The sequence below is a fragment of the Rhizobium sp. Leaf371 genome (genome assembly GCF_001424045.1).
Lineage (GTDB): Bacteria > Pseudomonadota > Alphaproteobacteria > Rhizobiales > Rhizobiaceae > Ferranicluibacter.
In genome coordinates this window covers 171,650-229,320 of record NZ_LMQB01000029.1, presented here as the reverse complement: position 1 = coordinate 229,320, position 57,671 = coordinate 171,650, and the positions used below count along the sequence as shown (strand labels likewise).

The 57,671-nt window shown below is 60.5% G+C and carries 45 protein-coding genes and 2 pseudogenes (1 of these 47 cut by a window edge); 24 read left to right on the top strand and 23 right to left on the bottom strand.

Annotated elements, in window-relative coordinates:
• Positions 1-128: 128 nt before the first annotated feature.
• Positions 129-920: a carboxymuconolactone decarboxylase family protein gene (locus ASG39_RS22915; protein ID WP_062597267.1), complete on the top strand. Its 792-nt coding sequence runs from the start codon at positions 129-131 to the stop codon at positions 918-920.
• A gap of 130 nt (positions 921-1,050) precedes the next feature.
• On the opposite strand, the gene ASG39_RS22910 is transcribed toward ASG39_RS22915, so the two are convergent.
• Complete coding sequence (locus tag ASG39_RS22910; protein ID WP_062597266.1) at positions 1,051-1,944, bottom strand: LysR family transcriptional regulator; 894 nt, start codon at positions 1,942-1,944, stop codon at positions 1,051-1,053.
• A gap of 199 nt (positions 1,945-2,143) precedes the next feature.
• On the opposite strand from ASG39_RS22910, the gene ASG39_RS22905 reads away from it, so the two are divergent.
• Positions 2,144-2,626, top strand: coding sequence for a cupin domain-containing protein (locus tag ASG39_RS22905; RefSeq protein WP_062597265.1), 483 nt, complete (start codon positions 2,144-2,146; stop codon positions 2,624-2,626).
• Positions 2,627-2,699: 73 nt separating this feature from the next.
• Here the strand turns inward: ASG39_RS22905 and ASG39_RS22900 are convergent, their stop codons facing one another.
• From ASG39_RS22900 to ASG39_RS22875, 6 genes are all read right to left on the bottom strand, one after another.
• Entirely contained in the window at positions 2,700-3,095 is a 396-nt protein-coding gene (locus tag ASG39_RS22900; protein ID WP_062597264.1) for a cupin domain-containing protein, read from the bottom strand.
• Between the two features lie 128 nt (positions 3,096-3,223).
• On the bottom strand, positions 3,224-5,422 hold the full coding sequence (gene paoC, locus ASG39_RS22895; protein WP_062597263.1) for an aldehyde oxidoreductase molybdenum-binding subunit PaoC: 2,199 nt from the start codon (positions 5,420-5,422) through the stop codon (positions 3,224-3,226).
• A gap of 3 nt (positions 5,423-5,425) precedes the next feature.
• Positions 5,426-6,376, bottom strand: coding sequence for a xanthine dehydrogenase family protein subunit M (locus ASG39_RS22890; protein ID WP_062597262.1), 951 nt, complete (start codon positions 6,374-6,376; stop codon positions 5,426-5,428).
• Entirely contained in the window at positions 6,373-7,023 is a 651-nt protein-coding gene (paoA, locus tag ASG39_RS22885) for an aldehyde dehydrogenase iron-sulfur subunit PaoA (protein ID WP_156468253.1), read from the bottom strand. The genes ASG39_RS22890 and paoA overlap by 4 nt, the downstream gene beginning before the upstream one ends.
• A gap of 322 nt (positions 7,024-7,345) precedes the next feature.
• On the bottom strand, positions 7,346-8,320 hold the full coding sequence (locus tag ASG39_RS22880) for a sugar ABC transporter substrate-binding protein (protein WP_062597260.1): 975 nt from the start codon (positions 8,318-8,320) through the stop codon (positions 7,346-7,348).
• A gap of 35 nt (positions 8,321-8,355) precedes the next feature.
• Positions 8,356-10,167, bottom strand: a complete 1,812-nt coding sequence (locus ASG39_RS22875; protein WP_062597259.1) for a methyl-accepting chemotaxis protein — start codon at positions 10,165-10,167, stop codon at positions 8,356-8,358.
• Positions 10,168-10,756: 589 nt separating this feature from the next.
• Between ASG39_RS22875 and ASG39_RS22870 the strand changes: the two genes are divergently transcribed.
• From ASG39_RS22870 to ASG39_RS22840, 7 genes are all read left to right on the top strand, one after another.
• A complete protein-coding gene (locus ASG39_RS22870) occupies positions 10,757-11,800 on the top strand; it encodes a tartrate dehydrogenase (protein ID WP_062597258.1) in 1,044 nt (347 codons plus the stop codon).
• 18 nt (positions 11,801-11,818) lie between these two features.
• A complete protein-coding gene (locus ASG39_RS22865) occupies positions 11,819-13,276 on the top strand; it encodes an NAD-dependent succinate-semialdehyde dehydrogenase (protein WP_062597299.1) in 1,458 nt (485 codons plus the stop codon).
• A gap of 278 nt (positions 13,277-13,554) precedes the next feature.
• Entirely contained in the window at positions 13,555-14,784 is a 1,230-nt protein-coding gene (locus tag ASG39_RS22860; RefSeq protein ID WP_244481316.1) for an adenylate/guanylate cyclase domain-containing protein, read from the top strand.
• A 376-nt stretch (positions 14,785-15,160) separates the two neighbouring features.
• Positions 15,161-16,138, top strand: a complete 978-nt coding sequence (locus ASG39_RS22855) for a tripartite tricarboxylate transporter substrate binding protein (protein ID WP_062597256.1) — start codon at positions 15,161-15,163, stop codon at positions 16,136-16,138.
• A gap of 117 nt (positions 16,139-16,255) precedes the next feature.
• Positions 16,256-17,737, top strand: coding sequence for an aldehyde dehydrogenase (locus ASG39_RS22850; RefSeq protein WP_062597255.1), 1,482 nt, complete (start codon positions 16,256-16,258; stop codon positions 17,735-17,737).
• A gap of 193 nt (positions 17,738-17,930) precedes the next feature.
• Positions 17,931-18,416, top strand: coding sequence for a tripartite tricarboxylate transporter TctB family protein (locus ASG39_RS22845; protein ID WP_062597254.1), 486 nt, complete (start codon positions 17,931-17,933; stop codon positions 18,414-18,416).
• A gap of 7 nt (positions 18,417-18,423) precedes the next feature.
• Positions 18,424-19,917: a tripartite tricarboxylate transporter permease gene (locus ASG39_RS22840; RefSeq protein ID WP_062597253.1), complete on the top strand. Its 1,494-nt coding sequence runs from the start codon at positions 18,424-18,426 to the stop codon at positions 19,915-19,917.
• 372 nt (positions 19,918-20,289) lie between these two features.
• Here the strand turns inward: ASG39_RS22840 and ASG39_RS22835 are convergent, their stop codons facing one another.
• The 4 genes from ASG39_RS22835 to ASG39_RS22820 all read right to left on the bottom strand — a co-directional run bounded on the left by ASG39_RS22835 (position 20,290) and on the right by ASG39_RS22820 (position 25,598).
• The gene (locus tag ASG39_RS22835; RefSeq protein WP_062597252.1) at positions 20,290-21,114 is read right to left on the bottom strand and encodes a glucose 1-dehydrogenase; all 825 of its coding nucleotides are present in this window, start codon (positions 21,112-21,114) and stop codon (positions 20,290-20,292) included.
• 313 nt (positions 21,115-21,427) lie between these two features.
• Positions 21,428-22,450, bottom strand: coding sequence for a LysR family transcriptional regulator (locus ASG39_RS22830; protein WP_062597251.1), 1,023 nt, complete (start codon positions 22,448-22,450; stop codon positions 21,428-21,430).
• A 126-nt stretch (positions 22,451-22,576) separates the two neighbouring features.
• Positions 22,577-24,010 carry an NAD(P)(+) transhydrogenase (Re/Si-specific) subunit beta gene (locus tag ASG39_RS22825; RefSeq protein ID WP_062597250.1) on the bottom strand — a complete coding sequence of 478 codons (1,434 nt, stop codon included), beginning with the start codon at positions 24,008-24,010 and terminating at the stop codon, positions 22,577-22,579.
• A 16-nt stretch (positions 24,011-24,026) separates the two neighbouring features.
• The gene (locus ASG39_RS22820; RefSeq protein WP_062597249.1) at positions 24,027-25,598 is read right to left on the bottom strand and encodes a Re/Si-specific NAD(P)(+) transhydrogenase subunit alpha; all 1,572 of its coding nucleotides are present in this window, start codon (positions 25,596-25,598) and stop codon (positions 24,027-24,029) included.
• A gap of 439 nt (positions 25,599-26,037) precedes the next feature.
• On the opposite strand from ASG39_RS22820, the gene ASG39_RS22815 reads away from it, so the two are divergent.
• A complete protein-coding gene (locus ASG39_RS22815) occupies positions 26,038-26,970 on the top strand; it encodes an NAD(P)-dependent oxidoreductase (protein WP_062597248.1) in 933 nt (310 codons plus the stop codon).
• Between the two features lie 155 nt (positions 26,971-27,125).
• Positions 27,126-28,055, top strand: a complete 930-nt coding sequence (locus ASG39_RS22810) for a LysR family transcriptional regulator (RefSeq protein ID WP_062597247.1) — start codon at positions 27,126-27,128, stop codon at positions 28,053-28,055.
• An 84-nt stretch (positions 28,056-28,139) separates the two neighbouring features.
• Here ASG39_RS22810 and ASG39_RS22805 read toward each other — a convergent pair whose 3' ends face one another.
• Complete coding sequence (locus ASG39_RS22805; RefSeq protein ID WP_062597246.1) at positions 28,140-28,979, bottom strand: hypothetical protein; 840 nt, start codon at positions 28,977-28,979, stop codon at positions 28,140-28,142.
• 268 nt (positions 28,980-29,247) lie between these two features.
• Between ASG39_RS22805 and ASG39_RS22800 the strand changes: the two genes are divergently transcribed.
• The 8 genes from ASG39_RS22800 to ASG39_RS22765 all read left to right on the top strand — a co-directional run bounded on the left by ASG39_RS22800 (position 29,248) and on the right by ASG39_RS22765 (position 37,287).
• Entirely contained in the window at positions 29,248-30,003 is a 756-nt protein-coding gene (locus ASG39_RS22800) for an aldolase/citrate lyase family protein (protein ID WP_082477465.1), read from the top strand.
• Positions 30,004-30,170: 167 nt separating this feature from the next.
• Positions 30,171-31,625, top strand: coding sequence for an aldehyde dehydrogenase family protein (locus ASG39_RS22795; RefSeq protein WP_062597298.1), 1,455 nt, complete (start codon positions 30,171-30,173; stop codon positions 31,623-31,625).
• Entirely contained in the window at positions 31,625-32,710 is a 1,086-nt protein-coding gene (locus ASG39_RS22790; protein WP_062597244.1) for a tartrate dehydrogenase, read from the top strand. The genes ASG39_RS22795 and ASG39_RS22790 overlap by 1 nt, the downstream gene beginning before the upstream one ends.
• A gap of 25 nt (positions 32,711-32,735) precedes the next feature.
• Positions 32,736-33,629 carry an L-threonate dehydrogenase gene (ltnD, locus tag ASG39_RS22785; protein ID WP_062597243.1) on the top strand — a complete coding sequence of 298 codons (894 nt, stop codon included), beginning with the start codon at positions 32,736-32,738 and terminating at the stop codon, positions 33,627-33,629.
• A 37-nt stretch (positions 33,630-33,666) separates the two neighbouring features.
• Positions 33,667-34,938 carry a 3-oxo-tetronate kinase gene (gene otnK / locus ASG39_RS22780; protein WP_062597242.1) on the top strand — a complete coding sequence of 424 codons (1,272 nt, stop codon included), beginning with the start codon at positions 33,667-33,669 and terminating at the stop codon, positions 34,936-34,938.
• Positions 34,935-35,585, top strand: coding sequence for an aldolase (locus tag ASG39_RS22775; RefSeq protein WP_062597241.1), 651 nt, complete (start codon positions 34,935-34,937; stop codon positions 35,583-35,585). The genes otnK and ASG39_RS22775 overlap by 4 nt, the downstream gene beginning before the upstream one ends.
• Positions 35,582-36,346 (top strand): TIM barrel protein, encoded by a 765-nt coding sequence (locus ASG39_RS22770; protein ID WP_062597240.1) that lies wholly within the window; start codon positions 35,582-35,584, stop codon positions 36,344-36,346. The genes ASG39_RS22775 and ASG39_RS22770 overlap by 4 nt, the downstream gene beginning before the upstream one ends.
• A gap of 29 nt (positions 36,347-36,375) precedes the next feature.
• A complete protein-coding gene (locus ASG39_RS22765; RefSeq protein WP_062597239.1) occupies positions 36,376-37,287 on the top strand; it encodes an NAD(P)-dependent oxidoreductase in 912 nt (303 codons plus the stop codon).
• Positions 37,288-37,398: 111 nt separating this feature from the next.
• On the opposite strand, the gene ASG39_RS22760 is transcribed toward ASG39_RS22765, so the two are convergent.
• Entirely contained in the window at positions 37,399-38,613 is a 1,215-nt protein-coding gene (locus ASG39_RS22760) for an arabinose transporter (RefSeq protein ID WP_062597238.1), read from the bottom strand.
• 758 nt (positions 38,614-39,371) lie between these two features.
• Here ASG39_RS22760 and ASG39_RS22755 point away from each other — a divergent pair.
• Positions 39,372-40,349, top strand: a complete 978-nt coding sequence (locus tag ASG39_RS22755; protein ID WP_062597237.1) for a tripartite tricarboxylate transporter substrate binding protein — start codon at positions 39,372-39,374, stop codon at positions 40,347-40,349.
• Between the two features lie 134 nt (positions 40,350-40,483).
• Here ASG39_RS22755 and ASG39_RS22750 read toward each other — a convergent pair whose 3' ends face one another.
• From ASG39_RS22750 to ASG39_RS22730, 5 genes are all read right to left on the bottom strand, one after another.
• Positions 40,484-41,392 (bottom strand): SMP-30/gluconolactonase/LRE family protein, encoded by a 909-nt coding sequence (locus tag ASG39_RS22750; RefSeq protein WP_062597236.1) that lies wholly within the window; start codon positions 41,390-41,392, stop codon positions 40,484-40,486.
• A gap of 188 nt (positions 41,393-41,580) precedes the next feature.
• Positions 41,581-42,612, bottom strand: coding sequence for a substrate-binding domain-containing protein (locus ASG39_RS22745; RefSeq protein ID WP_062597235.1), 1,032 nt, complete (start codon positions 42,610-42,612; stop codon positions 41,581-41,583).
• 50 nt (positions 42,613-42,662) lie between these two features.
• Complete coding sequence (locus tag ASG39_RS22740) at positions 42,663-43,661, bottom strand: ABC transporter permease (RefSeq protein ID WP_082477445.1); 999 nt, start codon at positions 43,659-43,661, stop codon at positions 42,663-42,665.
• Complete coding sequence (locus ASG39_RS22735; RefSeq protein ID WP_062597234.1) at positions 43,658-46,168, bottom strand: ATP-binding cassette domain-containing protein; 2,511 nt, start codon at positions 46,166-46,168, stop codon at positions 43,658-43,660. Before ASG39_RS22735 ends, ASG39_RS22740 begins: the two co-directional genes overlap by 4 nt.
• Before the next feature lie 143 nt (positions 46,169-46,311).
• On the bottom strand, positions 46,312-47,097 hold the full coding sequence (locus ASG39_RS22730) for an SDR family oxidoreductase (RefSeq protein WP_244481315.1): 786 nt from the start codon (positions 47,095-47,097) through the stop codon (positions 46,312-46,314).
• A gap of 631 nt (positions 47,098-47,728) precedes the next feature.
• Here ASG39_RS22730 and ASG39_RS22725 point away from each other — a divergent pair.
• Complete coding sequence (locus ASG39_RS22725) at positions 47,729-48,475, top strand: SDR family NAD(P)-dependent oxidoreductase (RefSeq protein ID WP_156468252.1); 747 nt, start codon at positions 47,729-47,731, stop codon at positions 48,473-48,475.
• 180 nt (positions 48,476-48,655) lie between these two features.
• Here ASG39_RS22725 and ASG39_RS22720 read toward each other — a convergent pair whose 3' ends face one another.
• Positions 48,656-48,955, bottom strand: coding sequence for a YciI family protein (locus ASG39_RS22720; protein ID WP_062597296.1), 300 nt, complete (start codon positions 48,953-48,955; stop codon positions 48,656-48,658).
• A 272-nt stretch (positions 48,956-49,227) separates the two neighbouring features.
• Here ASG39_RS22720 and ASG39_RS24650 point away from each other — a divergent pair.
• The 3 genes and pseudogenes from ASG39_RS24650 to ASG39_RS24045 form a co-directional block, all read left to right on the top strand.
• A pseudogene (locus ASG39_RS24650) lies at positions 49,228-49,353 on the top strand (IS3 family transposase); the annotation flags it as partial.
• Between the two features lie 45 nt (positions 49,354-49,398).
• Positions 49,399-49,674 (top strand): hypothetical protein, encoded by a 276-nt coding sequence (locus tag ASG39_RS22715; RefSeq protein WP_062597231.1) that lies wholly within the window; start codon positions 49,399-49,401, stop codon positions 49,672-49,674.
• Positions 49,661-49,798, top strand: coding sequence for a hypothetical protein (locus tag ASG39_RS24045; protein ID WP_156468251.1), 138 nt, complete (start codon positions 49,661-49,663; stop codon positions 49,796-49,798). Before ASG39_RS22715 ends, ASG39_RS24045 begins: the two co-directional genes overlap by 14 nt.
• Positions 49,799-49,961: 163 nt before the next feature.
• Here ASG39_RS24045 and ASG39_RS24745 read toward each other — a convergent pair.
• The 4 genes and pseudogenes from ASG39_RS24745 to ASG39_RS22685 form a co-directional block, all read right to left on the bottom strand.
• A pseudogene (locus ASG39_RS24745) lies at positions 49,962-51,378 on the bottom strand (IS66 family transposase); the annotation flags it as partial.
• A 522-nt stretch (positions 51,379-51,900) separates the two neighbouring features.
• Positions 51,901-52,707 (bottom strand): IS21-like element helper ATPase IstB, encoded by an 807-nt coding sequence (gene istB, locus ASG39_RS22695; protein ID WP_062597229.1) that lies wholly within the window; start codon positions 52,705-52,707, stop codon positions 51,901-51,903.
• 478 nt (positions 52,708-53,185) lie between these two features.
• On the bottom strand, positions 53,186-55,360 hold the full coding sequence (locus tag ASG39_RS22690; RefSeq protein ID WP_062597228.1) for a bifunctional diguanylate cyclase/phosphodiesterase: 2,175 nt from the start codon (positions 55,358-55,360) through the stop codon (positions 53,186-53,188).
• A 491-nt stretch (positions 55,361-55,851) separates the two neighbouring features.
• On the bottom strand, positions 55,852-57,671 hold the 3' portion of the coding sequence (locus ASG39_RS22685; RefSeq protein WP_162242473.1) for a HAMP domain-containing methyl-accepting chemotaxis protein. The gene runs 22 nt beyond the window's last position; 1,820 of the gene's 1,842 nt are visible here — the last part of the coding sequence; its start codon lies off the right edge, out of view — the gene reads right to left on this strand; its stop codon occupies positions 55,852-55,854.

Below are 57,671 nucleotides of genomic sequence, written 5' to 3'. Positions count from 1 at the left end.
TCTGCAACCGGCTTTCATGGGCTCGGCTCATAAGTCCTATCAGGCGCCGGTATCTGATCCGGAAGGATCCCGCCGCCATATCGTTGAGGGGACGCGCTCGTGTCCGCCGCAAACGAAAGGATCTTCCCATGAAGCAGCATCTCGCCGCTACGGCACTCTCCCTCTCCCTCTCCCTGACCGCCGCGCCGGCCCTTGCTGAGGATCGGAAACACCCGCTCGCGACGCCGCCGGTGACGCTGGAGGACATGAAAGCGGTATCGCCGGCTTTGGCGGACTATACCGCGACCTCAGCCATCGGCGATTTATGGAAGCGCCCGGGACTGGCGCCGCGCGATCGAAGCGTGATTACGGTCGCCGCTCTGATTGCCAGAAACCAGCCTGCCGAATTCGCGTACCATTTCAGTCTCGCGCTCGACAACGGGGTCAAGCCGGAAGAACTCTCAGAGATCATCACGCATCTGGCGTTCTATTCCGGTTGGGCAAATGCAACGGCAGCCGTGGGCGTGGCAAAGGATGTGTTTGCCGCGCGGGGCATTGGCCCGGATCAGCTTTCCCCGGCAAAGCCAGCCCTGATGCCTCTCGATGCAGAGAAGGATGCATCCCGGCGGGCGACCGTCGAACAGACCGTCAGTCCGACGTCTCCCGACCTGGCCGAGTACACAAATGATCTTCTGTTCAAGGACGTCTGGCTTCGGCCCGGTCTGAGCCCGCGCGACAGAAGCCTGATCACGGTAACATCGTTGATCGCCAACGGGCAGGTCGCTCAGGTGCCCTACCACCTCAATCGCGCGATGGATAACGGCCTGAAAACGGAAGAGACATCCGAATTTCTGACACAACTCGCCTTTTATGCGGGTTGGCCGAACCTCTTCTCCGCAGTGCCCGTGGTGAAAGACGTCATTGCGAAGCGTGCCTCCTGATCGGCGCGCCCGGTCTGGGAAATCAGTCTACAGCATTTCCAGCCGAAACGTCATCGCTTCGGCGTCGGATAATTGCGATAAAACGAAAGGCTAGGGCATTCCCGCTGGACACGGGCTCACCGGAAATGCCCTAGCCGCGTTCGCGCAATACGTCGAGGACAATCGAGAAGGCGGCCGAGGGCTGCCGTCTCGACGGGTAGTAGAGATGATAGCCCGGATAGTACGGGCAAAAGTCGCCCAGCACCTGCACGAGCCGGCCCGCTTGAAGATCGGGAAGGGCGAGGCCCTCGGGAATGAACGCGATCCCGTAGCCATCGCATGCCATCTGCAGGATCTGCCTGACCCCGTTCGACGTCAGCTGACCGTTCACGCGCACCTTGAAGTCCTGACCGTCCTTTTCGAACTCCCAGGCGTAGAGGCCTCCCTTCGTCGGAAGCCGGAGGTTGATGCAGTTGTGGCCGGTCAGATCCTGCGGCACAATCGGTTCGGACCTATCCGCAAAGTAGGCGGGCGCGCCGACCGCCACCATCCGCTGGTTGCCGCTTATCCTTGCCGCGATCATTCCCTGAGAGATGATCTCGCCGAGCCGAACGCCGGCGTCGAAACGCTCGGCGACGATGTCGGTCAGGCCATAATCGACGACGAGCTCGACCTTGATTTCCGGATAGTTGCACAGAACCTTTTGCAGCTTCGGCCACAAGACAGTGTCGATCGCAAAGTCATCTGCCGTGATGCGGATCATTCCCGCCGGCTTCTCCCTGAGATCGCTCAACGCGAAGAGCTCCTGCTCGATCTCCAGAAAGCGCGGCGCCATCGTTGCCAGAAGCCGCTCGCCTTCGGGCGTGGGCGAGACGCTTCGCGTGGTTCTCGTGAGAAGACGAACGCCGAGACGCTCCTCGAGCCCGCGGATCGAGTGGCTGACTCCGGACTGCGAAAGGCCGAGCTGGGCCGCAGCCCGCGTAAAGCTGCGTTCGCGCGCAACGACCACGAATGCCATGAGGTCCGTCACGTTTTCCCTCAGCATGCCCGCACCTCCTTCATCAAATCCTTGCAGGCGACCCGCCGGCATGGGAGCAGTTCGCTTATGAATGACACCCATATCTCTCTTCACGTTCTGCCCGCTAATCCCGAGGGCCGCACATCACCATCTCCCGCACAGGCGCAACGCCGGCACCGGCCGGCAAGCGCCTGGAACGAACCCGCGAAACCGACAGAAGGACGATATGATGAAACTCTTCGCCACGACTGCCATGATAGCCTGCACCTCATTTGCAGGAGCGTTCGCTCAATCCCCCGAAATCTCTCAGGCCACCGAGATCTTTCCGGCTGGCTCACGCGCGAGCGCCCGGGGTCCTAAGGCCAACTTTACCGGTTCGGTCGTCGTCGATATGCTTTACCGGAACAACGCGCATACGACCAATTCAGGGGCGCTCGTGACATTCGAGCCGGGGGCGCGATCGGCGTGGCACACGCATCCCGCAGGACAGATTCTGATCGTGACATCCGGCGCCGGCTGGGTACAGGAAGAAGGCGGCGAAAAGCGCCGGATCCGCCCGGGCGACGTGATCTGGACGCCACCGGGCACGAAGCATTGGCACGGGGCAACCGACAAGAATGGCATGAGCCATATCGCTGTCTCCAACGTGAAAGACGGCAAAGCCGTCGACTGGATGGAGAAGGTCACCGACGAGCAGTATCTCGACTGATCCGCCATCCCGGTTCATCCGCTGGCCGGGCGATGGAACGTGTCGCCCGGCACCGCGATGCCGGCTTACGCGGTCAGGGCTTGTATTGCGCGTCGGTCACGTGTTCGAGCCAGTCGACGACCTTGCCGTCGAGGTGCTCCTGGATCGCAATATGCGTCATGGCTGTCGTTGGAGATGCGCCATGCCAGTGCTTTTCGCCCGGTTCGAACCAGACGACATCACCCGGACGAATGGCCTCGATCGGACCTCCTTCGCGCTGAACGAGCCCGGAACCCGCAGTGACGATCAGCGTCTGGCCGAGAGGGTGCGTATGCCATGCCGTGCGTGCGCCGGGTTCGAACGTGACGAGGGCGGAGGCTCCCCGACGGGCGTCGTTGGCAGCGAAAAGCGGATCGATCCGGACTGTTCCGGTGAACCAGTCTTCCGGGCCCTTTGCGGACGGCTGAGATCCATTCCTGTCGATTTTCATGGAATTCTTCCTGTGTTGGTGGCGCTGGGCATGGATGTGTCCCGCCGACGTCCATCACTCTGCCTTTGACCGGGCAACGGAAATGACCTGTCGGGCGGCGGCTGAACACCAGCCGCCGCCCCTTGCGATCATGCGACGTCGGGAAGGTTACCGATCAGCTTGTCGAGCGTCAGCGGGTAGTGTCGCACGCGAACCCCTGAAGCATTATAGATGGCATTGGCAATCGCCGCCGAGACACCGCAGAGACCGAGTTCGCCCACGCCCTTGGCCTTCATCGGCGACGACATCGGGTCCGTTTCGTCCATAAAGATGACGTCTTGGTGCGGGATGTCGGCATGGACCGCCACCTCGTAGCCCGCAAGGTCGTGATTGACGAAGAAGCCGCGACGCGTATCGACCGCGAGTTCCTCCGAAAGCGCCCCGCCGACCCCCATTGTCATGGCGCCGATGACCTGGCTGCGCGCGGTGATCGGGTTGAGGATTCGACCGGCGGCGCAGACGGCCAGCATGCGGCGGACACGGCTTTCTCCCGTTGCGACATCCACGCCGACTTCGACGAAGTGAGCGCCGAACGTCGATTGCTGATGTGTCTGGGTCAGATCGCCCCATGTCATCGTGTCTTCTCCGACGAGGCCCTCGTCTCCCACAGCCTCGGTCAGGGGAACCGAGCGATTGCCGGAGCGGACCTCGCCATTCTCGAAGACGACGTCGTCGGAGTTGAAGCCGAGCTTTGCCGCAACGGCTTCCCGCAACTTCACGCAGGCGGCATAAACGCCCGACGTGGAGGAGTTCGCGCCGAACTGCCCGCCCGAGCCGGCCGAAACCGGGAAGCGGGAATCGCCCAGCTGCACGGCGACCCTGTCCATCGGCAGGCCCAGCATCTCGGCGGCCGTCTGTGCGATGATCGTGTAGCTGCCGGTGCCGATGTCGGTCATATCCGTCTCGACGGTGGCAATCCCTTGCCTGTCCAGCCGCACACGCGCGCCGGATGGCAGCATCATGTTGTTTCTGAAGGCGACCGCGACACCTTGCCCGATCAGCCAGTTTCCTTCGCGACGCGCGCCAGGCTTGCCCCGGCTGCTCCAGCCGAACGTCTCGGCACCCAGCTTGAGACAACCGATAAGGTTGCGGTGCGAGAACGGCCTCTCCGGCTTCTCGGGATCCACCTGCGTATCGTTGAGGATCCTGAACTCGATCGGATCGAGGCCCAGCTTTTCAGCCATCTCATCCATGGCGATTTCAAGTGCCATCAGGCCGGGCGCCTCTCCCGGCGCGCGCATCGCATTGCCCTCCGGCAGATTCAGCGTCGCCAGCCGCATGGCCGTCATGCGGTTTGCACCGGCATAGAGCAGACGGGTCTGCGCGACAGCCGCCTCCAACTGGCCACCCGGCTGGTCGCCGGACCAGCTTTCATGGGCAATCGCCGTGATTTTCCCGTCGCGCTCTGCTCCGATCCGGATACGCTGGATGGTTGCCGGACGGTGGGTGGTGTTGTTGATCATGAAGGGCCGCGGCAGGGCAACTTTGACCGGCCGCTTGGCCGCCTGTGCCCCGAGAACCGCAAGAACCGCATCCGAGCGCAGGAAGAGCTTGCCGCCGAAGCCGCCACCGATGAAAGGCGACATCAAGTGGATCTTCTCCTTGTCGATGTCGAGCGTCGTCGCCAGATCGGCCCGCCACCAGTCGATCATCTGGCTCGACGTCCAGACAGTCACGTTGTCACCGTCCCAGGCAGCGATGGAGGCGTTCGGCTCCATCATCGCGTGGGACTGGTCGGGCGTCGAGTAGGCCTCGTCCAGCGTGATGGCGGCGCTGCCGAAGGTGGCGTCGAAATCGCCGACGGAGGTATCGGGCTGCTGCGAATCCGCCGGCTTCTCCGCCGTCTTCATCGCTTCTTTCAGGTCGAAAGCCCCCTTTTCTTCCGCATAATCGACCTTCACCAGAGCCGCCGCCGCGCGGGCCTGCTCGAAGTTCTCGGCCACCACGACGGCAATCGCCTGGTGGTAGTGCTGCACCTCGTCGCCGCCGAAGAGCTTTGCCGTATTGAACTTGCCCTTCTTGCGCTCCCCGACGGCGAGCGTCGTCACGACGGCCAGAACGCCAGGCGCTTTTTCGGCTGCGGCAATGTCCATCGATCTAATCCGGCCCCGCGCGATCGAGGCGCCGACAGGATATCCGTAGGCGTAGGGCGTGGAGGCGTCATGCCACTCATAGGCATACTTCGCCCGGCCGGTGACCTTGAGGTCTCCATCGATGCGCGGGATCGGCTTTCCCACGACTTTCATCTGGTCAATCGGATTGGTTGTGGCTGGTGTGTCGAACTTCATGGCTCAACCCTTTGCTTCTGCAATGACCGCCCCGAGCGTGCGCTCGACCAGATCGATCTTAAACCGGTTGTGTTCCGTCGGCCGCGCATCTGCGAGAAGAACAGCCGTTGCGGGCCTTGCCCCTTGCGGCAGCGCAACGTCTGCCGCCTCGACCCGCCATGGCTTGTGAGCGACGCCGCCGACCGCGATGCGGCCGGTCCCGTCGGACTGGATCACCGCACCCACGGAAATGAGCGCAAACGCATAGGACGCACGGTCGCGGACCTTGCGGTAGATGTGGCGGCCGCCGAGCGGCGCGGGCAGGACGACACCCGTAATGAATTCGCCCTGCTCCAGAACGGTTTCGATATGCGGGGTATTGCCCGGCAGACGGTGGAACTCGGCGATCGGCACCGCGTGACGCCGTCCATCCGGCTTGATGGTTTCGACGACGGCATCGAGAGCCCGCAAGGCAATGGCCATGTCGCTCGGATGTGTCGCGATACAGGCATCGCTGACGCCGACGATGCCGAGCTGGCGGCTGAAGCCCTCGATGGCGGAACAGCCGCTGCCCGGCTGGCGCTTGTTGCAGGGCTGGTTGGTATCGTAGAAATAAGGACAGCGCGTCCGCTGCAGAAGATTGCCGGCCGTCGTCGCCTTGTTGCGAAGCTGGCCGGAGGCCCCGGCGAGAAGCGCCCGAGAGAGCAGGCCGTAGTCGCGGCGCACGGTCTCGTCTGCCGCCAGATCGGTGTTGCGCACCAGGGCACCGATGCGAAGGCCACCGTCCGGCGTCTTCTCGATCGTATCGAGGCCGAGACCGTTGACGTCGATCAGATGTGTCGGCACCTCGATCTCGAGCTTCATCAGGTCCAGGAGGTTGGTGCCGCCGGCAATGAACCGTGTGGATGGATGGGAAGCAGCCGATGCGGCTGCGGTCTCGATCGTCGAGGCGCGTTCATACGTAAAGGCTCTCATGCGCGTGTCCCCGCGACGTCCGTGATGGCATCCACGATGTTGGAATAGGCGCCGCACCGACAGATATTTCCGCTCATGCGTTCGCGGATTTCTTCTGCACTCGCCGCGGCTGGTGCGGTGAGGTTGGTCGTCACGTGGCTCGGAATGTTCGCCTTGATCTCTTCGAGCACGGCGACGGAGGAACAGATCTGTCCCGGCGTGCAGTAACCGCACTGAAAGCCGTCATGCTTGACGAAGGCCGCCTGCATTGGATGGAGATTGCCGGGTTGCCCCAGGCCCTCGATTGTGGTGATCTCGTCACCCTCGTGCATAACGGCAAGCGTTAGACAGGCGTTTATGCGGCGCCCGTCCACCATGACAGTGCACGCTCCGCACTGCCCGTGGTCACAGCCCTTTTTTGTGCCTGTCAGATGCAGGTGCTCGCGAAGCGCGTCTAGAAGCGTCGTGCGGTTATCGACGTTCAGCTCTCGCCTTTCACCGTTGACGGCAAATGCGACCGTACTTATGAGTTTGGTTTCCGTCGGCGATGTCTGTGCTGCCGCCGACAGCGGCAAGGCACTCGTTGCCGCAGCCGCTGCGGCCGAGGTGATCAGCAGATTTCGTCGGGATATTTCTAGTTGCGTCGGGTTTAGCATGGCCAGCTCCAATCCAAAAACGGACGTCAGGCGCTACGACCGGCAGCGCAACACTAAGTTAGTGACCCTTCCTTGAATGGATTACCCCCTAATTTCCGCAAGGACTTATCGACCCTGAACATGAATCATAGCAAAATTTATTTCATGTGTCGTTTCTAATGTTAAATGCCCCGACAACGGGCTTACGATCATCGTCAACAACTATAACACCACGCCTTCTTGTCCATCAGGGTTTGAAGCGTCGGAGAGCGCTTGAGTGAGGCTGCTCTCTCCGTATCTTTTCAACGAGGTGGCGGCACTTCGGTCGCGTCGGCAAGGTCCTTGACGACGAAACTTACCATTCAGGCGGGCAATTCTGCAGTGTATCCTTGGTAATCGGAACGCTGTCATATGTGATGAACTGGGCTTTCTGCGCCTTCGGGTTGGTTGCCCCTTCAAACAAAACCTTGAACATCAGGCGACCGAGAAGCGCCGGGCGTGTGCAGACGGAGCCGTCGAACTCCCCTTTGGCGACGGCGTCATTGCCGGCGGTCGAGCCGCCGCCCGTGGACATCAGCTTCACCTTCGAGCCGGATGCCTGTATCGAGCGGGCGCAGCCGAGCGCCATGTCGTCGGCCTGGCTGAAGATAAGATCGAGATCAGGAGTTTTGGCGATCATGTCCTTGCAGAGCTTCATACCGGACTCCGGTGTCCAGTCGGACGGCAATGCCTCGACGATTTCATAATTTGCCCCGGCTTTCTCGAGCGCCTGGATAAAGCCCTTCGTTCTCTGCGTGACCGCCGAGTAACCCGCCGCACCTTCGACGATCGCAATTTTTGCCACGCGGCCTGGCGGCAACAAGCGCACCGAAAGCTCGCCGGCACGAAAACCGGTCGCCACATCGTCCGTGGTGACCAGTGCCGAAAGGGTCGGATACACGTCGCGAAGATCGCGCGTCTTGCTATCGCCAATCTGCACCGCAATCGAAACGTTGGGTATGTTCATGGCGGCGCTCTTTTCCGACCACGCCTGACCCATCATCGAGTCCATCGGGAGAAAGCCGATGCCGTCCACGCCTTTTGCAAGAAGCTCATCGACGGCCGCCGCCTGCTTTTCAACGCTGCCGTCCGGGTCGAGCACGATCGTCGTCACGCCCGCTTCCCTGGCAGCTGCTTCGAAGCCGTTACGGGTCGCGACATTGTAGGGAATTTTCATGCTGGCGACGACATAACCGAGGGTTATCGCCTCGGCGTTCGAATGCGGGGCCATCATCGCGGTCATCATAAGCGCCGCAGCAGATCGTCCGAGGATTTTTTTAAGTCCGTTCATAGCCTATGCCTTTGGATCGGGTTCTTCGGAGACGGTCAGGCGGCGTAGCGTCTGTTGTTGCCATATTGGCTTCGCCCGGACGCCGATCGCCTGTTGAGCTGGAACTTTTCGACTTCTTCGGAAAGGGCAATGGCCTGCTCAGTCAAGGTACCGCTCATTGCCGCCGTTTCCTCCGCCATGGCGGCATTCTGCTGTGTCGTGCTGTCGAGGGCATGGATTGCCGCCGAGGTCTCGCGAAGGCCGGTGGATTGCTCCTGAATGCCGGTGACGATGCCATCGATCTTCACGTCGATGGATGCGACGAAAGCCGTGATTTCGGTCAGCGCCCTGCCCGTTTCCCCGACGTGCTTGACACCTTGGTTGACCTCTTTTGCCGAATTACCGATCAGCACCTTGATCTGCTTTGCGGCGCTGGCCGAGCGTTGGGCCAGTTCGCGCACTTCGCTCGCGACAACGGCAAAACCCTTGCCGCTTTCACCCGCACGGGCCGCTTCGACGCCGGCATTTAGAGCAAGAAGGTTTGTCTGGAAGGCGATCTCGTCGATGACGCTGATGATATTGCCGATCTCGTCGGCCGATTTCTGGATCCGCTGCATCGCATCGACGGCATTCTTCATCACGCCGGTGGAATCTTCCGCGCGAGTCCGGGCCTTGATGACAAGCTGGCGGGTATCCTGAGTGTTCTGATTCAGGTGCTCGATGGTCGCCGTGATTTCTTCGAGAGCAGCGGACGCCTCTTCGAGAGCGGCAGCCTGCTGCTCGGAGCGGCGCGACATATGATCAGCGCCGGAACTCAACTCGCTGCTGGCGCGACGCACATTCTCGGTGCCGTCCAGGACGCGTTCCAGTGTCGATTGCAGGGTTTCGATGGAGCTGTTGAAATCCTGCCGGATCTGGTCGAACTCCGTACCGAACGTGTTGTCGATCTGGACCTGCAGATTGCTATCGGCAAGACCCCGCAAGGCCGCGCCGAGTTGCTCCACGACGGTCTTTACTTCATCGGCGCGGTTCTGAGCGTCCTCCTCGCGCGCCTTCTGTTCCTGAGCGCTTCTGACGCTCGCCGCTTCGGCCCTGGCTTCGAGGTTCTGCTTTTCGATCCCAGTCAGACGAAACACTTCAAGTGCTCTTGCGATCAGGCCGATTTCATCGGATCGATCCTTATAGGGCACGACATGCCCATTCTCGCCGACGGCAAGTCGCTCCATGAATCGAGTGATCGTACCCAGAGGCGCTATGGCGCGACGGTTGATGCAGAAAACGCCGACGAGGAACACGAGAACAGCCGACAGCCCGCCGATGAGAGCAGTAGACCCCAGCCAGCTTGCTTCACTGACGGCGGAGCCTTCGCTTTCGGCATTCATTTGCAACGCCACTATGCTGAGTTCGGCAATAGCCTGACGCTGGTTCTCGTAAGCTACGGCAAGGTCGTCCATGATCGCCATCATCGTTTCAAAATTCGTTCCTACGGCCGGAACGAACTGTTCAAGCGTGACGAACCAGAAACGATCTGAGGCAGGGATGAGCCTCTTCTTGAGAATTTCGACTTCCGCAGCGGGCAGATCAGCAGCCTCCCACAACGCCTTGCGGGTGTCATAACTGATCTTCAGCTCGTGAATTCTCGCGATGGCACGTGAGCGCCGGTCTGCGTGAAAGTTTGCCTCATAGACCGCTGCATAAGCCTCGACCGCGAAAAGAGGCGGGGGCATAAGATCCGCCAGAAGATCGCGCTGAACGCGGATCTGGTCATAAAGAGGCCCCTCGACCTGCACACGCTTGATAGCATAGGTCTGGATTCCCAATGCGGTCACCAAGCCGGCCGTGACAATGATTGCAAACACGAGAAGCATGCGGCTTATTGTAAAATGAGGCATTTGGCGTCCGCCATATCATCGAATATCAGATCTAGAATTCGTGGAAATGATTTCCGTCCAACTGTGTCGGCATGACCAGTGAGCGCGCCCGCCAGATCATTCGCCGGACATGCTTTCTTACGATGACACTAATAAACTTACCAAATTTCTCATCTCGTTCATTTGAAGACATCACTGCACCCTGGTTATAGATGAATGTTATATCTTGAATGAAAGAACGTTAGAACTTCATCAGATATTAGCGATTGCCGGAGGCAGGGTCGCGATTGACGGTCCTCCGCCGCAAATGGCCTGCCACATGCAGCAGTGCACGCCTGAGTAGAGCTAAAACGGAAGATTCTCGCTCGTGACCACGCTCAGGCAGGATTGGGGAGGGGTATAACATCATGTTTGCCGCCTTGCGCTCCCCTCCTTCACCGCAAGATCTCGAAGTGCGATATGAATGACAACATCCTGGGCTTCCAACCTCCTTGCGACAGCTTCGTCGATATCAGGAGGCGTTGGCTGCCTATGGGTCGTCAAACTGTCCAATCTGAAAATGCGCTGGCCGATCCAAGGAGACGAAATGAAGACGTATTCGATTGCTCTCATCCCGGGAGACGGCATCGGTGCGGCAGTGACGAACGCTGCCTGGCGGGTGCTTGAACGCGCCGCCGAGCGATCGGATTTTCACCTGCAGGCGACGACATTTCCCTGGTCTTGCGCGTTTTATAGAGAAACCGGGGCGATGATGCCGTCGGACGGGCTTGAAACTTTGCGCGCTCACGACGCAATCCTGCTGGGTGCGGTGGGGTGGCCGGCGGAAGTGCCGGATTCGGTTTCGCTGCACGGTCTGTTGCTGCCGATCCGCAAGGCCTTCGTCCAATACGCCAATATCCGGCCTCACCGCCTGCTTCCCGGCGTCAATGGCCCCCTGAAATCCGGTGGGTTCGATATCCTTTGCATCCGCGAGAATACCGAAGGGGAATATTCCGGCGCCGGCGGCCGCGTGCATGTCGGCACGCAGGACGAAGTGGCGGTCGAGACCTCCATTTTCACACGAAAGGGCGTGGAGCGCATCTTGCGGTTCGGCTTCGAGCAGGCCCGTCTGCGCCGCAAGAAGCTGGCATCGGTGACGAAATCCAATGCCCAGAAGTACTCCATGGTCTTCTGGGACGAAATGACGGAGAAACTGGCGGCCGAGTATCCCGATGTCGAGGCCAAGACCTATCACATCGATGCCATGGCGGCCCGCATGGTCATGATGCCTGAAAGCCTCGACGTTGTCGTTGCGTCCAATCTTTTCGGTGACATTCTGACCGACCTCGGCGCAGCTATCCAGGGCGGTCTGGGATATGCGGCATCCGCCAACATAAACCCCGACAGAAGCGCGCCTTCCATGTTCGAACCGGTGCACGGATCCGCGCCGGATATCGCTCACCTCGGCATCGCCAATCCGATCGCCGCCATCTGGTCGGCAGCAATGATGCTGGATCACCTGGGTGAAGCTGCGGCGGCTGCCGACATCATCCGGGCCATCGAGACGGCGACCTCCGGCGGTATCGGCACCGAGCCCGGCAAAGACAAGACGGATAAGATAACGGCTGCCGTTCTGGCCGCGCTTGTCTGATAGAAAAGGATGATCGAGATGCAGGCCCTGAAGGACCAGAGTTTATTCCGGCAACAATGCCTGATCGACGGCGTATGGATCAGTGCCGCGTCGGCTGCTGCCGTTCCGGTGACGAACCCTGCCACGCAGGATGTGATCGGCCACGTTCCGGATGTCAGTGGCGAGGAAACACGCCAGGCGATCACCGCCGCGCAGACGGCATTAGGCCCCTGGAAAGCAAAGACCCATGCGGAACGCGCCCTCCTCCTCGAGGCATGGCACCGCCTCATCGTCGAGCACGAGGATGATCTCGCGATGATGCTCACGATCGAGCAGGGGAAACCGCTAGCGGAAGCCCACGGCGAGATCCGCTACGGCGCTTCCTTCGTCAAATGGTTCGCGGAAGAAGCCCGCCGGATCGGCGGGAACACCATTCCCTCGCCCACGCCGGACCGCCGCATCATCGTTCTCAAGGAGCCGGTTGGCGTCTGTGCGATCATCACGCCGTGGAATTTTCCGAACGCCATGATCACGCGCAAGGTTGCGCCTGCTCTTGCCGCTGGCTGCACCGTGGTCGTAAAGCCCTCCGAGTTCACCCCCTTCTCTGCTCTGGCGCTCGGCGTTCTGGCCGAGCGCGCAGGCATTCCGCCGGGCGTGATCAACATCGTCACGGGCATGCCGTCCGACATTGGCAACGAGCTGATGGCCAATGAAGCGGTCCGCAAGATTTCCTTCACCGGCTCGACACGCGTCGGATCCCTTCTGATGCGCGGCGCGGCCGACAGCATCAAGCGGTTGAGCCTCGAACTCGGGGGAAATGCGCCTCTCATCGTGTTCGATGATGCCGATATCGACCTTGCCGTCGAGGGCACGATCGTCTCCAAATTTCGCAACGGAGGCCAGACCTGCGTCTGTTCGAACCGCATTCTCGTCCAGGCGGGCGTCTATGATACATTCGCCGAAAAGCTCTGCGCACGCGTGTCTGCCCTGAAGGTTGGCCCAGGTGCCGGCTCGCCCGTCGATATCGGACCGATGATCAATGCCGCGGCCATCGACAAGATCAATCGGCATCTCGAGGATGCGCTGTCAAAGGGCGCGCGCGTGCTGTCGGCTCCGCCGGAGATGCCCGAAGGTTCGCAATACGCCGTACCCGTGGTCCTCGGAGAGGCGACGACGGATATGCTGCTTGCAAACGAGGAGACCTTCGGGCCGGTCGCGCCGCTCTTCCGGTTCGAAACGGAGGAGCAAGCGATTGCGATCGCCAATGACACACCCTTCGGTCTCGCCTCTTATTTCTATACCGAGAGCCTGAAGCGCTCCTGGCGTGTTGCTGAAGCGCTGGAATTCGGAATGGTCGGCCTTAACACAGGCTCCGTATCGACCGAGGTCGCGCCCTTTGGCGGCGTCAAGCAATCCGGCCTCGGACGCGAGGGATCGCAATGCGGTATCGAAGAGTATCTGGAGATGAAAAGTTTCCACATCGGCGGCCTTGGGTGAACGGTCCAGCCCTCCGGTTCACCACGGTTTTGGCAGACCTCCGCGCAAACGCTCCCAAGGACGGCGCTTCACGATATGCTGATCGGCGCGAGGTGGCGGGAGTCCGCGTTTCGGTATAGGATTGAGGATGCCGGGGTGACGAACGCGATGTGACAAGGAGTGCAATGGCACTGAAGCACCTATCCGCCAGTTTGCCGGATGCGACGGCATTGGCGTTGAGCCGGGCGGAACGCAGGGGCTTCAAGATGGCTGTGATCGGTCGAACGGCGGCCGTCATGATGATCGCCGTCGCCTATCTCCTCAGCTACTACTTTCCAATCAATATCGCGATTTTCGCCATTACGGCGATTGTCGCCGTCGGGGGCCTCACCGCCCTTGCCGCTATCGGCACGCGGTTCGAAAAAGCGGCGCGTTTCGTGTTGTTCGCATTCGATGCGTCGGCCGTCACGATCTTGCTGGCATTCGTGCCTCTGAGCAGCGGCGGAGATATTCCACAGAACCTCGTGTTCATGACGAGTTCCGTCCAGCACTATTATCTCGTCGTTGCCGCGGCCGTTCTGACGCTCTCACCGCCGCTCGTCCTGTGGACCGGCTTATGGGCTGCTGGTGGGCTGCTTTTTGCGACATGGTGGATCATGTCCGGCATGGATCATGTGGTCAGCTACAATGCATTGCCGATCTCACCATCCAGAGACATCTACATACAGACGGTTCTCGATCCGAACTTTCTCGGCATTGCGTCGCGGCTGCAGGAAGCTCTGATTATCTCGCTGGTCACCGCCATCGCGGCCCTCGCCGTCCATCAGGCCCGCAGGGTCGTGAAGGATCAGGCCAAGTCGGAAGCCCGCGCTCGCCGCGTTCGAACCCTGTTCGGGCGTTACGTTCCTGCGCCGATCGTTCGAAAACTGATCGATGAAGGGCAGCTAGCGCCCCAAACACGGCTTGCGACGCTGATGTTCGCAGATATCAAAGGGTTCACCCGCCTGTCACAGGGCATGAAACCTGCAGAGCTCGTTGAGATGCTCAACGCGTTCTTTACGGCCATTACCGATATCGTCGATCGAAATGGAGGGGTCGTCATCAACTATATCGGCGATGCGGTACTCATTTCCTTCAATGCCCCGCTTCCGATCGAAGGTCATGCCGACCGGGCGCTGACGGCCGCCGAAGACATTCTTGCGATGTCTGAGAGCCGGCTCTTCGACAGGAGATCTCTGCGCGTTCGCATCGGCGTGGCAACGGGCTTCATTTCTGCGGGAACGGTGGGAACGGGAGAGCGCCAGACCTATACGGTCTATGGCGACGCCGTCAATCTCGCGCAGAGACTCCAGGAACTGAACAAGGAAATGGGCACGAACTGTCTCGTCTGCGGTATGACGGTTGCAAAGGCTGACGCTCATCCATCGCTCCGGAGCCTCGGTCAGGTTCAGATCCGAAACCGCTTCGGCTCGATCGAGGTGTTCACGCCGGCTAAAGCGGCGACGATGGCGGACGCAAGTGGAGCTTAGAGACGCTGAGCGCAGGTGGCGGCAGAGCGTGTCTTGCCTTCCGAAGGCACGCGGCAGCCGTCATAACGATCCGTAACGTTAGAGAAACAGCCGTGTCGTCTGTGACAACATGGATGATTTTCAATGGCCTCCTCCGGTCATTTGGCGCATGCCTTTTCTCTTGCCGGCACCCCGCAAGCTATAACTTTGCATTATAATAGAGGACCGGAAATCCGGCTTTCCGCTTTACATGAACGGTCGAACGAGGTCGATTGGCCCTCGCATCAAAGCCGTCATACGGCCTTGAGGATGGACGCGCTGGGAGGTCAGAGCGTTTGGAAAACGCCGGAATTCGATCTGTGCGCTTGGCAAAAATGCCGGAATTCGGGAGGACTATATGATTTCGAGAAGAAACGTATTGATTGGCGCCGGCACGGTCGGCTCCATGGCATTGATGTCGAGCGTGGCCAAGGCGCAAGCGGAATGGCCTGCTCGTCCTATCACGATCACCATCGCCAATGCGCCGGGTGGAGACGACGACACACTGAGCCGCTTCCTTGCGGAAACGCTGACATCGGAGCTCGGGCAGGCCGTGGTCATCGAGAACCGTGGAGGCGGATCAACGACCATCGGCGTGACCGCAGCGTCCTCTGCGAAACCCGATGGATACAGTATCCTGTGTTTGCCGACCTCTGGTCTTGTCCAGACGGTCCTGCGCGACAGGCTACCCTACACGCTCGACAGCTTTACGCCGATTGTCGGAATCGGCGGTTATCCTCTGGCGCTCATTGCATCGAAGAAAGCCGGGATCAATACGATCGATGACCTTATGGCCGCCATTCACTCTCCTGAAGGCGTGACCTACGCAACGGCCGGTGTCGGCACCATCGCGCACCTGACAGGCACGACGTTCATCCGCGAAGCCAAGGGCAAAGGGATCAACGTTTCCTATAAGAACAACCCGGACGGCATTCAGGGAGTGGCCGGCGGCTTTACCCAGATGATGTTCGTGTCGGCACGCGAGGGGGCCATCCTCAAGAACGACGAAAATGTGACCGTGCTTGCGGTGACATCGCCGGCCCGCACAAGCAATCTCCCGGACGTTCCCACGACAGCCGAACTCGGCTACCCGCAGATCGACGGTCGCGTCTGGTACGGCTATCTCGCCCCCGCGGGTATTCCCGCGGACGTCGCCAGCCGGTTTTCTGCGGCGGTCGTCAAGGGCGTTCAGACTCCGAAGTTCCAGGAGCGGTTCGGCCCTCTGTCATTCCAGACGGATCTCAAGACCGGTGACGACTTCAAGGCGTTTCTTGTCAGCGAGCAGAACCGATTTCGCAAGATCATCACTGAGAACGACATCAAACTGAATAAATAGCGGCTTCGGCCAACGTGCCGCGGATGAGATGATGCTCACGCCTGCGTTTGACGCAGGCGTGAGCTGCCACGCCGCAATGTACCCGAAAGCCCCTCAAGACGCAGTCCAGGAGTCAGCATGCACAGGTATCAGCTTTTCATCGACGGAGCATTTAGCGACGCGGAAGGCGGCGAATGGATCGAGACTGACGATCCGTATCACGGCAGGGCCTGGGCCGAGATCGCCCGCGCGACCAGCGGCGACGTCGATCGTGCTGTCGCGTCGGCACTTCGCGCCATGGAAAGCGGCCCCTGGAGCAAGATGACGGCCAGCGCACGCGGCAAGATCTTGAGGAAAATCGGCGATCTTGTTGTCAGCAATGCCGACAGGATCGCAAGGATCGAGTCGCGTGACAACGGCAAACTCCTGGCGGAAGTTCGCGGTCAGCTCAATGGCGTGGCGGAGTGCTGGTACTATTTCAGTGGTTTGGCCGACAAGATCGAGGGCTCGTCGATTCCGATCGAAAAGCCCGACACGCTGGCCTTTACCATTCGCGAGCCAATCGGGGTGGTCGCTGCGTTGACCGCCTGGAATTCGCCGATCTGGTTTGCGACCGTTAAATGTGCCCCGGCACTTGCCGCTGGATGCAGCGTCGTCGTCAAGCCATCCGAGTTTGCATCGGCAAGCACGCTCGAACTTGCCGCGCTCGTCAAGGAAGCCGGCATGCCCGACGGCGTCTTCAACGTCGTCACCGGCTTTGGACACGAAGCCGGTGCGGCACTGGTCGAACACCCCGATGTGACGAAGATCAGCTTTACCGGTTCGGATGCGACGGGCGCCCGGATCTATGAGACAGCCGCAAGACACATGAAGCGCGTCTCGCTCGAACTGGGTGGAAAGTCGCCGAATATCGTTTTCGAGGATGCCAATCTGGAACTCGCCGCTGCGGGCGTCGTGTCGGGAATCTTCGGAGCGTCCGGCCAGATGTGCACCGCCGGCTCACGCCTTCTCGTGCATCGCTCGATCAAGGAGGCTTTTACCGAAAAATTGTTGGAACTGGCTCGTCATATCAGGATGGGCGATCCGATGGACCCCAACACGAATGTCGGCCCCATCTCCACACCGCCGCAGTTCAAAAAAGTTATGGATTACCTAGATATAGCACGCGCGGACGGTGCGCGCCTGATCCTGGGTGGACACACTGCCACCGGCGAGGGACTGACAGGCGGCCAGTTCGTGGAGCCCACGATCTTCGCCGATGTCACAAACACGATGCGCATCGCTCAGGAAGAGGTCTTCGGTCCCATCCTTTCGATCATCACGTTCGATACCGAGGACGAGGCGATAGAGATTGGCAACGACATCGCCTACGGCTTGGTTGCCGGTGTCTGGACCCAGAATATCGGCCGCGCGATGCGCATGACCAAAGCCTTGAAGGTCGGCACCGTGTGGGTGAACACCTACCGCGCCTATAGCTACATGATGCCATTCGGTGGCATGAAGAAGTCCGGGCTCGGACGCGAAGGCGGTATCGAGGCGATCAACGAATATCTGGAGACCAAGAGCGTGTTCATGTCGACCGCCGACGAGGGGCCAACCAATCCGTTCATCATGCGCTAGTCGTTGTCCGGCCAGGGCTCCCGCGACGGGATTGGATCGCCGACAGCGCCTTGCGCGTCTCAGCGCGAGGGTTCACCGGCTCCTCTTTCAGAGCCCTGCACATGCGTCATCACAACCTTGTCCGCGTGATCGGGCCGCTGACGCGCCGCCACAGACTAACTGACGCCCAACACCATCGAGGGAACATCTCGAAATGCAACAAGACCCCGTCGAAACCTCATCTGGCAGGATGAACGCCAAGGACATTGCAACCGGCGTGTTTCTGATCGCCATCGCGGCTTTCGGCTTCTTCCTCAATCTGGAGAACCAGCAGGGCACCGCCGCACAGATGGGCCCCGGATACATGCCGATGCTCATTTTCTCGCTGCTGGCCATCCTAGGCGTCGCAGTGATCGTGGGCGGGTTGCGCAACGGTCCCGATCCCCTCGAAAGATGGGCGTTGAAGGAACTCGTTCTGATCCTTGGCGCAATGGCCGCATTCGGCGTGCTGATCGAGCGGCTCGGGCTCGCCTTGTCGGTTGCCACCGTTGTCATCATCAGCACGCTTGCCGATCGTTCGCATTCGCTTCGCAGCGTGGCAGGATTGACGATCGCTCTCGTCGCCATCTGCTGGCTGGTGTTTATCCTCGGCCTGAATCTGAACGTTTCGTTCCTGCCCCCCGCCCTGACCGAACTGTGAGCCAGACATGATCGATAATCTCGCGCTTGGTCTTTCGGTCGCAATGACGTTCCACAACCTCGGCTTCGCCTTCATGGGCTGTCTGATCGGCACGGCGATCGGCGTACTGCCGGGGATCGGACCTCTGGCGACGATCGCTCTTCTGCTGCCCCTGACGTTCACCCTGGATCCCGTCACGGCCGTGATCATGCTATCGGGCATCTACTATGGCGCGCAGTACGGTGGCTCGACATCCGCTATTCTGCTGAACCTGCCCGGTGAAGTCACGGCGGTGGTGACGACGCTCGAAGGTCACAAAATGGCCCTCAAGGGGCGGGCCGGCGCCGCACTGGCCGTCTCCGCACTCGGTTCGTTCTTCGCCGGAACCGTCGCAACGCTGGTGGTGGCCGCGTCCGGCCCTGTCCTGACCTCGTTCGCTCTCTCCTTCGGTCCGGCCGAATATTTCTCGCTCATCCTCCTCGGGCTGATCATTGCAACGGTTCTGGCACAGGGCAGCATTCTGAAATCCATCGCCATGCTGGCGCTCGGCCTCGCCCTCGGGCTTGTGGGAACCGATATTCAGAGCGGCGAGGTGCGGTTCTCGCTTGGCTTTTTCGAACTGTTCGAAGGTATCGACTTCGTCGCCGTCGCCATGGGCATCTTCGGCATCGCCGAGATCGTTCGAAACCTGGAGAATCCCGAAAATCGCAACGTGACCATTTCCAAGGTCGGAAGCCTGATGTTGACGAAGGAAGAGTTCAGGCGGGCAGCACCCTCTGTTCTCCGCGGGACCGTCGTCGGCTCTGTCCTTGGCATTCTGCCAGGCGGTGGTCTGGCTCTCTCGACCTTCGCGTCCTACATCCTCGAACGGCGCGTCTCGAAATACGGGCATGAATTCGGAACCGGCGCCATCGAAGGCGTCGCTGGGCCGGAAAGCGCAAACAACGCCGCGTCGCAGACCTCCTTCATTCCCATGCTGACCCTCGGCATTCCCGCCAATGCTGTGATGGCCCTGATCATCGGCGGCCTGATGATTCACGGCATCCAGCCCGGTCCCGGCGTCATTCAGGCACAACCGGAACTGTTCTGGGGTCTGATTGCCAGCATGTGGATCGGCAATCTGATGCTGCTCGTCATCAACCTGCCACTGATCGGCGTCTGGGTCTCTCTCCTGAGACTGCCCTATCGCTACCTTTATCCTACCATCCTCGTTTTCTGCGCGATTGGCGTCTACTCGGTGAACTACTCCACGTTCAACGTCTTCGAGACGGTGCTTTTCGGACTGGTCGGATACCTGCTCTTCAAGCTGCGGTGTGAGCCGGCGCCGCTCCTGATCGGCTTCGTTCTCGGGCCGATGCTTGAGGAATATCTTCGCCGGACGATGGTCGTCTCGCGGGGCGATCCGATGGTATTCATCGAGCGCCCTGTCAGCGCCGTCCTGCTGGCCATCGCAGCCCTTGCTCTCCTCACGATGCTTTTGCCAGCGATCCGGCGGAAGAAGGATGAAGCGCTCGAGGAATGAGACGGAAAGCAGCGAAGGATGCAGAACCCGACCGGGGCTCGTCGTAGCTCCGGTCGGGTTCTTTCAGGAGGGTGGCAGCATTGTCGCAATGAAGCGGAGCCGCCTTCCTGTCCGGTGGCTCACCAGCCACGCACGGCCGCCGCAGTCTCTGCAGCCATGTTTTACATGGGGCCGCGCAGAAAACGAAACGCCGCCATGCGGCGGCGGGCTTTCGTCTGCGTCATATGGGATAGCGCCGTGAACTCCCGGCGGCCGCGTCGGCACCGCCCCCCAGATTTCAGCCTCGTCAACACAACACTGTCCCCAGACAAGGCGAGAGGACTTGCCTGGGAATCGCAGGGCCTTGGTCGGCCGGCTGGGCCGAGCGAACGCTCAGCTGCTATGGGTATAACCACCGTCGCAGGCGATGGTCTGTCCGGTGATGAAGGCCGAAGCCGGCGTGCACAGGAACATCATGATCCCCACAAGATCGGTGGGCAGCATGCTGCGCTTGAGGCACTGCTGCATCAATTGGCTCTGCCGCAGTTCCACCGTCGGATTGACGGCGCGGTCCACCTCGGTCGAGACAGCGCCAGGCCGGATGCAATTGACATTGATGCCGTCTTCGCCGAGTTCGCGCGCCATGGCGTTGGTCATGCCGATCATCGCCGATTTCGAGGCGACGTAATGCATGTAGTTCATCACGCCCTTGGTCACCGCGTCCGACGAGATGTTGATGATGCGGCCCCATTTGGCAGCACGCATGATCGGGGCCACCGCACGGGCACACAGGAACGGCCCTGTGATGTTGACGCGCATGACGCGGTCCCACTCATCGAGCGGAATCTGCTCGAACTTGCGCTTGTCCAGCGTTGCAAAGATAGCGGCATTGTTGATCAGGACGTCAAGGCGCCCATGCTCGTCGACAATCGCCTTCACGAGCGTTCCGACGGACTCCGCGTCGGCAATATCGACGCGCGCTGCGCTGGCCCGGCCGCCGCTTTCGAGGATTTCCATCCTGACCCGTTCGGCATTATCGATATTGAGATCGGCGATGATTGGGATCGCGCCCGCAGCGGCAAATTGTCGGGCAAGCTCCCGGCCAATGCCTTGCCCCGCACCCGTGATCAAAACAACCCGATCCGTCAGGCTGAAATCGCGAGCCCAGGCGGGAACCCCGGAATCCTGAGGGGCTTGGACTTTGATATGTTCGGTCACTTGTTGTCCTCTTAATGTCGAAAACAGGCGGCGGCATATGCCATGCCACTCGGCTTCATGTGTTGAATTGCGACGAACCCGGGGTGACACAACTGCGTGCCACGGATGATCGGAGATCTTTCAACTGTTGCCGCACGCCGTGCGGCAGCTTTGAAACCGACATGACCATGCGGCGCGGTTCTCGAGGAATCAACCGAGAGAACACCTGTGTCGCAACCGGAGATAACTGTAGATTATACCAACGGGAGCGTGCAGCTATCGAAGCTTCGCGTCCTGAAAAGACCGAGACCCTCAGCTGCCGCAGCGGCGCGACCTATCGCGCCGACAACGATGCTGGCTGCAGGTCCGCCGACCTTTGTCCGGGCGACCCCGTCAGGTCGTCGAGGGCCTGCTCTCGAAGGATGGCGTCCGGCCGCTTGCAAAGGTCCTGGCCTACGGACTCCACCAGTTTCACGAGATCGCGGCTCGGTTCATCCAGATGATACCCGTCGCGGAAGAACACGGCGATATTGCGATCCAGCGCCGCATCGCTGATGGCCAGGCTGCAGAGCCGACCGTCCGCCAGTTCCTGACGCACGGCATGGGCAGGCAATACGGCGAGGTGATCGCTGTCGGTGACCAGTGATTTCAACAAGGTAACCGAGCCGCAAACCGTCATACGTTCGGGTGGCGGCAATTTCGCAATCTTCAGCGCAGCGGCAAGAATGGAGTGAGCCCGGCGCGCCGTGGGGGCTACCCAGGGGTAACGCACGAGCGTTTTCCAATTCAAATCGCTGGCCGCGACCAATGGATGTTTGGATCGAGCGATGACCAGAAGCTTGTCGCGAAAAAGCACCCGCTGCCGTAACCCGTCTTCCAGGTCGTAACATTCGGTAAAGCCGAAGACGAAGTCGAATTCGCCCCGCAGCAAGCCGATCAGAAGATCTATCTGGGGCGCCTCGACAACCTGAAGGTCGCGTTCGGGATGGGTTTCCCGCCAACGGCTGAGCGCCATCGGCATGACGGTGCTGGCAAGGCTCGGCAGGCTGCCGATGCGAATGGACAGGGGATGCTCGCCCTTTACGTTCAACAGGGCGCGTTCGGCCAGTTCGATCGCGTCGCGGATAAGGCGCGCATGGCAGTAAAGCACCTCGCCGATGGCCGTCGGCACCACGCCCGTCGGCCCCCGAACGAGAACCTGCATGCCCAGTTCCGCCTCCAGCCTGCTCATGGAGGTCGATAGAGCGGGTTGAGACAAACTCATCGCCCTGGCCGCACTCTTCAAGCTCCCGCTCTCGATGACGGACGCGAGATAGAGGAGCTTTCTCGGATCGATGTTCAGATTGCTGCCGCTCATTGTCCGGTTCATTCTCGATCCTTGAACACTCCGATGGGCGCGTGCGTAAGCAAGGGATATTGAATAGATTATACCCCATGCGTGGTCAACGTAAGGCACCGTCAGGTCGGAGGCGGGGGCATGGCGCTAGGCCATCAGCGGTATCAGGCTATCGAGGGATTTTTTCGCATCGCCATAATACATTCGCGTGTTGTCCTTGTAGAACAGCGGGTTGTCGATGCCCGAATAGCCCGTCCCCTGGCCGCGCTTCGATACGAACACGTGCTTGGCCTTCCACACCTCCAGGACGGGCATGCCGGCAATCGGGGAGTTCGGATCTTCCAGAGCTGCCGGATTGACGATATCGTTCGAGCCGATGACGATGACGACGTCCGTGTTGGCAAAGTCCTCGTTGATCTCGTCCATTTCCAGAACGATATCGTAGGGAACCTTCGCCTCGGCGAGCAGGACGTTCATATGCCCCGGCAACCGGCCTGCGACGGGATGGATGGCAAAGCGGACTTTCTTGCCGGCGGCCCGAAGCTTCCGTGTCAGTTCTGAAACAGATTGCTGGGCCTGGGCGACGGCCATGCCATATCCGGGGACGATGATGATGCTGTCGGCGTCGTCCAGTGCGGCAGCCACCCCATCCGAATCGATGGCCACCTGCTCTCCGACGATGTCCATCGCGGGTCCCGTCACGGTTCCGAAACCACCGAGAATGACCGAGACGAACGACCGGTTCATGGCCTTGCACATGATATAGGACAGAATTGCACCGGAAGATCCGACCAGCGCGCCCGTGATGATCAGAAGATCGTTGCCGAGGGTGAAGCCGATCGCCGCGGCGGCCCAACCCGAATAGCTGTTCAGCATCGAGACGACGACGGGCATGTCGGCACCACCGATGCCCATGATCAGATTGTAACCGATGAACAGCGCGATGACGGTCATCAGAAACAGTGTCCAGACACCCTTGTCGTTGACATACATCAGCAACAGGAGAAGCGACAGGATCGCCGCTCCGGCGTTGAGAAAATGCCCGCCCGGCAGCTTTTTGACCGTGCCGTCGATTTTGCCCGCGAGCTTCCCGAACGCGACAACGGATCCGGTAAACGTGATCGCGCCGATGAAGACGCCGAGGAAAACCTCGACCTGCATGATCGCAAGTTCGACGGATCCCTTGTGGGCAAGGAGGTTTGCGAAGCCCGTCAACGTGGCGCGCGCGGCCTCGTCCATGGCGGCAATACGCGCCGCTTCGAAATCCGTATTGAAGCCGATGAACACGGCAGCCAGTCCGACGAAGGAATGAAGGGCTGCCACCAGTTGCGGCATTTCCGTCATCTGCACGCGGCTCGCCACGACGTAGCCGAGAACGGAACCCCCGGCGATCATGCAGGCGACGACGACTCCGTTGCCGATGCCCGGGCCGAAGACTGTCGCGATGATTGCCAGCGCCATACCGACAATCCCGGACCACACCGCTCGCTTGGCACTCTCCTGCCCGGACAAGCCGCCGAGCGACAGAATAAACAGGACGGCCGCAGCGATGTAGGCCGCAGAAACGATACCAATCGTCATGATAGATCTCTTTCGATCAGGACTTCTGGAACATGGCGAGCATGCGCCGTGTCACCAGAAAGCCGCCGACAATATTGATGGTGGCCATGAGCACAGACAGTGCGGAAAGCGCGACCACCACCCAGCTTCCAGAGCCGATCTGCGCCAGAGCGCCGAGAATGACGATGCCGGAAACAGCATTCGTGACCGCCATCAAAGGTGTGTGAAGCGCATGCGAGACGGACCAGATCACCTGGAAGCCGATGAAACAGGCCAGCGTGAAGACCACGAAGTGGCTCATGAAGCTCGCAGGGGCAAAAGCGCCGACCACCAGCAGAAGGGCCGTTCCACCGGCGAGAAGAAGACCCTGGTTCCTCGTCTGCGTCCTGAAGGTTGCGGCCTCCCGGACGCGCTTTTCATCGGGCGAGAGTTCCTTGACCCTCTCCTTTGGCTTCTGGGCGGCAATCGCCCTGACCTTCGGCGGCGGCGGCGGGAAGGTGACCTTTCCGGCATGGGTAATGGTCGCGCCACGGATGACGTCATCGTTCATATTGTGGACGATATGACCGTCCTTGCCCGGCGTCAGATCCGCTATCATATGGCGGATATTGTTTGCGTAGAGCATCGACGCCTGGGCCGCCATGCGGCTCGGGAAATCGGTATAGCCGATGACGATAACGCCGTTGTCGGAGACAATCCGCTGGTCTGCCTTGGTCAGCTCGCAATTGCCGCCACGTTCGGCCGCAAGATCGACGATGACAGAGCCGGGCTTCATCGCCGCCACCATATCGGCCAGCCAGAGCTTCGGCGCATCGCGGCCAGGGATCAGGGCAGTCGAGATGACGATGTCCATCGACGGCGCGAGTTCCCTGAACTTCGCCAGCTGCGCCTCCCGGAACTGCGGCGACGAGGGCGCGGCATAGCCGCCACTGGCGGCACCATCCTGGTTTTCCCCGAACGCCAGGAAAACGAACTCCGCACCCATGGATTCGATCTGCTCGGCCGTTTCGGGCCGCACGTCGAACGCGTAGGTTATCGCACCCAGAGAGGTTGCCGTGCCGATGGCTGCAAGCCCGGCAACGCCAGCGCCGATGACGAGAACCCTGGCGGGAGGCACCTTGCCTGCGGCGGTCACCTGCCCGGTAAAGAAGCGCCCGAACTGGTTCGCGGCTTCGACGACGGCGCGATAACCGGCGATATTGGCCATGGATGACAGCGCATCCATCTTCTGCGCCCGCGAGATCCGCGGCACCATGTCCATGGCGATGACGGTGGCCCCTGCCTGTTGCGCCTGTTCGAGCAGGGGCGTGTTCTGGGCTGGATAGAAAAACGAGATCAGGGTCTGCCCTGCGGTCAATCTCTCGATGTCGACCGGTTCCGGCGGACGGACCTTGACGATTACATTCGATAGGGAACAGACAGCCCCGGCACTTCCGAGAACGGTAACGCCCGCACGCTCATAGGCCTGATCGCTAAATCCGGCCTCATGGCCGGCGCCGCTTTCGATGAGACATTCATGGCCGAGCTTGTGTAGCTGCAAGGCGCTGTCCGGTGTCAGTGCAACCCGTGCCTCCTGACGCGCGATTTCTCGAAGTGCTCCAATTTTCATGACGACGCCCCCCTCCGGCGTGCTTGCTTCCGATCGCCACCGATATCCGGTGCTGACCCTCCCTGCCCGATGCAAGGCGCGGCTGGCCTCTCTATGGCGATTCGATCTCCAGGACGTATGGGCTCGTTGAAAGTCACGCGACATCGTAGGCCTCACAGTCGTGGTCAAGGCTCGTGACAAATCGCAACGTCACGCACAATGGCTCTGGGCGATAACAGCGCGCAAATCACGTCATCCGTATAGACGGAAATTATAGCGCTACCATGCTCTGCCAATGCTCCGGACCCTCGGCAGAGCCGTAGCTCAGTGTCCCACACGCCAGCGCAGGAGCATTCTATAATAAAATGTTATATCACCATTCAGCATGTCCTTCTGGATGGTTGATACAGACGAGATGCGTCGATAGCGTCCGCACAGTTAACGAAGAACAGGTACCGACATGCAGCCGATCATCGCCTTTCCCGCATTGGCGGGCATGACTTATCCCCAACTGGAGGAGCGCGTCCTGATGCGCATCCTACCGGATCTGAAGGATATTCCGGGGCTGCCCGAGGCGGACCGGGCGGCAGTGCACGTGGTCATGACGAGCGCGACGCGCGGATGTACAGACGAGATCGCCGCCGCGCTGCCGAACCTTGGACTGGTTATCTCGCAAGGGGCAGGCAACGATCGGATCGATGTAACGGCACTGCGGCAGCGGGGTATCCAGGTCCGGTGCGTTGGCGAAGCGCTGACCGACGATGTCGCCGACCTCGCAATGGCGCTGACGCACATGATTTCCCGGGGCCTCGTCCGGGCCGATGCCTTCGCGCGTAGCGGTGCTTGGCAAAAGGGCCGCTTCGAGGTCGGCGACAGTCTGGTCGGGATGACGATGGGGATAGCGGGCCTGAGCGGCCGGATCGGCCAGGCGATCGCGACACGGGCCAGGGCGTCGCGCATGAAAATCGCCAGCCTTGCCCGCAGCTCGAACGAGGGCCTTGACGCCTCGCTTTACGACGGCTGGCAGGCATTGGCGCAGGCAAGCGATGTGCTCGTGCTGGCCGTACCGGGAAGCGCCGATCTCAAACATGTCATCGGTGCTCCGGAGCTTGCAGCGCTCGGACCGAAAGGCCGCCTCGTCAATGTCGGCCGTGGAACTCTCGTCGATACCGGCGCTCTGATCGACGCCCTCGAAAACGGCACGATCGCCGGTGCGGCGCTGGACGTCCTCGATACCGAACCTGTGGTTCCCGACAGGCTGGCAGCCTTGCCGAACCTCGTCCTTACCCCGCATATCGGCGGCCAGACCTGGGGCCATCGCGCGCGCGCTGCAAGGATCGCCGAGGACGAAGTGATCGCCTTTCTGAAGGCACGGAACGTCTGGGCCGCTTGAGGGCGAAATCCGGCCTGAAAACACTGGGTTTCCATGACATCGATCGGGTCTTGCGGGGCTCTGCAAGACCATTGCCCGGCGAGGTGTCCAGGTCTAGGCTAAGCCATTGAGGTGCCTGTCCTCCTCTCAGGGCCGAAGAGGAGTGCGTTCGTCTCATGGCAATGGAAATCGATCCGAGAAAGCTTCTCTACTTTGCCGCCATCATCGAGCACGGCAGCCTGAACCGTGCAGCCAAGCTGCTGGGCGTTTCACAGCCGGCCCTGACGACATCGATGGCCCGTCTGGAGGCCGAGGTCGGGGTTCAACTGCTGGAGCGCAGCGCGAAGGGGATCGTCGCCACGCGCAGTGGCGATATCCTCTACTGCCATGCAAGGCTCATTCGCGAGGAGATCCAGCTCGCGGAACGTGACCTCATCAATGCCAGCGACACGCGGAGCGAGTCCATCCGGATCGGCAGCCTGCCGAGTCTGGCGAGCAAGATCGTGCCCATGGCCTTGAGCAAGTGGCGTGAAACCCATACGGATGGCCATCTGGAGATCGTCGAGAACGCGCAGGTTGACCTTCTGACGGGGCTTCTGCGTCGCGACTTCGACTTCGTCATCGGCTACACGAAGGTCTTCGATATGCTGGACGGGCTGCGACAGCGGGTCTTGTTTCGCGACACTCTGTGCGTGATCGCCGGCCCAGGCCACCCGCTCCGCGCCTATGACACGCTCACTTGGAAGGATCTCGTTGCCTTTCCGTGGATTAGCCCAACATCACGGCGGACCCATACGGTTCTCGAGCATATTATGCAGACGATGGATGCGCCGCTGCCCCAGATCACGGTCTGCGGATCCGTGTCGCTGCTCAAGTCTCTCGTTACGAAGACAGAGCATCTTGCACTTCTGCCCGCTCATGCCGTCAGCGAAGAGGTCGCCGAACAGCGTCTTTTCGCACTGCCCTTCTACGATCCGACGCTCAACCGCGACATCGCCGTGTTCTTTCGCGAGGGTTACGTGATGGACCAGCCCCGCCGGGATCTGGTCGCCTGCGTCAACGAGATCGGACTCATGCTCTGCCATGACAAGAATGTCGATCGGTAGACGTGATGGCTGCCTCGGCTCGCCATGATCGTTATTTCCTGAAGGGAAAACTGCTGGCGCAAGGATGTGCGCCAGCAGTCGGGCTCAAAACTTCGGTAGCGTCACCGTGAAGAACAGCGCGTCGTCGCTGGCCTTGATGTCGACCGGAGCATCGGATGGAAGCAGCTCGATCGCCGTCTTTTCCCCGTATGTCTTGCCGTCGATAGTGACGTTGCCCTGGCTCATGAAGAGCACTTCGATCTGATCGCGCGAGCCGGTGTTGAACGTGGTGCCGGCATCGACCTTGACGAAACCGATGTTGATATTGCGCTCCGTGAACGTCCCCAGGCGCTTGGTCGACACACCGGGCTGGCCGCTCTCGATCCAGTCGTAGCCCTTGGGGTCCATCATGATGATGTCGTCGTAACGCGGCTGGGCGAGCACCATCTTTTTGCCCATGGCTTCTTCGTAGCAGGCAGTCGCACCATCCTGGTTGTGTGCCTGGCCCTTCTCGTCCACCCATGTGAAGACGCCGTTCTTGAACTCGCCCTTGGCCTTCAGCGCCTCATTGGCAGCCTCGCGCCGCGGTGTGCTCAGAAAGCCTGCGCCACTTGCTCCGCCGAACTGTATGACCATCATTTCGAGGCCTTCCGGGCGGTCCTGCGGGCCGTAATGCACGCTCTCCGGGAAATAGGCGACCGAGCCTTCATCCATGATCTTGTGCGGCGAAGCAGGATACTTGCCCTTCAGAACATAGCGGATCTGATCGAAATTGTGCCGATGGCGCGGCGTTCCCCAGCCACCGCCTCCGGTAAGGCCAACATTGAGCAGATAGTTGTTCGGCGACGTGTCTTCCCCGTACAGCAGGAACTTCTGATCGAGCTTCCCATCCCGCATTGAACCGACGGCACCGCCCTCTGCGGTTGATGCTTCTGAGATACGCATTGTCACTCCTCTCGTGTCTCGCGTTTCCAATTCACTTGGCTAGGCGCAGATAATAGGAAACTCGGCTGCGCCGACATCCTCTAAATTTTTGAGTTATAATATAATATTATCGCTACTTTGCAGTGCCCCAGATGCGGACTTGCGGACAATGGGACATCGGCTGCAAAAACAGGGGAACACATCACCGAGCGCGACCCATGCCATGCTTGATCGCTCCGCGAGAACTGGATTCCCTATGACCGAGTTGGACATTCCGACGAGAAATCTGATGAAGGCAAAGATGGACGACGGCCAGTTGGCCGTCGGCATGATCGTTCGTCTGATGCGCAACGTCGAGATCGCGGCCATTGCGAAGAACGCCGGTTTCGACTGCCTGTATATCGACCTTGAGCATTGCAGCTTCTCGCTGGAGACGGTCAGCCAGATCAGCATGACAGCCACAGCGCTCGGCGTGACGCCCCTCGTGCGGGTCGCCGGACACGACAAGGCCGAGATCAGCCGGACGCTCGAGGTGGGAGCGCAGGGCGTCATCGTCCCGCATCTCGAAACGCGAGCGCAGGCAGAGGACGTCGTCGATGCGGCAAAGTTTCAGCCGATGGGAAACCGTTCGCTTCTGGGAGCCAATCCGCACACGCTGTTTCGCGCCGGGCCGGCCGCGGAGACCATGGCGAAGATGAACGAGTCAGCCCTGGTCGTGGGGATGATCGAATCCGTTCGCGCCGTCGAGAATGCCGAGGACATCGCCTCGGTCGCGGGCATGGACCTGCTGCTGATCGGCACGAACGACCTTTGCAATTCGCTCGGTCTTCCGGGCCAGCTCGACCATGTTCGCGTCCGTGAAGCCTATGAGCATGTCGCTGCGGCCTGCCGGGCGAAAGGAAAGCATCTGGGTATCGGCGGCCTGAACACACGTCCGGACCTCGCAAAGGACATGATTGCTCTCGGCGCCCGCTATGTCTCCGCGGGCAGCGATATCGGCTTCCTGACCAGCGCCGCAAATGCAACAGCGCAAACGTATCGATAGCGCGCAAGCCTCCCCGGTCGGGCGCGACAGGCCGCGCCATAATTTCTCCGAGGGTCGATCGTGAACATTGAAGCCGCCTCACATTCCGTTGAAACACAGGCCGAACGATCGCCTCGAATGGCCGCTACGCCACACAGCTTCTGATGGAATTCGCGAAGGAAATCACCGTGAAACACTATGGCAACCTCTACATCGACGGCATGTGGGTCGCACCGGCCAATGCCGGCCGGAAGTCTCTTATCAACCCGTTCACGGAGACCGGTTTCGCCAGCGTCGTCACGGGTGGCGGGGTCGATGAGGTCAACCGGGCCGTCAGCGCCGCGCGCCGCGCATTCCGGACATATTCGCAGACGACGCTCGACGAACGGGTGGCGCTGATCGACCGCATCATCGCGGCCTATGAGGAACGCGCCGACGAGATTGCCGATATCATTGCACAGGAAGTCGGCATTCCGGTCAGTGCACGCGCGCAGACGACCGGCCCGATCGGCCACATGAAGGTCGCACGCGATCTGCTGAAGACGTACCATTTCGAAAAGCACCTGGCCGACACCATCGTCCGGCGCGAGCCGATCGGCGTTTGCGCGCTCATCTCGCCCTGGAACTGGCCGGTCCAGACACCGGTGATCAAGGCGATCTATGGACTGGCAGCCGGCTGCACGGTCATCATGAAGCCTTCGGACGCATCGCCCGTCAGTGCCGTCATCCTGGCGGAGATCTTCGAGAAGGCCGGCGTTCCCAAAGGCGTTTTCAACCTGATCATCGGCCGGGGACGCGAGGTGGGAGCCGCCATGGCAAGCCATCCGGACGTCGACATGGTGTCGTTCACCGGTTCGACACAGGCCGGCGCACAGGTCGCAGAAGCGGCTGCCCGCACGATCAAGAAGGTCTCCCTGGAGCTTGGGGGGAAATCGGCGAACATCGTTCTGGAGGATGCCGATCTCGAGAAGGCCGCCCGCTGGAACATCCAGCGCTGTTTCTTCAATACCGGACAATCCTGCCACGCGCCGAGCCGCATGCTGGTCCATGAGAGCCAGATGGACGAGGTCGTCCCCTATCTCGTCGACGAGGTGGGCCGGTATCGCCTCGGAGACCCCAGAGATCCCGAGACGACGATGGGGCCTGTCGTCAATCAGGCCCAGTTCGACAGCATCCAGCGGCATATCCAGATCGGTATCAACGAGGGTGCTCAGCTGGCCTGTGGCGGCACTGGAAAACCGGACGGGCGCAACCAGGGCTTCTTCGTCAAGCCGACCGTCTTTGCCGGCGTATCGCCCGACATGACCATTGCCAGGGAAGAAATCTTCGGGCCGGTCCTGGCGGTCATTCCTTACAAGACCGAGGAACAGGCGCTCGAAATCGCCAATGACAGCATCTACGGATTGGGCGGCTATGTCTTCGGGGGAGACCGCAGGAAGGCCTATGCTTTTGCATCCGGCCTTCGCGCCGGGCGGATCTGCTTCAACGGTGCAGCGACGAATTCGCTGACGCCGATGGGGGGATACAAGCAATCCGGTATCGGGCGTTCGATGGGGAGCGTCGGCCTGGAGGAGTATCTCGAGATCAAATCCGTGTACGGGTTCGAAGAGGAAGCAAGCCACCTCCCGGAGTTCACAGTCTGATGTGGGCCGAAAAGCGCTCCTACAGGATTGCAGCCATTCCAGCCGACGGGATCGGGCCGGACGTCGTCGGTGCCGGCCTTCGGGTGCTGGAGGCCGTGGCCGCGCGAGACGAGGACCTTTCGTTCGAGATCACGCATTACGACTGGGGATCGGATTATTACAAGATCCACGGCGAAATGATGCCGGCCGACGGCCTGGACCAGCTCAAGGCGCATGATGCGATCCTGTTCGGCGCCGTCGGATCGAAGGACGTACCCGATCATATCACGCTATGGGGACTGCGGCTGCAGATCTGCCAGGGCTTCGACCAATATGCCAATATCCGCCCGACGCGGATCCTCCCGGGGATACCGACCCCCTTGCACGGCAAGGGGGTCGGTGACCTCGACTGGGTGATCGTTCGCGAGAATTCGGAAGGTGAATATTCCGGCCATGGGGGACGCGTGCATCGGGGCCTGCCCGAGGAAGTGGCAACCGAGGTCGCCATCTTCACGCGCACGGGCGTCACCCGGATCATGCGCTACGCGTTTCGGCTGGCACAGGCACGGCCGCGCAAGTTCCTGACCGTCGTCACGAAATCGAACGCGCAGCGTCATGGCATGGTGATGTGGGACGAAATCGCCGCCGAAGTAGCGCAGGACTTTCCAGACGTGACCTGGGACAAGATGCTTGTCGATGCGATGACAGTCCGCATGACGCGTTATCCCGAAAGCCTCGATACGATCGTCGCAACGAACCTGCATGCCGACATTCTCTCCGATCTGGCGGGGGCACTGGCAGGAAGTCTCGGCGTTGCGCCGACCGCCAACATAGATCCGGAACGGCGCTTCCCTTCGATGTTCGAACCCATCCATGGGTCTGCCTTCGATATCGCCGGCAAGGGCATTGCCAATCCCGTCGCCACATTCTGGACCGTCTGTCAGATGCTGGAGCATCTGGGCGAGATCGAGAGCGCTGCGCGTCTCATGAAAGCGATCGAAGATGTCTGCGCGTCCGGCACGATGACACCGGACGTCGGAGGTCAGGCGACGACGCAGATCGTGACCGACGCTGTCATCCAAGCGATCCGCACGTCCAATGCATGATGTTCGGCGAACAGGAGGATCTCTTATGAAAATAGGTGTTGTCGGGCTCGGCTCGATGGGCTACGGGATCGCCGCCTCGTTGCTTCGGTCCGGCCACGAGGTTTTCGGCGCCGACGTCAATGCCGATGCGCTCGGGCGTCTCCGTGCCGAAGGCGGTGCGAAGGAAGAGCTTGCCGCCGCCGCGCCGCAGCTCGATGCTCTCGTGGTTGTCGTCCTTAATGCGGCTCAGGCCGAGGATGTTCTGTTCGGCAAGCACGGTCTGGCCGGCCGGCTGCCCGCAGGCGCCGTCGTCATGGTGTGCGTGACGGTCGCGCCCGATTTTGCCCGCAGTGCCGCGCAGCGATGTGGAGAGAACGACCTTCATTTTCTCGACGCTCCGATCTCCGGCGGATCGATGAAGGCCGCGCAGGGCAAGCTCTCCATCATGGCCTCCGGAACGCCCGAAGCCTTCGCCAGAGCCCGGCCTGCGCTCGACGCAATGGCCGAGACTGTTTTCGAACTGGGCGATACGGCTGGGGCCGGATCGGCGATGAAGGCCGTCAACCAGATGCTTGCGGGCGTTCATATCGCGGCGATGGCCGAAGCGATCACGTTCGGCATGACGCAGGGGATCGATCCCGAGACGTTCCTCAAGGTCATTCTCCGTTGTGCGGGAACCAGCTGGATGCTCGAAAATCGTGCCCCGCATGTGGTATCAGGTGATTTCACGCCGCATTCCGCCATCGATATCTGGCCGAAGGATCTCGGCATCGTTCTCGATGCCGCCCGCGCCGCGAAATTCGCCGCGCCGGTGACGGCCGCAGCTCTCCAGCAATTCATCGCAGCCTCCGGAATGGGATTGGGACGCGAGGACGATGCAGCCTTGGTCAAGGTCTATGCGCGCAATGCCGGGCTGACATTGCCGGGAACAGGGAACTGATCTGCCCTCGGCGGAGAGCATAAGACGGGATGCCCATATGACGACGTATTTCGGCGCCATTGCAGACGATTTTACAGGCGCAACCGATCTTGCTGGGCTCCTTGCGCGTTCCGGCGTCGAGGTGTCGTTGCGCATCGGCGTGCCGGACCATCCGCCGGTCGAGACGTCCCCGCTTGAGATCATTGCCTTGAAATGCCGGACGTCACCCGTCGACGAGGCGGTAAGCGAGACCCAGGCTGCTCTCGACTGGCTTCGCAAGGCGGGCGCTAGGCGCTTCTTCTGGAAATATTGCTCCACCTTCGATTCGACGCCCCGCGGTAATATCGGACCCGTCGCCGAAGCGCTCATGCAGGCGCTCGGCACCGACCAGACGATCTATTGTCCGGCCTTTCCGGAGAACGGTCGTTCGATCTTCATGGGGAACCTGTTCGTCGGCGATCTGCCGCTGGCCGAAAGCCCGATGAAGGATCATCCGCTGACGCCGATGCGCGATTCCAATCTCATGCGCTTGCTGGAGCCACAGGTGACCTTGCCGGTCGGTCTCGCCAACCGTCATGTGGTTGCCAAGGGCGCGAATGCGCTTCGCGAAAGGCTTGCGGCACTGAAGGCGGAGGGCGTGGCGCATGTCGTCGTCGATGCGGTTGCAGATGAAGACCTGTCGATCATCGCCGATGCTTTCCAGGATCTGCCATTGCTGACGGGCGGAAGTGCGGTCGCAATGCCTCTGCCGAGGCTCTGGCTGGAAAAGGGCTTGGTGCAGCACCGCAACGATGACGGAGCCCATCGTTTCGAGGACGGTCCTTCGATCGTTCTCTCCGGCAGTTGCTCGGCCATGACCAACCGGCAGGTCGCGGCTTTTCTCGAAGACGCAGACCGGCCCCGCTTCAAGCTGGACCCGCTGGATCTGGCCGAATATGGCGCGACGGCGGCCCTGGACTGGCTGTCTCACCAGGACTTGGGCAGGACGCCCATTCTCTATGCCACGGCCGCGCCCGATGCGGTTCGCAAGGCCCAGACGACACTGGGCGCCGACCGTGCCGGTGCGCTGGTGGAGGCTGCGCTTGCCGTCTGCGCCGTCCGGGCCAGAGATCTGGGCGTGCGTCGTTTCGTGGTCGCCGGAGGAGAGACGTCGGGCGCCGTCACCAGAAGCCTTGACGTGACGCGCCTCGATATCGGATCCGAGATCGCTCCCGGTGTTCCATGGTGCTTTGCGCGGAGCGGACACTGCGACATCGCTCTCACGCTCAAGTCGGGAAACTTCGGGAGCGCCGACTTTTTCGCAAAGGCCTTGAAGGTACTCGACGCATGACAGAAGAAACCCGCCTTCGTGACCTGATCTGCAGTCTTGCGAAATCCCTGTTCGATCGCGGATTGACGCATGGCTCGACCGGCAATATCTCCGCGCGAACCGACGATGGCGGGCTGCTTGTCTCGCCGACCGGATCGAGCTTCGGCCGTCTCGATCCCGCACGGCTCAGCCGTTTTGATGGCTCAGGCCAGCACATCGGCGGCGACCTGCCGACGAAAGAGATGCCCCTTCACAAGGCCTTTTACGACACACGCAGTCAGGCGGGCGCCGTCGTTCACCTGCACTCGTGCCATGCCGTGGCGTGGTCCTTGATGCCCGATGTCGACGAGGATGATTTTCTTCCGCCCCTGACGCCCTACGCTATCATGCAGCTTGGGCGCGTAAAGCTGCTGCCTTTTTACATGCCAGGCGATCCAGCCATGGGCGATGCCGTCCGGGGGCTGGCCGGGAAGCGCTCGGCGGTGATGCTTGCCAATCATGGGCCGGTCGTTGCCGGAAAGGATGTCGAAGCGGCCTGCAATGCCATCGAGGAACTGGAGGCGACCGCGCGTCTCGCGATCCTGACCTGCGGCTGTCAGCGGCGGCTGCTGAACGAGGGGCAGGTCGCCGGGATCGTGACGCGTTTCAACGTGGAGTGGGAGGCATGAAATTTTCCGCCAATCTCGGCTTTCTGTTTGCGGACCGCCAGCTTCCAGACGCCATTCACGCGGCCAGGGCAGCCGGGTTCGATGCCGTCGAATGCCATTGGCCCTACGCCGTGCCTGCGACCGAGGTGCGCGCGGCGCTGGAGGAAACTGGGCTGACGATGCTCGGGCTGAACACCAGCCGGGGCAATCCATCCATCGGAGAAAATGGCCTTTCCGCCCTCCCTGGACGCGAAGACGATGCCAAGGCCGCCATCGATGAGGCAATCGCCTACGCCGCGGACCTGCCCGCCACGGCCGTTCATGTCATGGCCGGCAATACCAGCGGTCCGCGTGCCAGACGGACATTCTGTGAGAACCTCGCCTACGCATGCGACACGGCAGGAGACGCCGTGACCATCCTGATCGAGCCGCTGAATGCCTACAATGCCCCCGGCTACTTTCTCGCCAGCACCGAGCAGGCAGCCGGCATCATTCGCGACGTCGCCCGGCCCAACCTGAAGCTGATGTTCGACGTCTACCACATCCAGAGGATCGAGGGGGATGTCACGCGGCGGCTCGAGGATCTGCTGCCGCTGATCGGGCATGTGCAGATCGCCTCGGTACCGGATCGCGGAGCCCCAGATCACGGTGAGATCGACTATGCATTCGTCTTGCAAAGACTGCGCGGGCTTGGCTGGGAGAAGCCTGTCGGAGCTGAATATCTGCCGGAGGCGGGGACCACCCTGAACACCTCATGGCTGAGCAAATTTGCGGCACTGTGACCGCCAGACCGGGAAGAGAGGAACATGCAATGAGCGACAAACCCATTGTCGGATTTATCGGCGTCGGCCTGATGGGCCTCGGGATGGCAAAGAACATCCTGACCAAAGGCTACGAGCTCTGGTATCTCGACCGCAAACCTATCGACAGCCTCCTGACATTGGGTGCTCACGAGGCAGCCAGCGCGCGGGACATGGCAGAACGGTGCGATATCATTCACATCTGCCTGCAGAATTCCGGTCAGGTCGAAAGCGTGATCCGCGGCGAGAACGGTATCCTCGCAGGCGCGCGACCGGGACTGATCGTCATCGACACCTCGACATCCGATCCGTCCTCCACACTGAAGCTTGTCGACGAGCTGGATGTCAAAGGCGTGCGCATGATCGACGCGTCCCTCGGACGGACGCCCAGGGAGGCCGAGGAAGGCACACTGGACGCCATGGTGGCCGGCGACGACGCGGTTTTCGAGCAGGTTAAGCCCGTTATCGACTGCTGGGCAGGCCGAATCATTCGGGTGGGCGCCGTTGGCAATGGCCACAAGATGAAGCTTCTGATGAACTTCATCGGCATGAGTTATGGTTCTCTCTATGCCGAAGCCGTGGTGCTGGCCGCCAAGATCGGGATTTCGCCGCAGATCCTGCGGGAGGTCATTGCGCCGAGCCGCATGGGCAGCGGCTTCTTCGACACGTTCATGAAATATATCGTGGAACGCGATCGCGATGCGCACAAGTTTGCGATCTCGTTTGCGGCCAAGGATTTGCGCTACGTCAACAACATGGCGGCCGAAGCAAAAATGATGAGCATCATGGCGTCGGCGGCGGTGCAATATTACACGCATGCCGAAGCCACCGGTCATGGGAATGACTACGTGCCGATGTTGAGCGACCTTGTCGGCGCATTGAACGGTGTCGACATGGAGGAAGAGGTCCGCAAGGGCGCCTGACCGAGGAACCTCGCATATCTTGCCCTGAGGCAGGAAAACCGGAAGGGTCCGTCTTGCGGCCCTTCCGGCTTTCTCGCGTGGCGAAGACGTCGGCTCGAAGCGAACGGTGGCTCAGCTCTCCGCCTGACATGCGGCTTTCGCGCCCTCACGACGCAGGGTCAAAAGCGCGATCGGCGACGCGCAGACAACCACCAGCGCACTGACGAGGAAGATCGCCGGCAGGCCGGCGGCGTTTCCGACGAGACCGAGGAGCGGGCCACTGGTCGCGAGCGTGAGGTCGAGGCAGGCCGAGTAGAGCCCCATGGCCATGCCGCGATTCTCAGGTGGGGCCGCGCCCACCACGGCAATGCCGAAGCTTGGAAAGACAAGCGAATAGCCGATGCCGACCATGGCGGTGCCGATCATGCCGAAGATCGGCAGCGGTGCAAGCCAGAGGACGATCAGGCCGGCGACCTCCACGAGCACGAAGACGAGCGCCGTCAGTCCGCCTCCCAGCCTGTCCGGCAGATGACCGAGCAGAATGCGCGCCGCGACCAGCGCGGCGGCGAAACAGGTAACCGCAAGCCACGGATCCGGCCATTTCCGGCTTGCAAACAGCAGAACAGAGAATGTCACGATGGCGGCATAGCCGACGCTGCTCAATCCGGCGCCAAGACCGGGAAGCCAGACCGCGCCGACGACCCGCCACCGCGACCCGGACGTGGACGGGCGCCCCGGCACGGGCGGCAGCGGGGCTATGATCAACGCCGTCAGAACAGGCAGGATGATGGTGGCCAGTGCGATGCCAGAAAAGCCCATGGCGGCATACAATGCCATGCCCACCGGAGCACCGGCCGCCAGTGCGCCGAACATGGCCGTGCCGACCCAGGCGATGACCTTGCCCGCGTTGCCGGGGCCAGCCGTTGCCAGCCCCCATGCGACCGAGCCGGTCAGGAGCAGGCTTTCCGCGCCGCCAAGCAGCGCCCGGCCGATCAGGAGGATGACGGCGGACAGATTGCGCTGCTCGGCGAAATAGGTCGATGTGAGATAAAAGAGACCCGCAACAAAGGCGGTGCCAAGCCCCAGCACGACCGCCCGCTTGGCTCCCCGCCGGTCGGCGAAATTTCCCGACCATAGCCGGGTCAGGAAGGATGCCCCAAACTGGGTGCCGGCAACTAGGCCGACCACGAGGTTTCCGAAGTCGAGATCATTGTGAACGTGCAAAGGGATGACCGGCAGCGCCATGCCGGCGATGAGGAAGCCGACGAAGACGACAGCCATTTTGGGCGCCAGGCTTTTGAAGACGGCGAAATCACTGCCCGAAGTTGACGATGCCGGCGCTGACACAACAGGATCCAGACAATGAAGGAGAGGATTCCGGACAAGGCGTGGACGCTTTGCCGATGAACGAGGCGAAAATCATGACGACATGAATGTTTCCGGTGAACGAAACCTCACGGGAAAGGCTTTAAAGATGGCTGCCCGACCGCAAACGGAGGATGACCTCGATATTAGGGCGCAGACCTATAAAATGGATCCATTCCGCGCGAGGGCGATGCGCTGCTGGGTTGGCCGAAAACCCGCGTTGCGCAGGCGCTCAACCAGTGTCGGATGATGCGGCATGAAAGTGGTCCAGATGATCGTGCCGGACTGTACCAAATTCCCGCGCCTCCCCTAGGCTGTTTTATCGGGGCGGCCTTCACGCTATAATACAGGCTTATTCCGGCCGCTGGTAGAAGCTAAGCTTCGCCTAGAGCCTTTCACAATCCGAATGCCTTGGTCGTTTGTTTTGCCGCATTATCCGACGCCGAAGCGATGACGCTTCGGCTGGAAATGCTCGGAAGAGGCCATTGGCCCCTGGCAAACCATCGGCTCCGCGCCGCCCGCAGGCCGTAACCGCCAAACTCGAGCGGCTGCGGCCGTGAGATATAATATGAAATTATACCTTGTTCCGCATGTCTCTTGTGGATCCCTCCCGGCCACAGCTATCGTCTTCCAGGAAGAACCACGCGGTTGCTATCGAGATTGGTGCCCGCGTGCGGAGGACGTCGTGACAGCGGATCATCCGCTGGAGATCTGCGTCAAAGCCTGGGAGGGGCAAGGATATGCTAACGAGCACTCTGACGAGACGAAACGTGCTGGCGGGCGGCCTCGCATTGGGTGCGCTGGGCGGTCTCGGTGGCCGGGCCTCCGCGGCCGATGTGATCAAATGGATCGTCGGATATCCGCCCGGCGGATCGACCGACCTTATCGCCCGGCTACTCAGTGCGCCCATGTCACAGACATTGGGGCAGACGATCATCATCGACAATCGGCCGGGCGCCGGCAGCTCGATCGGTGCAACGGCACTGGCCCATGCGCGAGCGAACGGCCTGACGGTCGGGGCCGCCGACAACGGCACGCTGATCATCAACCCGGTTGCCTACAAGAACCTGCAATATGATCCCGACAAGGATTTCCGGCCGGTCGGAATCTATGCGAATATCAACATCCTACTCGCCGTTTCAAAGAATCAGCCCTACAAGACGGTCAAAGACTTCATCGAGACGGCGAAGACCACGTCCGAGCCGATCGCCTTTGCAAGCCCCGGCGTCGGGAGCCCTTTGCATCTGGCCATGGAGCGGCTGGGGCGCGAAGCCGGACTGAAGCTCGAGCATATCAGCTATCGCGGCATGGCGCCCGCGCTGAATGACGTTCTTGCCGGCGTCGTCCCGGCCATCGTCATCGACTATGGCACGGCGCGCGAAGTGATCAAGTCCGGCGACGTGCGGCCGCTCGCCACCTTTTCCGCGTCGCGGATTGCGGCGCTCCCGGATGTCCCGACGTTCGGAGAAGAAGCCATTCCCGGTTTCAGCGCCGGCGCGTGGCAAGGCATGATCGTGCCTCACGAGACGCCCGACGCCGTCGTCAATCGCCTCAGCGATGCGCTGGGCTTTGCCCTGAAGGATGAAAACGTCAAGGCGCGCTATGCGGAGCTTGGACTGGGCATGCCGGCGAGCGATCCCCAGTCTTTCATGAAGCGCTGGCATGACGACAAGGCGGTCCTTCAGCCCCTGATCCGCGACCTCGGGATCTCGCTGTAGGAAGAACAGATGTGCCTGTCGTCGCTCGATGGCGACAGGCGATACCCGTCAAGAAGCAGGCATTATCATCATCAAGCCTCGACTGGCGAAGCCGCGTGGCTTCGAGGCCGTTGTGCGTCATCCGGACGAACGCCTTAGCGGACGCGTCCGTTTACCTTGAGCCGGATCCGATAGAGCGAATTTGTCGCGCATACATACATGATGTTGCGCCGGGGTCCGGCGAAGGTCAGGTTGCCTGCAATCTTTCCGAGCTTGATCTTGCCCAGCAGCGCACCCCCTGGCTCGTAGCAATAGACGCCATCGCCGGCGGTGACCCACAGATGATCGTCGCTGTCCAGCCTCAGGCCATCGTAGATGCCGATGGGGCACTCCGCGAACACGCCACGGCTGGTGACACCGTTGTTGCTATCGACCGTGAAGGAACGCAGATGCGCCGGCCCATCCTCATGATGGCTTTTGCCACTGTCCACGACATAGAGAATGGATTCGTCCTTCGAGAAGGCCAGTCCGTTCGGCATGACCATGTCGGTGATCTTGGCCTCTGCAATTCCGGTGCCGGGATCGACGCGGTAAACATTGCAACCGCCAATTTCCGACTCGGCCTTGATGCCATCGAGATCATGAAAAATGCCATAGGGCGGGTCGGTGAACCAGACGGCTCCGTCGGAGGTTACGACGACATCGTTGGGCGAGTTCAGGCGCTTGCCCTGCCAGCGGTCGGCGATCGTGACGATGCTGCCGTCGTGCTCGGTTCGGCTGACGCGACGATAACGATGTTCGCAGCTCAGCAGGCGGCCCTGCAAATCGACCGTCTGGCCATTCGGATGCCCGCACTCCTGCCGAAACACGCTGATCGACCCGTCTGTCTCGTCCAGGCGCAAAATCCTGTCATTGGGGATATCCGTGAAAAGCAGGTAGCGGCCGGCCGGAAAATAGGCCGGCCCCTCCGTGAACAGACCTGCGCTGAACAGCTCTTCCGGCGGAAGAAGCGGCGCTACCTTGTCCTGGAACCGCTTGTCGACGATCTCGTAATGTTCTGACATTTTCCCTGCTTCCCTACCGGTTTTTCAGACCCCTGGGATGTGGCTTCCAACAATACCGGCATTCCCATGAACATGGACCGGCAACGGCTGCGAACCCGTTTAAAGGTCATGCGTGCCGGCTCCAATCGCACGGGGCCGGCACGTTTTCGGAAAGCCTTCCGAACTGGGCAGACTGACGACGCCCGGCGCTATTTGGCTTTAATCATATTCGACATCGTCCAGTCGTAGGTGTACTTCAGCCAGGCGATATCGCTGTCGGCCATGCCCTTGTAGGTCGTCCTAAGGTCTTCCATGGTGATGGTCGGGACCGGCAAGATCATCTTCATGGGTACGTCCACGCCGCCGAGCTTGGCGACGGCCACATTCACGGCGACACCGCCGATACCGGGATCGGTGTTGATCGCTACCGACTGATAGCCCGATTTCGCATTGAGTTCGAGGAGCAGGTTCGTGTCGACCCCGTCGAAACCGTAGACCTGGAGGGGTACGTCACGTCCCGCAGCCATGAAGGCTTGCGCCGCGCCGAATGCCGCAACACCCTGCGAGAAGATGATGTCGATCTGGGGCAGGGTCGGCAGAATGGCGGAGACCCGCTGCTGGGCGACCGATTGGTTCCAGTCGCCATAGACCTCCGCCACAAGCTTGATATCGGGATATTTCGCGAGTGCCTTGACATACGCATCCTGGATGGCTTGTTCCGCCGCGTTTCCGGCCAGACCGCGAATGTTCAGGGCATTGCCTTTGCCGCCCGTCCGTTCGGCGACGTAGCTGACATACTTCTCGCTAAATTCGTTGTAGTCGAACTGCAGGTCGATCGCCTTCTGGTTGGTGACCGAGCCGAGCGCCGTTGTGAGAACCGGGATACCGGCGCCGACCGCATTGTCGATCGCACCGTTGAGCGCTGTGTCCGAAAGCGGTTCGAGAATGATGAAATCCACGCCTTGCAGCGTCATGTTGTTGATTTGCTGGATCTGCGTTTGCGTATCGCCTGCCGCATCAACAACGGTCAGTTCGACCGTTTTGTCGCCCTTGGCCGTAATTTCGCTGGCAGCCCATTGCGCCGCGGCGAGAAAACCCTTCTGCCAGCCATTGCCCTGGAAGGGCATGGCGATGCCGATGGTGATTTTTTCGCCGGCGGCCTGCGCGGAGCCAGCCCCCAGGGCCGCTGCGACCATCAGCGTTCCCGTGAGTATCCAGTGTTTTGCGAACGTTCTTGTCATGTGTTCCTCCTCCTTGTTGTGATTGTGACGTGATGTTCCCGCATCGCGGGCTAGCCGCGGTTCGATGAGCGGGCTGCCACGAGGCAGACCGTTCCGAGGACGATCAGTCCCTGGATGACGTATTGGGCTCCGATGCTCAGTTGCAGCAGGATCAGGTCCGACTGGGCGAGGGTCAGCACCAGGGCACCGATCGCCGTTCCGAGGACCGACGTGATGCCCCCGGTGATGCGGGTGCCACCGACGACCACGGCGGCGACGGAACCCAGAAGATAACTGCGGCCGAGATCGGCGGACACGCCACCCTGGTAGGTGGCAAGCAGCGCGCCCAGCCACGCGGCGAGGACTCCCGACAATACGAATGTGCCGAGCGTCAACCAGCCGCGCCGGACACCGGCCAGCCGGGCTGCCTCTCCGTTTTGCCCCATTGCGTGCAGCTGCAGGCCGAAGACGGTGCGCGACAGCAGAATGGCGACCAGCGCCAGCGTCGCGATCGTTGCCGCCAACGCCCCCGAGACGCCGGCGATCCGCAAGCGCAGCGCCGCCTCGAACAGCCCGCCCACCCGGGTGAAACCACCGCCCTGGATGGCAACGATGAGGCTGTAGATGATGTAGCCCGATGCCAGGGTCGCGACGATGGCCGGAATGCGAAGCCGGACGATCAGAAGGGCGTTCAGGGCGCCGGCGAGACCGCCGGCCAGCACCGTCAGCGCCAGGGAACCGGCAATATTGCCCTGCCCGAGAAGGCCTGCGGACATGATATATGCGCCGAAGGTGATCACATACGGGAGCGAGAGATCGAAATTGCCCGGTTTGCTGGCGATCACGACCATCTGTGCCGTTCCGGCCAAGGCAAGGAAACCGGCAATGGTCGCGTTGGCCAGCAGGAAAGACAGCGACAGGGAGCCGGTGACCACTCCGGCAAGAAGCCAGAGGAAAAGGGCTGCAGCGAGTGCCCCGATCCACGACTGCCGCAGAAGACGGCGCCAGAGGCCGACCGGCGCTTCCGGAAGGGGTGCGGGACGATCGATGATGCTGGTGGTTTGGTTCATGACGCGGTGGACCTGGAGAGGGAGCGGAAGCTCAGCGCCGTGATCAGCGCAAGCCCGCCGATCGCGGTCGAATATTCCGAGCTGATTCCGAGGAAGCCAAGATTGGTGGTGATCAGGGAAATCCCGACCACGGCCATCACCGCGCCAATCGGGGACACGAGCCCGCCAGCAAAACTCGCGCCACCGACGACCACCGCGGCAATGGTGGCCAGGGTGAAGTTCGAGGCGACGTGGGCATTACCGGCTCCTGTGGCAGCGGTCAGAACGAGACCCGACAGAACGGCGAACACTCCCGCCAGCGCATAGAGCGTGATCCGACCCGCCAAGGCCGAAAAGCCGAGCGACACGTAGGTCCGCCGGTTATGGCCGAGGGCGCGCAGGCGGATGCTGTAACCCCATCCCTGACAGATCCACAGGCCCAGCAGGGCGAGTGCGAGGAGCACGTAACAGGCCAGCGGGAGTGGCCAGAGCTTGAAACGGGTCAGAGCGGCAAGCCACTCGGGCGATTGTCCTCCCGGCGTCTCCCGAACCATGAGTCCCAGCCCCAGCCAGACGAAAGAAGCACCGAGCGTCGCCACAACCGAGGAGACCCCAAGGATCTCGACAATGAAAGCCAGCAGGACATAACCCATGACGATGCCCAGCATTGCGATCATCGCAATCGCCGGGGCATCGACGAGATAGGTGGCGGCAAGCACATTGGCGAGGCCAATGGCAAAGCCGAGCCCGAGATCGATATCGCCGCCGAGAAGGAACAGCATCTGTGCCAGGACGGCAAAAGCCAGCGGCATCGAGGCCTGCAGCAGCAGTTCAAGCCCGAAGGTGCTAAGCGCGTTCGGCTGCAGCCAGAAGGCCAAGGCAAACATAGCCACCATCAGGAGGGCCGCCGGCAGGGATCGCCACGACAGGAGATGGCCGAATGACGCCTGTCCGGAGAGGGGCTGTGCGGATGCAGCGGCGGCAGGTTCGACCTTGACGGTCTTCGGCGGCGATGTGCCGTTCGAAACCTGCCCTCTCCCCTGCAGCGAAGAGGGCTGCATGAAGGACGCCTGCACGATCCGCTCCTCGGTTGCCTCGGCACCGGAGAATTCGGCAACGACATGACCGCGCGCCATAACGTAGACCCGGTCGCATTTCTGAAACTCGGCCACCTCGGTCGAATACAGGATTGCGCTGCGGCCCTTCTCCTTTACCTTGTCGAGGATGGAATAGATCGAGGCCTTGGCGCTGGCATCGACGCCGCGAGTCGGATCGTCCAGAAGCAGAAGCTGTGCCTCGCTGGCCAGAGCCCGGCCGAGCAAAGCCCGCTGCTGGTTGCCGCCGCTGAGGCTGACGATTGGGGAATTGGCGCGGTGCGAGAGACCGAGTTCAGCCAGCCAGTCCCCCGCGGTCGCCTTGAGTGCGGCAAAATTGACGAAACCGAACCGCGAGAACCTAGGCGCCGCCGAGATCGCCACGTTGTCCTCGACGGTCCAGAGCGGCAACAGACCCTCGCGCTTGCGATCGCCGCTGACATAAGCCATGTCGCTCTGCGAGACGATGGCCCCGATCGTGCTGCGCCGCGCGTCGAAGACCGCCTGGAGCAACTCCCGCTGCCCTGCCCCTTCGAGCCCGGCAATGCCGACGATCTCACCCTCGCAGACATGAATGCCGACGTCGTGCAATCGTGGCGCCGACAGGCCGCGGACTGTCAGGAGCTCGCGCTGCGCGGCGTCCGTCACCTGCGCCGAGGCGGGCATCGTCGGCTCTGCCGTCGCTCCCAGCAATGTCAGAAGCCGATCGTGTGTCAGGGTGCGCCCATCGCCGTCGAAATGCAGCCTGCCATCGCGAAGGACGACAACGCGGTCGGCAAGCCGCAGCGCCTCTTCCAGTTTGTGCGTCACGTAGATGATCGCAACGCCCTCGGCGGCTTTCCGGCTGACCAGATCGGCGAGCTGATCGGCTTCCTGCAACGACAATGCCGACGTCGGCTCGTCGAGAATGACGAGGTGCGTGCCGGGTTCCGTCATGGCCCGCGCGATCTCGACCATCTGCCGCTCGGCCACCGAAAGCTGCGAAACCTCCGCACAAACGTCGATGCAATTGCCGGGGAAGACCTGCAAGCGCTCCCGTGCGCGGCGCATCATCTCGCGGCGCGACGATCCTGCCTTTTGCCGAGATGTAAGAGCCAGATTCTCACCGACCGTGAGGTTCGGAAAGGTCGAAAGCTCCTGAAATACCCTCTGGATGCCCCGCGAGCGCGCTGATCCTGCGATGTAGCTGTCGAAATCGACCGCCTGGCCATCGAGCGCCATGGTACCCGCGCTCGGCTGTAAGGTACCGCCGATCATGTTGAGAAGGGTCGATTTCCCCGCGCCGTTCGGCCCGAGAAGCACCAGGATTTCTCCGGCGCGGATGTCGAGCGTAACGTCGCGCACAACCGTGCTGGCGCCGAAGCTCCGTGAAAGGTCACGGACAGAAATGAAGGCGGCCTTATCCTGTCGCGCGCCTGATGGATCGTCTCTCACCCTATCCTCCTCCCGAAGATACTCTGCAAAGTGCGGACCCCGGTTCATTCGATCCGGATTGCCACTGTTCGCACCTCCGGCCATTCACCGAAGGATGCGGGCGATTTCCTCGAGCCGCCCGCTTAACACCGAGGCCAGCGCGCTTAAAGGCAGGCCGTCTGGCCGCCATCGACCGAGACGACAGCGCCCGTCATAAAGCTCGCGTCGTCGGTCAGAAGGAAGACGATAACGGCCGCGATCTCCTCCGGTTCGCCCATGCGTCCGATTGGATGCGCCGCGTTGATGCGCGCTACGGCGGCCGGATCCTTCAGCATGTATTCGACCAGCGGTGTATTGGTCATGCCGGGGGCCACGGCATTGACACGGATACCGAGCGGGCCGAGTTCGGGCGACATGGATTTGGTGATGCCCGAAACCGCGAATTTCGAAGCAACATAAGGAAGCCGGTTCGCAACCCCCATGACGCCGGCGCCGGAAGAGATATTGACGATGGCGCGGGGTGTCTTGTCGTGCTGAACGGCCCGGACGAAGGCCTGGCACATATTCACCGTGCCTCCGAAATTGACCGCCAGAACACGCTCGAGCTTTTCAGGCTCAACATCGAGAATATTGGCCACGCCGGTAATGCCTGCACAGTTAACAAGACCGTTCAGCCGGCCGAGCCGAGTGCGGGTTTCCTCAGCCAGCGCTAAAGCTGCCCGCTGGTCGCAGACGTCGAGCACGGCGCCTTTGACACGCGGGCTACCGTCAAACTCAGAGACGATCTTGTCAACCGCGTGCTCTGTGACATCAATGGCAACCACATCCGCACCCTCGGAATGCAGGCGGCGAACGCAGGCAGCACCGATACCGCTTCCCGCACCGGTCACCATCACCGCGCGACCTTCAAATCTCTTCATCAATTCCTCCACCGACGGCGCTTGCGCCAACCTGCCTATCCGCTCCTGCGACGGGTCTTGCGACCACGAAGAGTCGTGCGAGCATCCGCCGCTCACAGGCCAAGGGTATTCGTAGTGAGCACGTTTTTGTCAACGGATCGAAATCGGCAAGACAACGTAAGAAGACGTTCGCAATCTTTGAAAAATTCTGAATTATTTATGTTTATCAAGAACATAATAGAACTATACTAAAGGAGACAAGGTATAACTAAAAATTATACCCCGCTCGGGATGGGCGCGTCTTCGGAATACCGGCATGGCGTTGAGGGCCGGTCAGCACGATGACGCGACCGGGTGCAGGCACAATCTGGTCAGGACACCCAAGCACGTCCCGAACTGTCTGGCGACGAAGCGCAATGTCGTCCTTCTCTTGTCAAGACGGCTCCGCCAACATAGCCGCCGATTGCGCGAAGGTTAAAATCTCCGCTTATATAAACACTGGCGTGACTTTGGATTTCGGCTCGCTTCTTGAATGCCCATCTGCTCCAATGGATGTCTAGCAGGGTGCAAACGACCTAAGCCTCTCACAAGCGATGGCACCGTTCCCCGCAGTGTCTCCTGTCCAATCATACGGCTTTGCGTAGCGACATGCGCAAACTCTCCAGCCAACGGAATGACGATCATGCCAGAGAACGACGTGAAACCTTCGCATAACCTTCGTCTTGTCGGTCGGAAGATCGTCATCACGGGAGCGGCTTCGGGAATCGGGCTGAGGACGGCGACCTTGTTCATGGAGGAAGGCGCGAGTGTCATTCTCCTTGATCGAAACGCCGATGCTCTGAAAGCGGCACATGAAGGTCGTCACGCCGTTCTCACCGGCGTCGACATCACCAGCGAGAATGAACTTGCGGAAGCGATTGCTGATGCAGCAGAGATCACTGGCGGGATCGACGGAGTGATCAATGCGGCCGGCATCATGATGACCGGCCCAACCGCCGAGTTGTCGTCCCAGACTTGGCGTCAGGTCATCGAGGTTAATCTCACCGGGAGCTTTCTAGTTGTTCAGAACTGCCTCCCGTGGCTGACGCGCAACGATAGCGCAACGATCGTCAATGTTGCCTCAGGAGCAGGACTTCTGCCAAATGTCCCAGGACTTGCGGCCTATGCTGCTTCGAAAGGCGGCATCATCGCTCTCACGAAGGCGCTGGCTGCGGATCTCGCTCCGAACATTCGCGTCAACTGCGTGTGCCCGGGCATGGTCGATACGCCCATGGCCGATGGATTCCGTGCCAATGTCGGGAACTATGCCTTGAAAAGGATCGCGGACCCCCTGGAGATCGCGCGCGCCATGCTGTTCCTAACGTCGTCGGAGTCATCTTACGTGACAGGCGCAACGCTCGCTGTGGACGGCGGCAGAACGTTCCACTGACGACTGGTGACCGGCGTATTAAACGGAGGAACGCCGTTGCTCTGTCGGCCTTTCAAGGCTCTTCGCTTAGACAAGAGCCTGCTGGCTGGCTTTTGTATTGCTAACCGCCATATATGCAATGGAGCTCGCCACAGCTTCTTGAGTTGAAATCAAGATGCTGTGGCTGGCTCGCCGAGCTTGTTAGGCTGGCACGTGCTTATGGTCGAAGACGAACTTCTTCCAGCGGCGGATCGTATATTTTGTGAAAATGGCCTCGCGAAAGAAGGGGTCGTTTTCAATGTAATCGATGGCTTCCTGACGAACGTCAGTATCCAGCAAGATCAGGCCACCGTTGGGAAAATCGTCTTCATCAGGAAAAAAGCCTCCGCTTGCGATGATGCGGTGCGCGTTCTGCATGACGTAGTCGATATGCGTCTGCCTGATTTCTTTCTTTCGTTCCAGAACGCCCATGTCATCTGTAAACGTTATCGCATAGGCCATCTGTGCCTCCTTGCTGACCATGATAAGATGAGGATTATCATGCACACATAGGCTCGAACGCGGCCGACTATCCCGTGGTCAAAGTATCCGTCACATCGACAAGCTGCAACGATCACCGGGTTCCGGGTATAACCTGATATTATCACGCTCACTCACAAGACGCCCGAACCTAAATGCTTTCCGATCGGGAACGACCGGGCAAGAACATTGCTCTGCCCATGCAAAGTGATCCTTCATGAGGTATGTCTTATGAGCCTCAGAAGGACATTGAAATGCCAGCGAAGCGACACAAGGCAGAAAAGATTGTCATGAAGCTTCGTTCGGTTGACGTGCTGAATGCGCAGGGAAATTCGATAGCGGAGGCGATCCGGTCTACAGGATTTGCGAAAGTTACATACTAACGGTGGCGTTCCGATACGGGGGTTTGAAGGGCTGTTGGCCTCTTGTTCCTCTCAACGCTCGAACCCGGCACGCTTATCTGGCTTTTCCTTGCCACCTACATGTTCATCATCTTTGGGCGGGCATTTCTTTGGACACCGACATACGCAGCCTCGCTCGGTGCTCTCAACAAGCATCTTTTACCGCATGGCAGCGCGATCATGAACACGATCCAGCCGCTCTCGGGGGCCGCCGGCATTGCGATGGCCTTTTCGATCATGACTGCAACTACTGCGGGGCTCTCACGTCTGCTGGGGAAGCCGTTCTATGGCTCGCAATGAGTTCGACTTTATCGCCGTTAAGCGCGCGATGATCAGCAATCCGGACTGGGCAAACAAGGTGCGCCAGAGCGATACGGCCGGGCTTAAAGGATTTAGTTCCGGCGGGCTTGCTGAGCTGGTCTGAGAGACTTCTCTGCGGTCCGCCCCCTCTGCTACATTCGGTGTACCACCAACGGCAACCACGCTCTCACTGGGGACGAGGTGAACTTCAGGCGTACCTAAAGCCTTAATTGTAAGTGTTCATTTCGCTGGGTGTTGGCGCAGTGGATTTTGCCGCCCGCAGCGTGTAATTCGGCTAGCACGTGGCGAAGGTAGGCCAAGGGCGCGATGCCGCAGGCGCGGCAGGTCAGCGTCGGGCTACAGACGAAGCGCCGGCTCTGGCTCCATCCACGGTGTCGCTGAACAGTCAGGATTTTCTGCCGGTTGCAAAAACTCTGATGTCCCGTTCCAGCAAATTGTTGTCGATCGGCATCCTGCCGTCTTCGGTGTAGCGCGTCAGACATTCCCATTGGTTGAGCGTATAGGAGATCGCGTCGCCGAGCTTAGTGTCAGGCACGACCTTGGGGGCTATCCTGTCGAGCCATTTTTCAGGGCATCAAGGACTGGAACGCTGTGCTTCTGGCGCAAGCGCCGGATGCAGCCGGCCTGCGTTTCGCCTTCCTCCTGCTTTTCGTCCCACACCTGCCTTTCAATCCGGTAGAGCTGGTCGAGCAACTTCAACGCCTGCGCCGGCAGGCCGCTTTGTTTCTTCCCCGCCTTGAAAGCGTTGACGAAGCGTCGCCGGGCGTGAGCCATGCAACCTACATGCGTTGCGCCTGTCAAGGTGCGACAAGCCTGATACCCGTCTCTCATCAGAATTCCGACGGTAGTCGTCAAGGAAAGTCTGCGGATGCACCTGCCCACGACCGGGCTGGTAATCGAACAGCACAATCGGCTCGACGCTGTCCCGGCCGCTGCGATAGGCCCAGATGTAGGACTCGTCAGTCGCTCCTTCAGCGCGTCACAGATGCGAACGAGGTGCTTTTCGCTGGAGCCGATCACCCAATGGCCAAGAGCGCCACGGCAGACAGGGACGCCAGCGCGCTCGAAGGCCTGCGCCACGCGATAGAGCGGTGTGCCGTCGACATATTTATGAATAAGAGCAAAGGCCAGCGTCGAGGCCGTGGCATGCCCGGCAGGGATGTGCGGGCATCGGCGCGATGATAATCGGAGTGCTGATATCGGTGCGCTCGCAGTTGCGGCAAGCATACTTAGCCCGGGCGTTCTGCAGCACCGTGGCCTTCACCTCGATATGCAACTGCCGGTGAAGAGTTCGCCAATCCTATGCAACGTATCGTGGCAGCACGGGCAGGTCTTCTGATCGTCGGCAAGGTCGTATTCAACGCGTTGGCGGGGCAAATTTACCGGAAGAGGTTCACGTCCGCGCTTGCGTCCTTCGGTCTTGGCCACCTCTGGCAATCCCGTGTTGGAAGCTCAGTGGCATAGGTCTCGTCACAGTCGGCCTAGCCTCATCAGCAACGGCCTCAAGAGCGGCCTTCTCGGCTTCATTGAAGACGCGGTCATATGCTTTTCGCTGCGCGGCGCAAAACGATGCAGTTGCGCAAGCGCCGGTTCTTCCTCAAGCTTGAAGACACGCTGCTCAAGGGCATCTCTCTGAGCCCGCAGCGTAGCGTTCTCGGCTGCATTCACCGCCGAAAGCGCCATAAGTTACGCAACCGTCGGGGTGCCGGCTCGTATCATCGTAGCTTTGAATCTGAGCCGCCCCGCTCCGTCAATAGCCTTCAGCCGACGAACTCATACTGCCGAACAGGGTGGCGCACGATCGCGTCGAGATCGGTGCCGTCAAGCAGCCAGCGCAACTGTTCGGTATCGAGCGTCACGACCGGCGCCTCGCGGCGGGGCCAGCGAACCGGTCTTCCGATAAGGCTTTCAAGACAAGCACGAACCCTGACCGCTCGAAGAACAGAAGCTTCATCCGGGTGCGTCGGCGGTTGCAAAAAACGAAGACGGCACGTTTGAACGGCCTCAGGACCATCGACTGCTCGACCATGATCGCCAGCCCGTGATCCCTGCACGAAAGTCGGTCGGGTCCCGGTGAAGATAGACGCGAAGATCGTCAGCCAGCCGGAACATTGCACCGCCCCCGAACTTCGATCATCACGGAAAGGGCCTGTGTTGATTTCCACTGAGAGCTGACCCGGCATTTCCACCGAGAAGTGACCCGCCTTAGGTATCGTTCGTGTTGGTCGTGGTGGTCAATTTCCTACGTTTTTCCTTTGCGGTTTTGGGCTCATGAGCTGAGCTGTTCTTGAAGCGAAAGCTGTCGTTTCCTGTTTCCAGGATGTGGCAGTGRTGRGTAAGCCGGTCGAGCARCGCGGTCGTCATYTTGGCGTCGCCGAAGACGCTGGCCCATTCGCTGAAGCTCAGGTTGGTSGTGATGATGACGCTGGTGTGTTCGTAGAGCTTGCTCAGCAAGTGGAAGAGCCCGCCTGAWGCRCTGAACGGCAGGTAGCCAAGCTCGTCGAGAATGACGAGATCGGAATGTGTCAGACGGTTGGCGATCTGGCCTGGACGGCCCTGAGCTTTCTCTTGTTCCAGAGCGTTGACGAGTTCCACGGTCGAGAAGAACCGAACTCGCTTATGGTGATGCTCGATGGCCTGGACACCGATCGCAGTCGCGATGTGCGTCTTGCCCGTGCCGGGGCCGCCGACCAGGACGATGTTGTTGGCGTCGTCGAGGAAGTCACAGCGATGAAGCTGCTGCACGAGGGCCTCGTTGATCTCGCTGCTGGCGAAGTCGAAGCCGTTCAGATCACGGTAGGCCGGGAAGCGTGCCGACTTGAGCTGATAGGCTGTTGATCGGACTTCTCGTTCCGCGGTCTCCGCTTTGAGGAGCTGGGACAGGATCGGAATGGCAGCTTCGAACGCCGGCGATCCCTGCTCGGTCAAATCACCGACGGCATGGGCCATGCCGTGCATCTTCAACTGTCGCAGCATGATGACGATCGCACCGCTTGCCGGGTTATGACGCATGGCGAAGCTGAGGAATTGTTTCAGCTACTCTCACGTTTCAAAGTTCGTTCTGGGTCGGCTACGCGCCCATTGCAGCCGGCATCGAGAATGACCGCGACCCGGTCATCTTTCGCTCCTATGAGGCAGATGACCGCAAAGGTCGCCCGCGCCTCCCGGGGTAATGCTGTGGTAAAGGCAGAAAGCTGGGAAGAGTTTTGATGAGCAGGATCTATCGCCACTAGGTCGATCTCAGCCTTAATTCGATGATTGCCTCATTTCGTTCACCCCTTCGAGCGGCGGAGCTCTCGGGCAGTCACCTTCACCTTGATGGGATACGAACACTCGACAGCTAATTTGTAGATGGTAGGCCCTTGATGGTCTCAGGTGCTGGTCAACCGGAACGCCTACAGATTGACAGCCAGAACCGACGTTTTCTGCCTAACAGGGATGCCGCGCAGGATGAACAGATCAGAGAGCACATCGATGACATCGACCGCCTTCAGCTTTCTCTCGACCCCCTTGAAAGCGGCTTTACTCTGCTTCCGCCGAGCACGGCTTGTTCCAAGAGCTGGATATCGATTTCTCCGGCCTGCATAGGCCTTCCCATCAGATAGCCTTGAAGCTGGTCGCAGCCGGCAGCTCTCAGGATCTGCGCTTGGTGCAGGTTCTCGATCCCCTCTGCCGTTACAGGAATATCCAAGGCGATGGCCAACAAGATCGTTGCCTTCAGCACGTCCTCGCCGTTCGATTTCTCCTCGAGCGCCGTCACAAGCGAACGGTCGATCTTGACACGGTCGAAGCCGAAAGTTCGCAGTGCGCCAATGCTGGCATAGCCGCAGCCGAAGTCGTCGAGAGCGAACCGCACGCCGATTGTCTTCAGCGCGTTAATCGAGCGCCGCGCCTGGTCGGGGTTCGACATGAGAACACCTTCCGTGATCTCCAAAGTCAGCCGTTTAGGATCGAAGCCCTCCGTCTCAAGAGCCGTGGAAACCATATGCGAGAAATCTGGGCTGCAGAGCTGCAAGGGGGAAACGTTGACGGATAGGTAGAGGTCTGGCCAGCGCCTTGCCTGGGCTATCGAAGTGACCAGCATATGACGTCCGAGTGCGTCGATGAGCCCGGCCTTCTCGGCCAACGGAATGAAGACTTCCGGGCTGATCTGTCCTCGTGGTCCGTCCCAACGCGCGAGCGCCTCCACGCCGTGCATGGACCCGTCTACAGCGGATACAAGTGGCTGGAACACCGGCGTGATGGCTCCGGATGCGATCGCCGCGCGCAGGTCACTCTCGAGCAAAGCCAGGTGTTCGCGCTCCACGTCCAGCGCCGGGTCATATCGCACGACCCTGCCTCGGCCATCCTCTTTCGCCCGGTAGAGCGCCATGTCAGCGCGTCTGAGAATTTCCAACGGCTCGACCGGTGCTATGGCGCATGCCGTTCCAATACTCGCGCCGACCTCGATGATCCGTCCACCGATCTCGAAGGGCGTGCGGAAGATATCGAGTATAGCTTCGTCCAGGTCGGTCAACGTCGGTCCTCGCTGGACAAGGGCAAACTCGTCCCCGCCAAGACGCGCTACGCTGGCAACAGACGGATGCAGGTTCGTGATAGCCGCGGCTGTTCGACGGATCAGTTCGTCACCCACGGCATGACCCCAGGCGTCGTTGACAGCTTTAAAGCCATCGAGATCGATCATATGCAGGGTCAGCAGTCCATCGTCCGCGCGGGCGTTCTGGACAAGGCTCATCGCCAGCAGAAGGCCTGCCCGGTTATGTAACCCCGTCAAGCTGTCATGGGTCGCCTCGTGTTTGGCAACCGCTGCCAAGGCTGCGAGGCGCTTCGATTCAACTGCACCAAAGACGAGAACCCCGACGAGGAAGACAAGCAGGATTGCAATGGCGGCATAGATGTAGGGCTGGACCAGCTTGAACAGCGCGAGACCAGGACGCTGGCTACTCCATGACAGGTATCCGATCACCTTGCCGTTGGCGTCCCTAAGCGACTGATTGAGCCAGCCAGGTTCCTCTGTTGCAGCCAGCCGCAAATCCTTGAGGTCATACTGCACCGACTCTGCGGCAAGGACTTCCGGGGTTATCTCCTTCAGCATCGTCAGCACGGGGTGACGATAGGCTGGTTGATCCTCAAGTGCGAACGGCTGGATCGCATTCGACGCGACAAGGAAGACGCGGTTTCCAGCGGGCAGAAATTTCACAACAGGTGGCTTCCCTGCCACCGCGGCGCTTTCTATATGCTTGGCAAAAGCAATCCCGAACATTGCAAGGGGATCGAAAGGCTGGCCGTCCAGATAGGCGGAAAACGGCTTTCCAAGCTGATCGACAGCAACGACGGCATCATATAGCGGATAGTCTGCGGACGTCTTTCCCCAGTTCTCGTAGGCCCAGCCTACCGGGTCCGATCCGGTCGCAGCGCTGAACGCATCGTCCCAGACGGAGTTGTCCTGCAACACTCCAGACAAGCGGCTCTTCAAGGAAGAAATGGAAGCCTGCGCGGCTCTCGTCGCACGCGCATCGTCGATGTCGTTTGCTGACGTTACCATCGTACCTACGACGTGGGTCATGAGCGCAGTAAGCACCAACCCCACAAACAGAAAGAAGAGCGTGGCGCAGGCGACAGACGAGATGCGAGGACGGCGGGGGAGTAAAAATCGGGCGTTCATTAGCAGTCCAGAATGCGGAGGACAGGGTCATCGGCGACTGCACGGAAGGCATCATGCCAGGCTTGTCGCTCGTCCGGTTCTAGCATTGCTTCATATAGAATCAACGAACGAAGATCGTTAACAAGCGGGCAGACAAGTGGAAGGTTAGGTTAGGCACAGAAAAATCTGCGATTCGTTCGAAACAAGTCGTTGAGGCTGGAGCCGGCGCAAGCGCCGATACTCCAGATGCTGTCTGTTGCAATTTTTGATTTTTTGCCTGAGCTAGACGACGACTATATAGCACCGATTGGCTCGGATAGACTGTTCGAAGTGCAGATTTAGACTGACAGAGCGGAAGCCAATCAGTGGGCGATGAAATCTTTACACATACTGCATTCTTTTCAACGACGGATAGGAATGGCCGTGGCTAACGGCCCCCATGGATGAAGGCTATAGTATCTGTGACGAGGCTGATCGCCCGTAGCCTGTTCTGCAAATGCGGGCATCATCGATCAACTCGCAAGACGCTGGTACACAGACAGATTCCCTGTTGTCTTCGCTGGAGCTATAGATGAGCTGGACTGAGAGCCAATCTCAAACTGACCGATCAGATCAAACAGTCCTTCTGCCTCCTTCGCGAGGGAATGGCTTGCGGCTGTCGTTTCCTCGACCATTGCCGCATTCTGCTGTGTACCCTGATCCATCGTATTAACGGCGGTATTGATCTCCTTCAGCCCAGTGGCCTGTTCTCTCGCGCCTTCGACGATAGCTGATACATTCGTATTTACCGACTGAACCTGGGTAACGATCTGCTGCAACGCCTTCCCGGTTTCGGTCACAAGCAGGACACCGTTCTGTACCTGCTCGCCGGACTTTGAGATGAGCGTTTTGATTTCCTTGGCAGCCGACGCCGACCGTTGCGCTAACTCTCGGACTTCCTGTGCGACGACTGCAAACCCCTTGCCTGCATCCCCCGCGCGGGCGGCTTCGACACCTGCGTTCAATGCAAGGAGATTGGTCTGGAAGGCGATCTCATCGATGACCCCTATAATGCTGGAGATCTCTCGCGACGAAGCCTCGATCTCCCGCATAGCGATAATAGCGCGGTCGACGATCTCACCGGAATGCTCTGCCGACTGGCGTGTGTCCGCCACTTGCTTACCGGCTTCCGCAGCCCTACGGCTTGAGTCCGTGACGGTTGTCGTAATCTGCTCAAGCGCTGCTGCCGTCTCTTCCACCGAGGCCGCCTGCTGCTCGGTCCGCTTGGAAAGATCATCCGCAGCAACTCTGATCTGGTTCGAGCCGGCCGCGATCGCCTGGGCGTTCTGACCAATGCCCCGCATGACATCTTCAAGCTTGGCGACAGCGCCGTTGAAGTCCGAGCGGACCTGGTCAAGACGGTCGGCAAACTCGGAAGTGATGCGGTAGTTCAATCTGCCGTTCGACAGTTGTCCCAATGCGTGACCGATGTTGTCGACCGCAAAGCGAACTTCCTCTGCCTCCTTGGCCTGCTGGCGCTCTCGCTCGATCCGCTCATGCTCCGTCTGCGAGCGGTTGCTCGTCGCTTCTTTTTCTAGGCGGAGACGTTCCAACGCGTTGTCGCGGAAAATCGCGACCGTCGAGGCCATTTTGCCGATCTCATCGCTTCGGGCTTCTCCGTAGATCTGAACCTCCAGGTCGCCGGCAGCTAGATCGGCCATAGCCGCAGTGATCGAGTTCAGCGGACGGACCACCCCTCTGAGCACGGTCCAGATGGAGAACGCCGCAACCGCCGCACCGAGTGACGAGAGGACAATCATCAGCGTGTACAGCGTTGCAGTGAGCTTGGTACCTTCTTCAAGATTCTGCTTTGCTACGCCGATCTGCAGGTTGATCAGCTTGGCAATATCGGTTCCGAGCGGGTCGATGGTCGGATAGAGTTCGGAATCGTTGAATTGTCCCAAGGCGGCCGTATCTCCTGAAGCGAGGAGCCCGCGGAGCTTCGCGATGCCTTTGCTTGCCTGACTACGCGTGGCAGCGAAGTGGTCCGCCAGTATTTTCTCGTCGGCTGTGAGCGCGGTCGCGGTATACGCCTTCCACTGCTGCTCGATCAAGACCAGCGCATTGTCCACTGCTTTCAAGCCATCCTTCGCAGACACCTGCTGCGCCCGCACCTTGTGTGCGGTGTCAACGATATCGACCGCGAACCCGTCACCGATCTGTTTGAGTTGCTCCATGGGGATGACGCGATCCGAGACGATTGATCCAGCAATTTTTGCCTGCTCGCTCATTGCGTAGAATGTGAAGCCGCAAACAGTCACAAGCGCTGCCGTTAGCAAGGATATACAAGCAA

Bases quoted from the DNA above. Each gene is read 5' to 3' on its own strand.
- ASG39_RS22790 (WP_062597244.1), top strand. From the start codon at position 31,625: ATGTGGGCCGAAAAGCGCTCCTACAGGATTGCAGCCATTCCAGCCGAC.
- ASG39_RS22690 (WP_062597228.1), bottom strand. From the start codon at position 55,360: ATGAACGCCCGATTTTTACTCCCCCGCCGTCCTCGCATCTCGTCTGTC.
- ASG39_RS22850 (WP_062597255.1), top strand. From the start codon at position 16,256: ATGCACAGGTATCAGCTTTTCATCGACGGAGCATTTAGCGACGCGGAA.
- ASG39_RS22820 (WP_062597249.1), bottom strand. From the start codon at position 25,598: ATGAAAATTGGAGCACTTCGAGAAATCGCGCGTCAGGAGGCACGGGTT.
- ASG39_RS22900 (WP_062597264.1), bottom strand. From the start codon at position 3,095: ATGAAAATCGACAGGAATGGATCTCAGCCGTCCGCAAAGGGCCCGGAA.
- ASG39_RS22720 (WP_062597296.1), bottom strand. From the start codon at position 48,955: ATGGCCTATGCGATAACGTTTACAGATGACATGGGCGTTCTGGAACGA.
- ASG39_RS22840 (WP_062597253.1), top strand. From the start codon at position 18,424: ATGATCGATAATCTCGCGCTTGGTCTTTCGGTCGCAATGACGTTCCAC.
- ASG39_RS22830 (WP_062597251.1), bottom strand. From the start codon at position 22,450: ATGAGCGGCAGCAATCTGAACATCGATCCGAGAAAGCTCCTCTATCTC.
- ASG39_RS22870 (WP_062597258.1), top strand. From the start codon at position 10,757: ATGAAGACGTATTCGATTGCTCTCATCCCGGGAGACGGCATCGGTGCG.
- ASG39_RS22905 (WP_062597265.1), top strand. From the start codon at position 2,144: ATGATGAAACTCTTCGCCACGACTGCCATGATAGCCTGCACCTCATTT.
- ASG39_RS22910 (WP_062597266.1), bottom strand. From the start codon at position 1,944: ATGCTGAGGGAAAACGTGACGGACCTCATGGCATTCGTGGTCGTTGCG.
- paoC (WP_062597263.1), bottom strand. From the start codon at position 5,422: ATGAAGTTCGACACACCAGCCACAACCAATCCGATTGACCAGATGAAA.
- ASG39_RS22740 (WP_082477445.1), bottom strand. From the start codon at position 43,661: ATGAACCAAACCACCAGCATCATCGATCGTCCCGCACCCCTTCCGGAA.
- ASG39_RS22770 (WP_062597240.1), top strand. From the start codon at position 35,582: ATGAAATTTTCCGCCAATCTCGGCTTTCTGTTTGCGGACCGCCAGCTT.
- ASG39_RS22800 (WP_082477465.1), top strand. From the start codon at position 29,248: ATGAAGGCAAAGATGGACGACGGCCAGTTGGCCGTCGGCATGATCGTT.
- ASG39_RS22865 (WP_062597299.1), top strand. From the start codon at position 11,819: ATGCAGGCCCTGAAGGACCAGAGTTTATTCCGGCAACAATGCCTGATC.
- ASG39_RS22775 (WP_062597241.1), top strand. From the start codon at position 34,935: ATGACAGAAGAAACCCGCCTTCGTGACCTGATCTGCAGTCTTGCGAAA.
- ASG39_RS22855 (WP_062597256.1), top strand. From the start codon at position 15,161: ATGATTTCGAGAAGAAACGTATTGATTGGCGCCGGCACGGTCGGCTCC.
- ASG39_RS22815 (WP_062597248.1), top strand. From the start codon at position 26,038: ATGCAGCCGATCATCGCCTTTCCCGCATTGGCGGGCATGACTTATCCC.
- ASG39_RS22805 (WP_062597246.1), bottom strand. From the start codon at position 28,979: ATGCGTATCTCAGAAGCATCAACCGCAGAGGGCGGTGCCGTCGGTTCA.
- ASG39_RS22745 (WP_062597235.1), bottom strand. From the start codon at position 42,612: ATGACAAGAACGTTCGCAAAACACTGGATACTCACGGGAACGCTGATG.
- ASG39_RS22810 (WP_062597247.1), top strand. From the start codon at position 27,126: ATGGCAATGGAAATCGATCCGAGAAAGCTTCTCTACTTTGCCGCCATC.
- ASG39_RS22825 (WP_062597250.1), bottom strand. From the start codon at position 24,010: ATGACGATTGGTATCGTTTCTGCGGCCTACATCGCTGCGGCCGTCCTG.
- ltnD (WP_062597243.1), top strand. From the start codon at position 32,736: ATGAAAATAGGTGTTGTCGGGCTCGGCTCGATGGGCTACGGGATCGCC.
- ASG39_RS22845 (WP_062597254.1), top strand. From the start codon at position 17,931: ATGCAACAAGACCCCGTCGAAACCTCATCTGGCAGGATGAACGCCAAG.
- ASG39_RS22765 (WP_062597239.1), top strand. From the start codon at position 36,376: ATGAGCGACAAACCCATTGTCGGATTTATCGGCGTCGGCCTGATGGGC.
- ASG39_RS22890 (WP_062597262.1), bottom strand. From the start codon at position 6,376: ATGAGAGCCTTTACGTATGAACGCGCCTCGACGATCGAGACCGCAGCC.
- ASG39_RS22860 (WP_244481316.1), top strand. From the start codon at position 13,555: ATGATCGCCGTCGCCTATCTCCTCAGCTACTACTTTCCAATCAATATC.
- ASG39_RS22915 (WP_062597267.1), top strand. From the start codon at position 129: ATGAAGCAGCATCTCGCCGCTACGGCACTCTCCCTCTCCCTCTCCCTG.
- otnK (WP_062597242.1), top strand. From the start codon at position 33,667: ATGACGACGTATTTCGGCGCCATTGCAGACGATTTTACAGGCGCAACC.
- ASG39_RS22750 (WP_062597236.1), bottom strand. From the start codon at position 41,392: ATGTCAGAACATTACGAGATCGTCGACAAGCGGTTCCAGGACAAGGTA.
- ASG39_RS22880 (WP_062597260.1), bottom strand. From the start codon at position 8,320: ATGAACGGACTTAAAAAAATCCTCGGACGATCTGCTGCGGCGCTTATG.
- ASG39_RS22875 (WP_062597259.1), bottom strand. From the start codon at position 10,167: ATGCTTCTCGTGTTTGCAATCATTGTCACGGCCGGCTTGGTGACCGCA.
- ASG39_RS24045 (WP_156468251.1), top strand. From the start codon at position 49,661: ATGGCTCGCAATGAGTTCGACTTTATCGCCGTTAAGCGCGCGATGATC.
- ASG39_RS22725 (WP_156468252.1), top strand. From the start codon at position 47,729: ATGCCAGAGAACGACGTGAAACCTTCGCATAACCTTCGTCTTGTCGGT.
- ASG39_RS22755 (WP_062597237.1), top strand. From the start codon at position 39,372: ATGCTAACGAGCACTCTGACGAGACGAAACGTGCTGGCGGGCGGCCTC.